We start from the raw sequence: 56254 nt of genomic DNA on the forward strand, positions 1-56254 counted from the left end.
CGCGCCGTGCGACCAGGCCGAGAATCGCGCCGCGCCGTGCATATTCGCTGGCGAGCGCGAGGCCAATGCCGCTGGATGCGCCGGTGATGAAAACCTTCAACGGTGAACTCATACCGGCGATCCCGAATTACATCTTTTTAGCGCGGATTTGCGACACGAGATAGTCGAGCACCGTGATCGTGCCCGGCAGGCTGTTGGTCGCAGCCGGACCCGTTTCGTACTTGCCCTGAACCGCGATCGTCGGCACGCCGTCGATCTTGTAGTCGTTCAGCAGCTTGGTGTCGCGTTGCAGCGCGCTTTGCGTCGAGAACGAATTGTACGCGTCCATGTACTTCTTGGGATCGACGCCGTTCTTCGACAGGAACTTGACCTGATCTTCCGGCTTCAGCAGATAGTCTTTGTTCACGTGGATTTCGTTGAAGACCTTCGGCGTGAGTTCCTGCGCGACGCCGAGTGCGTCGAGCGCGTGGTACATCTTCGAATGCGGGATGAAGTCGTCACGGAACGCGACCGGCACGCGCTTGAACACGACGTCCGGACCTTGCTTCTTGATCCATGCTTCCAGGTACGGGTCGAATTCGTTGCAGTGCGGGCAGCCGTACCAGAAGAACTCGGTCACTTCGATCTTGCCGGCCGGCGCGTCGGTGGGTTGCGGCGTGGAGAGAACGGTGTAGTCCTTGCCTGCGACCGGGGAAGCCGCGTTTGCAGCGCCGGCGACGAAGCCCAGCGAGATGAAGAGAATGCTCAGCAGTTTTTTCATGACTTTGATGACCCAATTAAGCGGAATAACGACGACTTGCGTAGCGTGCCCGAGGCGAGCACCGCGCGAACACAAAAGCGGCGGCGCTCACTCTAACGCGATTTGGCCCTGCGCAACCTCGAGCAATGCAGATGCAAGCAACGCGGAAGCTTACTGTTTGGTGAAGCGGATCACGGCCGTGTCCACGCCGGCATCCGACAGACGCTGACGCGTGGTGTTCATGTCTTCGAACTTCGCAAACGGACCGATCCGCACGCGGTAATACGTGATGCCGCCCGCGTCGCGTTGCGTGACCTTCGATTCGAAGCCCTGGAAGCCGAGACGCGCGCGTTGCTGTTCGGCATCGGCGGCGGTCTTGTACGCGCCCACCTGCAGGAAGTAGCCGGTGTTCGCGTCGGCGCCGTTCGCGCTCGCGGTGCTGCTCGCGTTCGGCTTGGCGTTCGATGCGGTTGCGCTCTTCGGTGCGGACGTGGCCGAGGTCGGCGCGGCGGTATTCGCCTGCTGCGACTTCTTCGCGCCGGACGCTTCGGTGTTGTCGATCGCGGCCTTCGGCGGCACGGCAACCCCGTTCGCGTTAGACGGCGGCACTTCGACGATTTGCGGTTCGTCGAGCATGCCCGATTGCGTCTGCGACGTGGTCTGCCCCGGCGCGGTATTCGGCGGCGCAGGTTGCGCGGCTTGCGGCACGGCCTGACCCGGCGTCTTGCCTTGCAGCGGACGGTTCGGATCGTATTGCGGCTGGCTTGCGCCGGCATCCGACGCGCTCGGCGGCGCGACCTTGGCGACGAACGGCGTGGGCGCGCGCGTGATGTAGAGCGCTACGACGACCGCGATTGCGAGACCAACGATCAGGCCTAGCACGATGCCGAGAAATGTCCCCCCGGTTTGCTTCGACTGCTGCTTTGTTGTGCGGCGCGGTTTTGCCATTGTGCGAATTACCTGCGTAAAAAATCTCGGAACGGCCGTCGATTATAGCGACGGCCGGTTGCGTGACGCGGTGGACTTACATCTTGACGGGAGCGGAGACGCCGATCGTGGCCAGGCCGTTTGCCAGCACCTGACGGGTGGCGGCGAGCAACGCGACACGCGCATTGCGCGCCGCTGCATCGTCGACCAGAACCCGTTCGGCCTTGTCATTGTAGAACGAGTGAAATTCACCGGCGAGGTCGCGCAGATAGAACGCGACCGCGTGCGGCGCGAGCTCTTCCGCGGCGTGCGAGAGCATGTCCGGATACTCGGCCAGTTTTTGCAGCAAGGCCATTGCGCGCTCGCTGGTCAACGGCGAAACGTCGATCTGCGACAGCGTGGTTTCGTCCGTGTTGTAGCGCGACTTGCATTCGGCGATCACCGAGCAGATGCGCGCGTGCGCGTACTGAACGTAGTGCACCGGATTTTCGTCGTTCTGCTTCAGCGCGAGGTCGATGTCGAATACGAATTCGGTGTCGGCCTTGCGCGAGATCAGGAAGAAGCGCACCGCGTCGCGGCCGCGACGGATCGTGTCTTCGTCGAGCAGGTCCGGCGCGACTTCGGAACCCGGCGTGGCGCCGCCCGACCATTCGATCAGGTCGCGCACCGTCACATAGCTGCCCGCGCGTTTCGAGATCTTCACTTCCTGGCCGTCGCGCATCACCGTGACCATCTTGTGCAGCACGTAGTCGGGATAGCCCTTCGGAATGCCGACGCCCAGACCTTGCAGCCCGGCGCGCACGCGCGCGATGGTGCCGTGGTGGTCCGAACCCTGGATGTTGATGACCTTCGTGAAGCCGCGTTGCCACTTCGTGACGTGGTAGGCGACGTCGGGCACGAAGTACGTGTACGTGCCGTCGGTCTTGCGCATCACTCGGTCTTTGTCGTCGCCGTCGTCGGTCGTGCGCAGCCACAGCGCGCCGCCTTCCTCGTAGGTCTTGCCGGCGGCGATCAGCGCATCCACCGTCTTTTCGACGCGGCCTTCCTTGTACAGCGACGACTCCAGGTAATAGCGGTCGAACTTCACGCCGAACGCCTGCAAGTCCATGTCCTGTTCGTGACGCAGATACGCGACCGCGAACCGGCGGATCGCTTCGAGGTCGTCGATGTCGCCCTTGCCGGTGACCGGTTCGCCGTCTTTCGCGGACACGGTTGCGCCGTTCAGGTAGTCGCGCGCGATGTCGGCAATGTATTCGCCGTTGTACGCGGACTCGGGCCAGCCGTCGTCGCCCGGCTTGAGGCCGCGCGCACGCGCTTGCGTCGAGACGGCCAGCGTGTGGATCTGCACGCCCGCGTCGTTGTAGTAGAACTCGCGATGCACGGCCCAGCCTTGCGACGCGAGGACGTTCGACAGCGCGTCGCCGAGCGCGGCCTGACGGCCGTGACCGACGTGCAGCGGACCGGTGGGGTTGGCCGAGACGAATTCGAGCAGCACATGCTTGCCCGTGTCGCGTTGCGACTGGCCGAAGGCTTCGCTTTCCGCGAATACCGCGCCGATCACCGCCTGCTTCGCGGTGGCCGAAATGCGCAGGTTGATAAAGCCGGGACCGGCGACTTCCGCGCCTTCGACAAGGCCCGAAGCTTGCGGGAGCGCCAGCAACGCGTCGACGATCTGTTGCGCCAGCGCACGCGGATTCGCGCGCAGCGGCTTGGCCAGCTGCATCGCCACGTTACAGGCGACGTCGCCGTGTGCCGCGACCTTCGGGCGTTCCAGCGTGATGACCGGCGCGACGAACGCGGCTTCGGTCGAACCTTGGGTCGCCTCGGCGACCTGTTTCACCGCGTCGGCGAACAGGGTTTCAAGTGTGTGTTTGTGTGCAGGCAGCATGCTTGTTGCGAGTCCAGTGAGGCAATCCGTGAAACGGGGAGGGCGCCGCGCGCGGCGTGCGGCTGCTCAGTGACCGAAACGCACGCGATGAGGCAGGCGGTTCGGCCTTTTGCGGCGTGTCAGGCGGCGCGGGTTTGCAATCAATGGGATTTTAGCAGGTGCTAATATGTCCAATGGGATGCCCAGCACGGGCTTAGGCCGTCAGGACAAGCAGATACGGCGAGTTTCAGGGTCGTGCAGGCCGCGCAAACCGGCGTTCGACGTCCGGGTACGCGGGTATCCGACATAACGAAAAAGGAGAACTGTCATGCTGATCACCTTCAAATCGCGCGCCACACCCGATGTGGTGATGCTGGAGAATCTTGCGCAATATCTGGTCGGCATCGTCGGCAAACGGCTCGGCGAGCGCGGTGTCATCACGGTGGACGAAATGCCGGACGCGATCCACAAGCTCGAATCCGCGATCGCCACGGACAAGCAGGAGCGCAACGAGCATGAAGGCCATTTCCATGAACACGAGGAAGGCCACGAACATCACGAGCAGCCGATCGGCCTCGCGCAGCGCGCGTTCCCGTTTCTCGACATGCTGCGCGCCGCACACAAGGAAAACTCCGACATCATGTGGGGCGTCTGACCGGAACGGCGGAACGACGCGGCGTCGGCACGATCGCCGGAGGTCGCGGCAGACTGAGTGCGGTTAGCGCCGCTATCAAACACAAGAGCCCGCTCGAAGCGGGCTCTTGTGTTTTGCGGGCCGAAGCAGGCGTCGAGACCGCTGCAATACGCTTACTGGGCAGCCGATGCCGCTTCCGGCGCAGCCTTGCTCTTCTTCACCTTTTTCTTCTTCGGCTTCTTGACGTGCGCCTGGGTAGGCGGCGAGTACGAGCTCGGCTGGCTGGAACCGGCCGGCGCGGCCGGTTGCGCGACCGCGACCGACGTGCCCGCGACGAGCGACAGCGCGCACAGCAACAAAGTCAGCTTTTTCATGCAGTTTTCTCCGTGACGTTTTGCAAAGTTGGTTGGGCCGACGCGTGTTACACCGCATCTGGCCGAGTGAAGCTGTTGCAGTCTACAAAGCCGAAAACCGCGTGGAAGAAAATAAACTGAAATATTCAACCTTACGCCGCCGATATAGTCGTTATCAGCGTCGCCAGGTTGACAGCCGGATTCACAACAACGGTGCAAGCGCGCGTTCGGCGTCGCGTTCGGACAGGTTCATCCGTTTCGCGAAATCGTCGAGCTGGTCGCGGCCGATCTTCCCGACCGAGAAGTACGTGCTGTCCGGGTGCGCCAGATAGAAGCCGGAGACGCTCGCCGCAGGCAGCATCGCGAGCGATTCCGTTACGCTCATGCCGATTTCTTCGGCGCGCAGCACGTCGAACATATCGCGTTTGACCAGGTGATCCGGGCACGCCGGGTAGCCGGGCGCCGGACGGATGCCGTGATATTTCTCGGCGATCAGGTCGTCGTTGGACAGGGTTTCGGCGCTTGCATAGCCCCACAGGTCGCGGCGCACGCGCGCGTGCAGCGCTTCGGCGAAGGCTTCCGCGAACCGGTCGGCGAGTGCTTTGAGCATGATCGCGCTGTAATCGTCGTGATCTTTTTCGAACTGCTGTTCCTTGATATCGACGCCGAGACCGGCCGTGACCGCGAACATGCCGATGTAATCCGCGATGCCCGATTCCTTCGGCGCGATGAAGTCGGCGAGGCAGCGGTTCGGCCGCATCACGCCGTCCACCACCGGACGCACGCTTTGCTGGCGCAGATTGCGCCACGTGAGTGCCACTTCGGTGCGCGATTCGTCGGTATAGATTTCGATGTCGTCGTCGTTCACGGTGTTGGCCGGCAACAACGACAGCACGCCGTTCGCCTGCAGCCAGCGGCCCTGGATCAGGCGCGACAGCATCGATTTACCGTCCGAAAACACCCGGCGCGCCGATTCCCCGACGATCTCGTCGTTCAGGATGGCCGGATACGGTCCGGCGAGATCCCAGGTCTGGAAGAACGGTGCCCAGTCGATATAGTTCGCGAGGTCGGACAGGTCGTAGTTCTTGAAGACGCGCCGGCCGATGAACTTCGGCCTGGGCGGCGTATAGGCGCTCCAGTCCACACGAGTCTTGTTCGCGCGCGCTTCGGCGAGCGTGACCATCGGCTGGGCCTTCTTGTTCGCGTGCGCCACGCGAATCCGGTCGTAATCCGTCTTCAGTTCTTCGACGTACTTTGCCGCGCCTTCGTCGGACAGCAGGCTCGACGCCACCGATACCGAACGCGACGCGTCCGGCACGTACACCACCGGCCCTTCGTAATGCGGCGCGATCTTCACGGCCGTGTGCACGCGCGAGGTCGTCGCACCGCCGATCAGCAGCGGAATCTTCTTGATACGGAAATAGTCGTCGCGCTGCATTTCCGACGCGACGTAGGCCATTTCCTCAAGGCTCGGCGTAATCAGACCCGACAGACCGATGATGTCCGCGCCTTCCACCTTGGCCTTCGCGAGAATCTCGTTGCACGGGACCATCACGCCCATGTTGACCACTTCGAAGTTATTGCACTGAAGCACCACGGTCACGATGTTCTTGCCGATATCGTGCACGTCGCCCTTCACGGTCGCCATGATGATCTTGCCCTTCGCGCGGACGTCGCCGCCGGCCGCGGCCAGCTGACGCTTTTCTTCCTCGATGAACGGGATCAGATGCGCGACCGCCTGCTTCATCACGCGCGCGGATTTCACCACTTGCGGCAGGAACATTTTTCCCTGGCCGAACAGATCGCCGACGATGTTCATGCCGTCCATCAACGGTCCTTCGATCACATTGATCGGGCGACCGCCGGCGGCTGCGATCTTCGCGCGGACTTCTTCGGTGTCTTCGGTGATGAAGGTCGTGATACCGAGCACGAGTGCGTGCGCGAGACGCTTTTCGACCGGCTGGTTACGCCATTCGAGGTTCTCTTCCTTCTTCGCCGCGCCGGTCTTGAACTTGTCGGCGACTTCGAGCAGGCGGTCGGTGCCGTCATCGCGACGGTTCAGCACGACGTCTTCGACGCGCTCGCGCAGTTCTGCATCGAGGTCGGCATACACGCCCAGCTGCCCGGCGTTGACGATGCCCATGTCCATGCCTGCCTGGATCGCGTGATACAGGAACACCGTGTGGATCGCCTCGCGCACCGGATCGTTGCCGCGAAACGAGAACGACACGTTCGACACGCCGCCGCTCACCTTTGCATACGGCAGGTTCTGTTTGATCCAGCGGGTCGCTTCGATGAAATCGACCGCGTAGTTGTTGTGCTCTTCGATGCCGGTCGCAATCGCGAAAATGTTCGGATCGAAGATGATGTCTTCCGGCGGAAAACCGACTTCGTTGACCAGAAAGTCATACGAGCGTTTGCAGATTTGCGTCTTGCGCTCGAAGGTGTCGGCCTGGCCCTTTTCGTCGAACGCCATCACGACGGCGGCGGCACCGAAGCGGCGGATCAGGTTGGCGTGATGACGGAACGCTTCCTCGCCTTCCTTCAGCGAGATCGAGTTGACGATCGCCTTGCCTTGCACGCACTTCAGACCCGCTTCGATCACTTCCCACTTCGACGAGTCGATCATGATCGGCACGCGCGCGATGTCCGGTTCAGACGCGATCAGATTCATGAAGCGGACCATGGCCGCTTTCGAATCGAGCATCGCTTCGTCCATGTTGACGTCGATGACCTGCGCGCCGTTTTCGACCTGGTGGCGCGCAACCACCAGCGCATCGTCGAACTGGCCGTTGAGAATCATCCGGGCAAACGCCTTCGATCCGGTCACGTTGGTGCGTTCGCCGACGTTGATGAAGAGCGTGCCGCTCGTGACGTTGAACGGCTCGAGGCCGGAGAGGCGCATGGTGTGGTCGGTCATGGCGTTAGCTCAATATTTCGATGTTTGGGCGTGCGGCGGCAAGAGTCGGCAGCGTCAGGATCCGGTCGTACCATTGGCGAAAATGCGGACATTGTTCGCGGATCCGGTCCAGTCCGATACGGGCTGCGGCGACGGGGCCGTGGCGCACTTTACGGTAGCGCGGACGCAAGTGTTCGAGGCGCTTCGACGGTGCGGTTTGGGGTGAATCGTTGATCCATTCGGGATCGTCGACGGCAGCGCGCGCGGCGATCAGCGGTGCGCTCTGGTCGGCCCATTCCGGTTCGCTCTCGCACAGTCGCACGATATCGGAGAAAAGCAGCGATTCGAATTCGTGCGGCTGAACATACGGGATAAAGCGGTCCGGACGACATTGCGCTGCCGCGATGATGTCGTCGTGCAGCAAGGTTTCGATCTGTGTCGAGCGTGCGGCGGGTGCGAGCCGTCGGGATTCGACGACGCCTCGAAACGATGTGTCGAGGCCGTAAAGGTCGATCAGCGTCGTGATATAGGTGTCCTCGCGTTCGCGAAGGGTATGACACAAAAACTTCGTGACGCGAGCGAGGTTCAACCCGCCGCCGCTTTGGCCTTTCGACGTATTGATCAGTCGCGAGGTGGCGAAAATGTCGTTCGCGGCCAAGGCCGGCGCGAGCACGTCGCGCACGAAGGTTTCTTCGGTCTGTCCTTCTCCGACGACGATCAGCTCGATCATTATGCGGGCCTCCCGCCCAACACGTTCTGCTTCCACAGATCGCCGAGCGAGTAGTCGTCGAGCCAGTCTTGCAACTGCGTCGCGTCGAGCCGATGGAAGGTCGATGCGTTGTCTTTCCGATCCACGACGATCACGTCTTCCGGCTCCATGCTGTTCAACAATTCGACGGATTGCGTCGAGACGATCAGCTGTTTTTGCTCGGATGCGCGCTTGAGAAGATCTGCGAGCAGATTGACCGCGTACGGATGGAGGCCAAGTTCCGGTTCGTCGATCAGGATCGTTGCGGGCATCAGTTCCCACGGTTGCAGCAGCAACGTGCACAGGCAGATAAAGCGCAATGTGCCATCGGACATCGCGTGAGCGCTCAACGGCGTGTCCGGATCGCCGCGCTCAGTCCATTCGAGTTGAATCTTCGACAGGCTGTCGGCGCGGAAGATGAAGTCGTCGAAAAACGGCGCAACGAGGCGGATCGTGTCGACGATCAGACGGTAGCTTTGTGCGTGCTCGGTTTTGAGCATGCCAAGGTACGCGGCGAGGTTGGCGCCGTCTGCCTTAAGACGGAGCGTGTCGTTGATAGCGTGGAGTTGCTTGACCTTGGCTTTCTCGCCGGTATCGTGGAAGTGATACACACGGGTGCTGTCGAGGACGGTTCCGAGGTTTGCGAACCGGCTGTTTCTCGCGAGTTGCTTCAGATCGGTTTCTGCGCGGCCAGTTTGCATACCGCCGAACGACAGGCCCGGGACGTCGGATGTCTCGATGTCAAACGCTTGTTCAAGAAGCAGCAGACGATTGTCATTGGATGCAACGAGTCGAAATCCGTACCGGTCGTGTTCGCCAAAGCAAAACTCGACTGAAATCTCGTCCGTCACTTTCCGCGAAAAGTGCAGTAACGCGTCCGGGCCGCCCTGCTTTTGCACATACAACTGCAATCGCCCGTCATACATCTCCGCCAGCATGCGAAACAAACCGATGAAATTCGACTTCCCTGCGCCATTCGCGCCGATCAGCACGTTCAGGTTGCGCAACTCGAAGTCGCGCAACTCACGTATTGATTTGTAGCCTGCAATCGTCAGTTTGGTGACGCCAGCCATCGATGCACTCCCGTTCCGCGCCGCGATTAAACCGCTTCCGGATCTGTTTCCCGGTAGTTTGCCCACACGCGCGGCTTCACCTCAGCCAGCGCCTTCGCGATCGCCGCAATGTGATCCGGCGTGGTTCCGCAACAGCCGCCCGCAATGTTCACCAGTCCGGCCTGCGCGAACTCCTTCAGCAGACCCGACGTGTCGGCCGGCAACTCGTCGAAGCCGGTATCGCTCATCGGATTCGGCAAACCGGCGTTCGGATAGCACGACACATAGGTGTCGCACAGCTTCGCGAGTTCGGCGATATACGGACGCATCAGCGCCGCACCCAACGCGCAGTTCAAACCGAAAGTCAGCGGCTTAGCGTGGCGCAGCGAGTTCCAGAAAGCTTCGACGGTCTGGCCGGACAGAATGCGGCCCGACGCGTCGGTGACGGTGCCGGAGATCATGATTGGCAGACGTTCGCCGGTGTCTTCGAACAACTCGTCGAGCGCGAACAGCGCAGCCTTCGCGTTCAACGTGTCGAAGATCGTTTCGACCAGGAACAGATCGACGCCGCCGTCGAGCAGCGCCTTCGCCTGTTCGTAGTACGCCGTGCGCAATTCGTCGAACGTGACGTTACGTGCGCCCGGATCGTTCACGTCAGGCGAAATGCTCGCCGTTTTCGGCGTCGGTCCGATCGCGCCTGCGACGAAGCGCGGCTTGTCGGGCGTCGAGAATTTGTCGCACGCGGCACGCGCCAGCTTCGCCGATTCCAGGTTCATCTCGATAGCGAGACTTTCCATTCCGTAGTCGGCCTGCGCAACAGTCGTCGCACCGAACGTGTTGGTCTCGAGAATGTCCGCGCCGGCCGCCAGATACTGCTCGTGAATCTCGGCGATGATCGTGGGTTGGGTGATCGACAGCAGTTCGTTGTTGCCTTTGATATCGCGCGGGTAATCCTTGAAACGGTCGCCGCGATAACCGGCTTCGTCGAGCTTGTATTGCTGGATCATCGTACCCATCGCGCCATCGAGAATCAGGATGCGCGACTCCAACAGCGCGGGCAAGGCCGCGCCACGCGTATAAGCCGCTGCGGGTCGGGCAACACTGGCGGTTTTGGCTGGCTGGTTCATGGCGGACGGGCGGCGAGCGCCGCTGTTTCGGGAAACCTGTCATTGTAGCCGCAGCGGCGCTCTGCCGCCCAAGCCGCGCCGTGCGCGCGGGTGGTATCGATGAAGGCGCAACGGCTGCTACGGACCGCTGACGGAGAAGACTGGAAGTAAAAGATGCCGACTGCGTCATTAGACGTAAAAAAACCCCGCCGGATGCACCGTGCGGGGTTTTTTAAAGCGTGTCGCCGCGAAGATCTGGCTTGCGCGCTTAGTGCAGCACCACAGGCTGATGCATCAAGCTGTCGAACTGGCCGAGGAATTCGTCTACTTCGTCCAGCGACGGCTCCTCTTCGATCAACTTTTGCACATGCTCACGGAAGCTGGCCGCCATCGCACCGTCGATATAGATCTCACGTTGCATGTTCTTGTCCACGATCTCATAGCCACCTGATTTCATGGCGACGTGACCATCCTGCGGGGGAAACTCAACGACGCAATAATTGGGGCTGTTGTAGATCATTTGCATGGCGACACTCCTTATTTCCGTTGGCTCCAGGGCCGGTCTTGGACCTTACTTGGAGCGTTTGGTGTGGAATTCAAGGGGTGGGTCCGGACAACGCTCACCAACCTTCCGGACCTGACAGTTAGACCCTACTCTCAAGAAACGTTTCCAGCAATGCAGCGAAGCGATCAGATTGTTCGACAGGCGCCAGATGGGCTGCATCGAGTAACTCGAATTTCGCGCCCTGGATAGCGTCCGCAAGCGTTTGCGTATCAGCAGGCGGCGTGCCTGTGTCGTGTTTTCCTGCGACGGCAAGCACCGGCACGTCGATGCGCGAGAGTTGTTCCCGCGCATCGAAATCGCGTAAGGCTTCGCAAGCCAATGCGTAACCCTGTGACGAAGTGTTGCGCAGGACGTCGCGAACCTGTTCGAGCGCTTCGGGATGCGCGCGCTGGAAATCGGCCGTGAACCAGCGTGACAACGTCGCCGGAACCATCGACGCAAGGCTGTCGCTGCGGGCCGACGCAGCGCGCTGATCCCATGTCGAACGGGCTTCCGGGCGCGTGCCGGCGGTGGTGTCGGCGAGCGTCAACGTATCGACGCGCGACGGGAAATCGAGTGCGAACTGTTGGGCGATCATTCCGCCCATCGACATACCGACTACGTGCGTACTGGGTGCGCCGAGCGCATCGAGCAGCGTGGCGAGATCGCCGGCCAGCTCCTCTACGCGATACGGCTGGCCCGGCACGGCGGTCGATCCGTGACCGCGCACGTCGTAGCGCAACACCGTGTAGTCGTTGCGAAAATAGCCGGCCAGTTGGTCCCAGACCGACAGATCGCCGCCGAGTTGATGGATGAACGTCAGCCAGGGGCCGCCGCCTTCGTTGCTGAGAACGTAGCGCGTGTCGAGTCCGTTGATGTTCACTTGCATGCTTGAAGTCTCCGTCAAAGGTGACGCATGGGTCGGTAAAACAGAGTAAAGCATCGGGCGGAACTACAACGCGTCACGCGCGAGGCGAGACGAAGCCCGCAAGCAATGGCGCGCAATGCGACGCCTGGCAAGGCGCCGCGTGGCGTCGAACGATGCAGGCACCATCTGCGTGCACGGGTGATTGGCGTGTAGAACGTACCGGCCGGCGACGCGTGATGCACGCGTCGCTCTGCGTCCGAACCGCGCGTGGCGCGGAAGTTTCGGTCGCACGCAAAAAAGCCTGGCGATATATCAGGGCGTGTGGGGTGAGGCGGCGGGCGGATTCGCGGTCGCGTCGTTGTTTGGCGCGGTCGCTGAAGAGTCGTTCGAGGTGGTGTCGTTCGCGTTGCGATCCGATGCGTCGGGCGACGCTGGAATCGAACTCGCGTTTGAATCGCTATCCGAATCATTGGCGGATGGCGGCGTCGTGTCGTGGCCCGTGTTTGTCGCGGGACTTGCGCCCGGCACATTCAACGGACCTTTCCACACGAGTTGAATCTGCGTGCCGTTCGGTTCGGTTTGCATGATGCGCACGGGCAACCATCCCAACGACGGCGCGAGCCAAACGTCGATCCGTCGACGGTCGCCGTCGTGACGCGGCAAACGCATGAAATGCCGCGCGTTGACGTAACCCTGATCGGTGCGGATATCTTCGTCGCCGATCGTTTCGATCGGCCAGATTTCGCCGCTGTCGTTATCCGCGACGAAAAACTGACGCGTGACGCCCGGCTTGTACGCGGCCGGATCGCCGCGCACCAGACTCGCCAGTTGCATCACCATGCTGAAACGATCCTGCGCGCCGTCGGGCAACGGCAACGTGGTCGGCGTACGCGTAAAGCCGATCTGTTTCGTCGAACGGTTGAAGATTGTCACGTCTTCGCCGCGACGTCCGCGCTTCTCGATGTATTGATCCGGCGCGAGACCGAATGCATCGACGCGACCGTGGCTCGAATAGCTGAACGTGCCGACGAAAGGCAACGGCATCGACACGACCATCTCATACGACTGGCCGTCGCTGCGCCAGTGGATCGTGCCGGGTGCGTTGCGCACGCCGTTGTAGAACGTGTCGTAACTCAGTTCGCCGGAAGGTGGCACGGCAAACTTGACGCCCGGTGTCGCCTGCGCTGCATTCGTTGCGACGCCGTTCGCGGCACCCGCGCCAGCAGTTGCGGCGGAAGCGGAAGCGTTCGCCGCGCCGTCGGATGCGGCCGTAGCCGGTACCGCCGACGCCGCCGCCAGCTTCGATGCGCCGCTGTGCGTCGCCGTCAAAACGTGTTCGCGCGGTGGATGTCCGGCTGCCGCAGGTTTGGGCGATGCAGCGGGGGCAGCGGGCGCGGTGGGTTTGCGCTCGATGCGCTCGGGCGTCAGCAGCGAAACCTGCACCGGCACGTGGGTCGTTTCGTTCGTCTTGAAGCCGTTGCGATTGTGTTGAACCCAGACCGCTGCGATCCCATGCAGCACCATCGCGACGACGAGCGCGCCGATCCAGCGGCCGGTACGCGCTGGATTGCGTTCGGCAGCGGATGACGTAGTGCGATTGGAGCGGCGAAGAGCGGACAGAAGCGGCATTCAGACCACGAAGAAAACGGCGCGGAAAAGTAGCGGAATCCGGTGTGAAGCCGGAACAAAAAGTAAGGCGATGAAACGGCTGACAACCTGAGCGGAAGCGTGCGCCACGCATCGAGAATCGGACCGCACATCACCCGTCAACGTTCATTCCGACTATACCCCAGCTCATACGACAGCTTCTGCGCGCACTCGCGCAGCGCGACGTCCACATCGCCGCCCCAACGGATATCGAACGCGCCTTCATGGCCGAGCGCAATCAGGCCGAAGGCGAGATCGCCGGTCGAGTCGAACACCGGCGTGCAAAACGCATGAATGGTCGGCAGCAGCATGCCTTCGACGCGTGCCGATTCATGTTCGCGGACGTCGGTCAGCGTGCGCTCGACTTCGTCGATCGTGCGCGGTCCGCTGAGTTGCGAGCCGTGTCGCGTATCCGCGAGTTCGCGTTCGATCATCGCCGCGGTCTTGCCGCGCGGCAGATAAGCGGCGAACAGCAGGCCGGTCGCCGAGCCGAGCAAGGGCATCACGTCGCCGAGCTTCAGCGACGCCTTCGCCGGATGACTCGATTCCATCCAGTGAACCACCGTCGGCCCCTGATTGCCCCATACCGCGATCCCGACCGTCAGGTCGAGCCGGTCGCGCAATTCGGCCAGCGCGATGCGCGCGAGTTTCACCCCGTCGACGCGCGCCAGTCTCGCCAGTCCGAGTTGCAACGCGAAGCCGCCGAGTTCGTAACGTCCCGACAGCGGATCTTGCGCCACCACGCCGAGCCGCAGAAAACTCACCAGATAGCGATGCGCTTTCGCCGGACTCATGCCGGCGCGCTGCGCGAGATCGCGCAACATCATCGCGCGGGGTTCGTGCGTCAACACGTCGAGCAGACGAAACCCGACTTCGATCGACTGGATGCCGGAGCGCAGTTTTTCCTCGCCGGCCTCCGGCGCGTCGTCGTCGGCGGGATCGGGCGATTCGGTCGGATCGGCGCCGGAAAGCGCGCCTGAAGCGGAAGATGGCATAAGCAAGCCGCGCGCAACGCGGACGGTAAAAAACGCAGAAAGCGGGTGGGACGCATGACGGAGCCGGCTGTCGCGCGATGCGATGAACGGCGTCCGTTTGGGCTACGTCGATTCACCATCGTAAAATAGATTCCTTCCATCGTCACTAACACGGCTCACCCCGACTCAACCCGCTATGAAACTTGCCACGCTGAAGGACGGCACGCGCGACGGTCAACTGATCGTCGTGTCCCGCGACCTGCACACCGCCGCGATTGCCGATGCGATCGCGCCGACCCTGCAGCGCGCGCTCGACGACTGGGCCTTCTACGCACCGCAACTGAGCGATCTGTACGAGGCGCTGAATCAGGGGCGCGCGCGCAATACGTTCAACTTCGACGCGAAAGACTGCATGGCGCCGTTGCCGCGTGCGTTTCAATGGGCCGACGGTTCCGCCTACGTGAATCACGTCGAACTGGTGCGACGCGCGCGTGGCGCCGAGATGCCGCCCGAGTTCTGGACCGATCCGTTGATGTATCAAGGTGGCAGCGACGACTTCATCGGCGCGAGAGACGATGTGGTGTGCGCGTCCGAAGCATTCGGGATCGACTTCGAAGCGGAAGTCGCGGTGATCACCGCCGACGTCGCGATGGGCGTGACGCCCGATCAGGCGTTGAAGAGCGTGCGTCTGGTCACGCTGGTCAACGACGTGTCGTTGCGCAACCTGATCCCCGCCGAACTCGCGAAGGGTTTCGGCTTCTTCCAGAGCAAGCCGGCGACGTCGTTCGCGCCGGTCGCGGTGACGCCGGACGAACTCGGCGAACACTGGCGCGAAGGCCGCGTGCATCGTTCGATGCTGGTTCACTGGAACGGCAAGAAGGTCGGCCAGCCCGATGCGGGCACCGACATGGTGTTTCATTTCGGCCAGTTGATCGCGCATGCCGCGAAGACCCGCAATCTGCGCGCGGGCGCGATCGTCGGTTCGGGCACGGTGTCGAACAAGGACGCCAAGCGCGGCTATTGCTGTATCGCCGAAAAGCGTTGCCTCGAAACCATCGAGCACGGCGCGCCGCAAACCGAGTTCATGAAGTTCGGCGATACCGTGAAGATCGAGATGCTCGACGATGCGGGCAAGTCGATTTTCGGCGCAATCGACCAGTCGATCTCACCGCTCGACGCGTAATGTTCCGGCTTGCCGACGCTCACGCGGGAGCGCGGCGAAACCTCTGTCGAAAGGGTTTCGCCGGATAGCCGCGCCAATGCGCGCCGCTACACTGACTGACGCGTGGCGCGGTGAGCGCCGCACCCAAAAAAATCAGGCGGTTCAGGCGTAGGAGACGCGGCATGCAGCGAGTCAGGGCTAACGGGGCGGTTCAATATTCGCAAAATGAAAACAGCGGCGCGCACGACGTGCCGCCCGCTGGACGGCGGATCGGCACACGGCGGCGTGCGGTGCAACTGGCCGCGGCGTTGTGCATCGGTTTGCCGGGCATTGCGTTCGCGCAGGTGAAAATCGGCCTGGTGCTGTCGATGACCGGACCGGCCGCGTCGCTCGGCATTCCGGCGCGCGACACGGTCGCGTTGCTGCCGAAGCAGATCGGTGGCAAGAGCGTCGAATACATCGTCCTCGACGATGCGTCCGATACCACGCAAGCCGTGCAAAGCACCAAGAAACTGATCTCCGAAAGTCACGTCGATGCGATCATCGGTTCGTCGATCACGCCGAACTCGCTGGCGATGATCGATGTCGTCGCCGAGGGCGAAACGCCGATGATCTCGCTGGCGTCGTCCGCGAAGATCATCGAACCGGTCGACGCGAAACGTCACTGGGTCTTCAAGACGCCGCAGACCGACGCGATGATGGCGTCGGCGATCGCGGATCACGCAAGCAGCCACAACGTCAAAACGATCGCGTATATCGGCCAGGCCGACGCACTCGGCGAAACCTTCTATGCGGAAGTCGCGAAGTTCGCGCAGATCCATCACATCAACATGGTCGCGAACGAACGCTTCAACCGCACCGATCCGAGCGTCACGGGTCAGGTGCTGAAGATTCTCGCGGCCAGGCCGGATGCGGTGGTGGTCGGCGCGGCCGGTACGCCCGCCGCGTTGCCGCCCAAAACGCTGAAGGAACGCGGCTTCAAAGGCCTGATCTATCACAATCACGGCACCGGCAATAACGACTTCCTGCGCGTGTGCGGCGCGGATTGCAACGGCACGTTCCTGCCCGCGAGTCCGGTGCTGGTCGCAGCGCAGTTGCCCGCCGATCATCCGGCCAAACGGCTTGCGCTCGATTACATCGCGCGCTTCGAAGCGGCGCGCGGGCCGGGCACCGTGTCGGCATTTGGCTCGTACACATGGGACGCGGGCATGTTGCTGTCGAACGCGATTCCGGTTGCACTGAAGGCGGGTCAACCGGGCACGCCCGAATTCCGCCGCGCGCTGCGCGATGCGCTCGAAGCCACGCACGGTCTCGCGGATACCAACGGCGTCGTCAATATGAGCGCCACCGACCACATCGGACTCGATCAGCGCGCTCGCGTGATGGTCGAGATCAGCAACGGCAAGTGGCTGTACCAGCCGCGTTGATTCGCAACATCCAGCACGCGACACGCGCAGCCGCAACGATGCAGTAACAGGATCGAAGCTTATGTCTCAGGAATCGCAGGACAACGCGGCTCGGGCGTCCGGCGCGCACGAAGGCAATCCGGCGTTTTACGCGCGCTACGCCGCGCTGCAATTGCGGCGTCACCCGCACGGCATTCTCGAAATTGTGATGAACGGCGCGCACGCGAACAAAAGCGGACTCGCCACCGCCGACGAACACATGCACCGCGAACTCGCCGAAATCTGGCGCGACATCGACCGCGATCCGGAGACGCGCGTCGCGTTGATTCGCGGCGAGGGCAAAGGCTTCTCGGCGGGCGGCGATCTGGGTCTGGTCGAACAGATGGCCAACGATTTCGACGTGCGCGCGCGGGTCTGGCGCGAGGCGCGCGATCTCGTCTACAACGTGATCAACTGCGGCAAGCCGATCGTCTCCGCGATGCACGGACCGGCGGTCGGTGCGGGACTCGTCGCGGGTCTGCTCGCCGATATTTCGATCGCGACGAAAACTGCGCGCATCATCGACGGTCATACGCGACTCGGCGTCGCTGCCGGCGATCACGCGGCGATCGTCTGGCCGTTGCTGTGCGGGATGGCGAAGGCCAAGTATTACCTGCTGCTGTGCGAGCCGGTCAGCGGCGAGGAAGCCGAGCGGATCGGGCTGGTGTCGCTGGCCGTCGACGAATCCGAGTTGCTGCCCAAGGCGTTCGACGTCGCGCAAAAGCTCGCCAACGGTTCGCAAACGGCGATCCGCTGGACCAAATACGCGCTGAACAACTGGCTGCGTTCGGCGGGACCGGCGTTCGATACGTCGCTGGCGCTCGAATTCATGGGCTTTGCCGGACCGGACGTGCGCGAAGGCATCGAGTCGCTGCGCGCGCGCCGTCCGGCGGATTTCAAGGGGCACGATCCGTTTTGACGCAAGTCGACACGGTATGATCGGATGGAACAACCGCCGGATCACGCGATCCCATTCCAGTCTGCGAGGAGAACACGATGACCGACAACACGGGTGCAACGCCGCCGTTTCCCGGCTTTCCGGGCTTTCCGCCGGCCGAAATGCTCGAACGGATGTGGGGCATGATGCGGCTGTCGCCATTTAGCTCGGCGTTTTCGGGTGGACAGGGCGCGGGGCCGTCGCTGTCGATGATGTCCGACATCATGGCGCCGCTCACCAACGTCGAGGAACTCGACAAGCGCATCACCGACATGCGCGCGGTCGAGCAATGGCTGAAGCTGAATCTGAACATGCTGCAATCGGCGATTCAGGCGCTCGAAGTGCAGCGTGCGACGCTCGCCACGCTGCGCGCGTTCGGCGCGTTCGCGCAGTCGTCGATGTCGCAACCTGCTGCGGCGGCTGCCGCGAAGGCGTCGTCCAAGGCTGAAACACCGCCGCCTTCGCCGTGGGCGGCGATGTTCCCGGCGGCTTCGTCAGCGGGCACGACGGGCCCGGCGGAAGAAGCGGCGGGATCCGGCGCGGCGCCGGACGACAGCGCGGACACTGCCGCGACGCCGACCTTCGACGCTTCCGTATGGTGGAATCTGCTGCAAACGCAGTTCAACCAGATCGCGCAGTTCGCGATGGCGCAGCCGGGCGTGGCGGGATCGGCGGCGGCTTCGGCGGAATCGGCGGCTTCGGCCGCTGACGACGCTAAACCCGGCACGGGATCGGAAGAAACCACCCCGTCCGCAACGTCCGACGCCTATTCCCCCGCCACCGACCGCGAAGTCGAGGCGCAAATCGCGAAAGCTGCGGCACCGGCTGCGTCGAAACGCGCGCCGTCGGCGAAACGCGCGGCCAGCAGCGGCGCGGGCAGTGCGTCGGGCGCGCGCGGCACGAAGAAATCACCGTCGGAACGAGAGCGATAAGCGACGATCGCCGCCGTTGTCACACGCCGGGCACAGTAATGGCTGCACAATCCCCCGTGGTATCCGGGATAACCGAGCATCTGAACGTCGTGCGGTGTTTGTTGAGGTGCGTCAATACGCCTCGGTGCGGCCACTTTCGGTCGCTTGCCGGTACGCGGTGGCGTAGAGGCCGCGTGCTATCATGATGTAAGCTATTTGGCTGTCGGGCGTGCTCTGAAAATTACATTTCCAGCCGCCCAACGCTGCCGGTTCGCCGCCGGTTTTACCGGCGCGGCTTGGAAGATGCGGTTCCATGCTACCGGCTCGACCTCAGGCACAGGGTCTCCCTCACCCACGGTTGGCCGCGGCGCATGCCGCAACAATTCCTTGCTGCACGGTGAATCCGTCGCAGCGGCGACCGCGTAAATTTGAACACCCGGCTCGCGAGCGAACGTTTTCGTTCGCGTGCGGGGCGGCACTTGCAACAGACACAACAGACGTCGTATGCGTAGAACAGGGGTGGGACTATGAACACCATGCTTTATCCGGAACTTTATAAATCGCTCGAATCCGTTCGATGGGACATGGAGAAGGACATCCCCTGGGACAAATTCGACGCATCGCTCTTGACCGACGAGCAGGCCGCGACGATCAAGATGAACGCGATCACCGAGTGGTCGGCGCTGCCGGCAACGGAAATGTTCCTGCGTGACAACCATCACGACAGCGACTTCTCCGCGTTCATGAGCGTGTGGTTTTTCGAAGAGCAGAAGCATTCGCTGGTGCTGATGGAATATCTGCGCCGCTTCAAGCCGGAAATGGTGCCGACCGAAGAAGAACTGCACGCCGTGCGCTTCGAATTCGATCCGGCGCCGCCGCTCGAAACGCTGATGCTGCACTTCTGCGGCGAAATCCGCCTGAATCACTGGTATCGCCGTGCTGCCGAATGGCACACCGAGCCGGTCATCAAGCAGATCTACGAAACCATCTCGCGCGACGAGGCGCGTCATGGCGGCGCGTATCTGCGCTACATGAAGAAGGCGATGGCGCAAACCGGCGACATCGCGCGTGCGGCTTTCGCGAAGATCGGCGTGTTGATGGCGTCGGCGCGTCGTACGGAAAAACCGCTGCATCCGACCAACCTTCACGTCAACCAGGCGCTGTTCCCGCGCGACACGATCCAGTCGCGTCTGCCCGATCCGGAATGGCTCGAACGCTGGCTCGACGAACAGATCCGTTTCGACGACGGCTGGGAAAAGAAGGTTGTCGAGCGGATTCTGCACAACCTGTCCATTCTGTTCGAGCGCACCTTCAACACCGCGCAGGAACTGAACCGCTACCGCAAGGAAGTCGTCAACCGGCTGGCGGCTGACACCAAGTCGGCGGAACAGCCGGCCTGACGGTCACGACATCGAAACGGCCCGGCAAGCGCAAGCTTGCCGGGCCGTTTTGTATCGTCGCGGCGATTTTTCATTTCCGACTACTGTAGATACCCATGCCTGCCACTTTTGAACGCAAGCTCATGACGCGCGACGCGCTCGCGCAACTTCGTCCGTCGCTGCCGGGTCCGGTGGTGTTCACCAACGGCGTCTTCGACATCCTGCATCGCGGACACGTCACGTATCTGGCCGACGCGAAGGCGCTCGGCGCGGTGCTGATCGTCGGCGTGAATAGCGACGCGTCGGTGAAGCGGCTCGGCAAGGGCGACGATCGTCCGATCAACACCGAAGCCGACCGGATGGCGTTGCTGGCCGCGCTCGAAAGCGTCGATTACGTGGTGTGTTTCGGCGAGCAGACGCCCGTCGATCTGATCGGCGCGCTGCGCCCGGACGTGCTCGTCAAAGGCGGCGATTACGATATGGACGCGTTGCCGGAATCGGCGTTGGTGCGAGGCTGGGGCGGTCGCGCGCTGGCGATTCCGTTCGAACACGATCGCTCGACCACCAAGCTGTTGAAGAAGGTTCGCGAGCAGGGCTGAGCGCGCCGCCGGCGCAGCCCGCGCTTATTGCGACAGCGCCGACGCCGCCACGGCCGGTGCGGGCATCGGACCGCCGATCACCGGCTGATCGGCCGCTTGCGACGGCAAGATCGCGCGCACCTGCAACATCTCCGGATGCACCTGCCGGTCCAGATGATGCATTTCGCGCGGACCCGCAATCGGATCGGGTCCGAATACGCCGCGCACGGTCACGAACGCCAGCAGATTGGCGAGAAACAGAATGGCGATCAGCCAGCTCAACCAGCGCAAACTCATCGGGAAATCTCCGTTGAAGGGTAGGGCCGCGACATCGTCCCGGTCACGCGTGACGCACGGCAAAGCTTTCGGCTGCGATCAGCGCCAGCCCGGACAATACCAGCGAGTCGTGCCGCGTATGCGGCACATTGAGGGCGGCCGTCACTTCGTCGGCGGCACCGCCGCTGACGATCAACCGCACCGGCATCCGCCATTCGTCCTGCAGGTCATGCCACATCCGTTCGATCAGTCCGGCCTGCGCCAGCGCGCATCCGGCCGAGAGCGAGCGCGGGGTATCGGTGGCGAAAAACGGGCCGCGTCGCGTGACGGCGTTGGCTTCGCCCGCTTCATCGCCTTTCCCGATGCTTGCGCCTGTCGCCAGCAAACCCCGCGCGGACGACGCGTCGAGCGTCGGCAATTGTGCGGTGTGCTCGCCGAGCGAACGCATCATCAGCGTCCAGCCCGGCGCGATCAAACCACCGACGAACGTGCCGTCCGCGCGCAATGCTTCGAGCGTGGTGGCCGTACCGAAGGTCGCGATCAGCAGCGGTTCGTCCGGAAACGCGGCGTGCGCGCCGATCATGCCCGCCCATCGGTCGCTGCCGAGTGCCGACGGCGTCGTGTAGCGATTGGTGACGCCGCCTTGCTTCGCGGATGCGCGGATCGTCGTGCGCGGCACGTCGCGAAAACGCGCGTCGAGCAATACGTCGATGCGCGCAGCGACCGCCTGACCGGCAACGTTCGAGATCCACACGCCACGCGGCGTGGGCAATTCGGGCCATTCGGACGGCATCGCGAACGCCGCGTCCTGCGCCGGCGATGCGTCGCGATGCGCAAATACGCCGCTCGCGAGCCGCGTGCCGTCGGGCTGCGCCATCGCCCATTTGACGCGGCTGTTGCCCGCGTCGATCAGCAGAAACGGCGCGTCGCTCATTGCGGCGTATCCGCGAGACGCAACGACACGTCGCCGGTCGAAATGGACTGACGGCCCGATGCCGTGTCGAGCAGCAACTGGCCGGTTTCATCGACGCCCGCAGCTATGCCCCGGGCGATTTCCACGCCCTGTTCGAGCAGCACGACTTCCCGTCCGGCATACGCGTGGCACGCGTTCCAGCGCGGCTGGAACGGCGCGAAACCTTCCGCGCCGAAGCGCAGCAACGCCGGTTCGAGCGCGTTAAGTTCCGCCGCGAGCGTGTGCGTCAGATTGGCGTTGGGCAGCGCGCGCGACAACGCGGTCGGCTGGGTGCCACGTGCCTGGGCGGGCACGTCCTTGTTCAGCGCGCCGACTTTCGCGGCTAGCTGCTCCGCGCCCTTCACGTTGGTGCCGATACCGATCACAACCGCAGTCGCGTCGGCCGTGCTCCATGCCGTTTCGATCAGGATGCCGGCGAGCTTGTCGCCTTCGAGCAGAATGTCGTTCGGCCATTTCAGCGCAATCTGGCCGGGACCGGGCAGATCGACGGCCGGTGCGCCAGGCGTGCCTTGTGCGCCGCCGTTTTCCGCCAGCAACGCGCGCAAGCCATCGACCAGCGCCACGCCGACCGCGAGACTCAACCCCGCCAGACCTTCCAGCGGTCGCGGCAGCACGCACGCAACCGAAAACAGCAGCGCATTGCCCGGCTCCGCGTACCACGGACGACCACGGCGTCCGCGCCCGGCGGTTTGCAGATACGCGACGCGGACGATCGGTCGCGGCAGCGCGTCGGCGGTGCGCGGCAGCGTCTTGACGCGCGCCATCAGGTCGGCGTTGGTCGAGCCGGTTTCCTCGACGATTTCGATCGGCCAGTCGTGCGCGTGCGCGCCGAACAGCGCGACGGCCCGCTCGCGGTCGATGCGCCAGTCGGCGGACGCAGCGCCGTGCGTGGAGGACGGATTGGACGAATCAGCAGGGTTCTTGGCGGTCATGTCTCATATTGTAGCGAGAGGGTTGCGCGGCGGCGCGTGGAAACGCACCTTCGTGGGCGCGAAGTGCGTGCCGCCATGAACCCTTGGGATCGAGACGTTCGCTACAATGGCCGCTGATCCGACAACCGAGTCCCGCGATCCTTGAACTACGACACTCCGCCCGGCCTTGACGTCGCGGCTGGCAGCCAGGGCAAGATCGTCCGGCTTTCCGGCCAGTGGACGGCGCTTGCACTCGCACGCGATCGCTCGCGCGGTCGGGTGATGCCGCGTCTGCATGCATTGATCGACGGTGCGCCCGGTGCCACCGCGAATACCGAAGCGGTCGGCCAGTGGGATCTGTCGCGCATCGAACGGATGGACCACGTCGGCGGACAGGCGCTGTGGCGCGTCTGGGGCCGCAAGATGCCGTCGTGCATGATCGATCTGACCGCAACCCAGCGCGATATCTTCGAGCGCATCGCGTTGCTCGACAGCATGCGCGAGCCCGCCGAACCGGTGGTCCGCTACGATCCGTTCACGCGCCTCGGCCTCGCGATCTTCTCGTTCTTCGAGCATATGTACGGCGGGATCGGCATGCTCGGGCGCGTGGTGCTCGACTGCTTCGCGATCGTCCGCAAGCCGAAGATCGCGCCGTGGACCGAAATCTCCGCGAACATCTACAACGCGGGCACCAAGGCATTGCCGATCACCGCGCTGGTCGCGTTTCTGATCGGCATCGTGCTGAGTTATCTGTCCGCGCAGCAGTTGCGGATATTCGGCGCCAACCAGTTCATCGTGAATATTCTCGGGCTGTCGGTGATTCGTGAACTCGGGCCGGTGCTGTCGGCGATTCTGGTCGCGGGCCGCTCGGGTTCCGCGATCACCGCGCAGATCGGCGTGATGCGCGTCACCGAAGAACTCGACGCGATGCGCGTGATGGGCATCCCGCACGGCTTGCGGCTGATCCTGCCGCGCGTCGTCGCGCTCGGCATCGCGATGCCGCTGCTGGTGATGTGGACCAACATCATCGCGCTGACCGGCGGCGCACTGGCCGCGAAGGTCGTGCTCGGCATCGACATGAGCTATTTCGCGCGTTCGCTGCCGGGCGTCGTGCCGGTCGCGAATCTGTGGATCGGACTCGGCAAGGGCGTGGCGTTCGGCATGCTGATCGCGATCGTCGGCTGCCATTTCGGCTTTCGGATCAAGGCGAATTCGAAGAGCCTGGGCGAAGGCACTACCACCTCCGTGGTCACGTCGATCACCATCGTGATCCTCGCCGACGCGGTGTTTGCGATCCTGTTCCAGAACGTGGGGCTCGGATGACCGCGCCGCTGACCCGTTCCGTGCGCGGCCAGCCCGCGCCCGAGATTGCCGAGCCGGTGATCGAAGTCCGCGATCTGACCAAGCGCTACGGTCGCAACATCATCCATCAGCATCTGAATTTCGATGTGCGGCGCGGCGAGATCGTGTCGCTGGTCGGCGGGTCGGGCTCCGGCAAGACCACGCTGGTGCGGCAGATTCTCAATCTCGAATCGCCCACGTCGGGCACCGTCAAGGTGTTCGGCCAGGATCAGGCCACCATCGACCCGGACGCGGCGCGGCTGATGCGCAGCCGGGTCGGGATGCTGTTCCAGCAGGGCGCGCTGTTTTCGTCGCTGTCGGTGTTCGACAACATCGCGCAACCGTTGCGCGAACTCGGCAAGGTGCCGCCCGATCTGCTGCGCGACATCGTGATGCTGAAGCTGGAGATGGTCGGCTTGCCATGCAAGCACGCGTCGAAAATGCCGGCGGCGCTGTCGGGCGGGATGGTCAAGCGTGTCGGCATTGCCCGCGCGATCGCGCTCGAACCGGAACTGCTGTTCCTCGACGAACCGACCGCCGGACTCGATCCGAAAGCCTCCGACGAGTTCGTCGAACTGATCGGCACGCTGCATCGGGCGCTCGGGTTGACTGTCGTGATGGTCACGCACGATCTCGACACGATGGTCGCGCTGTCCACGCGGGTCGCGGTGCTGGCCGATCGCAAAGTGCTGGTGGCCGCGCCGGTCGAAGAAGCGGCGGGCGTCGATCATCCGTTCATCCGCGAATATTTCCTCGGACTGCGCGGGCGCCGCGCGTTGCAGGCGCTGCCGCCGGAGCGCCGCGCGAAGCTGCCCGCCGCGGCACTCGAACCCGCGTCGTCCGAATTGCCGCTGTGAACCACGGAACCTGACAATGGAAAACAAATCACACGCCTTCTGGGCTGGGCTTTTCACGGTGGCGCTGCTGGCGGCCGTCGCGGCGGCGGCGTTCCTGTTCAACGTGGATCGCGCCGTGCGGGTGCCGTACGACCTGATCGCGCGCACCAACGTGACCGGTCTGTACGCCGACGCGGCGGTCCGGTATCGCGGGCTCGACGTGGGCAAGGTGCAGAGCATCAAGTTCGATCCCGCCAATCCGGGACAGATCCTGATCCGGATTCTGGTCGACACACATACGCCGATCACCCGTTCGACCTATGGTAGCCTCGGCTTCCAGGGCGTCACCGGCATTGCTTTCATTCAGCTTGACGACACGGGCCGCGATACGTCGCCGCTGGCGTCGTCGGACAAGCAGATTGCTCAGTTGCCGATGCATCCGGGCCTGCTCGATCAGTTGCAAAAGCGCGGTGACGTGCTGCTGCGCAAGCTCGAAATGGTCGCGGACGACGTCGATAAACTGCTGTCGCCCGAAATGCGTACGCAGTTGCTCGGCACGGCGGCCAGCCTGCAACACGCCGCCGACGGCGTCACGACGCTGACGCAGCAGGTCGCGCCCGTGGCAGGCAAGCTGCCCGCCACGCTCGATCAACTGGACCGGACGCTCGCGTCCACCAATACGCTGATCACCACGCTGAACAAGCCCGATGGGCCGTTCGAAACCAATCTGAACAAGGTCGGCACGGCTGCGGCCCAGGCCGGCGACGCGCTGACATCGATGGATTCGTCGTTGCAGGATCTGTCGGCGCAAGTCGGCTACGAAACCTTGCCGCGCGTCAATTCGCTGGCCGACGACGTCCGCTCGGCGGCGCGCTCGGTCGATCGCGCCGCCGACACCTTCAGCTCCAGTCCGCGCAGCGTGCTGTTCGGCGCACCGCCCGCCGCGCCCGGCCCCGGCGAGCGCGGCTTCGTGTGGCCTGCGGCTCGCGCGGCACAATGATTCAAGAGGAAATAGTCATGTCTGATTCGATTCACTCCACGTTCGTCCGACGCCGATCCGCGCGCTTCAACCCGTTCGCGTCGTTCGGCGCATCGTTCGGCGCGGCGCTGCTGGCGTTCGGCGCGCTGCTCGCGCTCGGCGGCTGCGCGGGCACGCCGTCGGCGATCGCCGATATCCGCTACGACTTCGGACCGCCGAATCCGCCGGCGTCGGCGGGCACGATGCCGGCCGTCAAGGTGGTGGACGTCGGTGCGCCGGACGTCCTCAATAGCGACAAGCTGATCTATCGCCTCGGCTACGCGGACGCGCAGCAAACCGCGTCGTACGCGAACAGCCACTGGACGATGGCGCCGTCGCAATTGCTGACGCAGCGTCTGCGCACCGCGTTGTCGTCGCGCGGCACCGTGCTGACCGGCGCGGACAGTGTGCCCGCGCCGATGCTGAAGGTCGATCTGTCCGAGTTCGAGCAGGTTTTCGACAGTTCCAGCGAAAGCCATGCGGCCGTCACCGCCCGCGCGACGCTGTTCCAGGGCGGCAAGGTGCTGGGTCAGCGCACCTTCGTCGCGCGCGCGCCCGCGCAGACGCCGGACGCGGCGGGCGGCGCGCAGGCGCTCGCCGCCGCCAGCGACGACCTGATCGCGCAGATCGGCGCATGGCTCGGCGTGCAGGCGCTGGTCGCCGCGCAATAATGACCGTCAGGGCCGGGCCGCGCGCCGTTCGATGCGGCGTCACCCGGCCGTCACCCATCTTCCGTCTCACCAACCCGCACCGACGCCCCGCATGAACGTCAAGACGTGGCAGCGCCAACCGTCCGCGCTCGCGAGACAGGCGCTGGCGCTTTACACCGCGCTGATCGTCTACGGCTCGTGGTATCCGTTCGTCGGCTGGCGCTCGCTCGGCATTGGTCCGTTCGCGTTTCTCAACGATCCCATTCCGCAATATCTGACGGCGTTCGATGTCGTCACCAACGTGCTCGGCTATATGCCGTTCGGCGCGCTGCTGGTGCTCGCCGTCTATCCACGCTGGCGCGGCACGCTCGCGGTGCTGTTTGCGGTCGTGCTCGGCGGTCTGCTGTCGGGCGCGATGGAATCGGTGCAGACCTATTTGCCGACCCGCGTCGCATCGAATCTCGATCTCGCCGCGAACACGCTGGGCGCCTTGTTCGGCGCGGCCGCGATGGCGCCCGCCACCGGCGCGCTGCTCGATCGCGGCTTGCTGCGTCGCTTGCGGATGCTGTGGTTCGAGCGCGATAGCGCGGCGCTCGTGTGTCTGGCCGTGTTGTGGCCGTTCGCGACGATGTTTCCCGCGCCGCGTCTGTTCGGCGTCGGCGCGTGGCCGCACGCGCTGTGGTTGCGGTTCGACACCACCATGCAGGATGCGCTGCTCGCGTGGACGCCGGTTGCGTGGGATGTCGAAAGCTGGCCGGATCTCGTCAGCGACTGGCTGCCCGACGACGCGTGGGAGGCGCTGATCGCCACCTTCGACCTGTTCGGCGCGATCGCGCTCGCGTCGTTGCCGATTCGCGCCCAGGCGCCGCGCGTGCGTCTGGTGCTGGCGTTCGTCGTGGTGACGCTCGGCGTCAAGGTGGGCGCAACCTTTCTGCAATCGCAATCCGGGCTTGCGTTCGACTGGGCGACGCCGGGCGGCCTGATCGGCCTCGTATGCGGGACGGCGGCGGGGCTGGCCTCGCTGCGTCTGTCGCGGCGCTGGCGCATGACGTGCGCGGCGATCGCGCTGATCCTCGCGCTGGTCAGCGTCAATCTGTTGCCGGTGAATCCGTATTTCGACGTGGTGCTGGCCGACTGGCGGCAAGGCCGGTATCTGCATTTCAACGGACTCGCGCGCTGGCTGGCGTGGATGTGGCCGTACGCGGCGCTGATCCTGATCGCGCTGACAGTGGAACGCGCGTGGCTCAAGCGACGCCGCGAACGCAGGTAGCGGCCGCAACCGGCAGTAGGGGCGGGCCCGTTTCTGGCTGGCAGATCGAGCGGCGACGACCGGCGGCGCGATGCCGCGCTCGCTATAATCGTCGCAAAATCGAAGACAGCTTCCGCCTTGGGCCGAACGCCGTCCCCACGCGCGCCGTGTTGCTTTCAGCGCGCATTTATCCTTTCAGTCTCGTTCCCCGGACATCATGGATTCCTTCTACAAACACCACGTCTTTTTCTGCCTGAACCAGCGCGAACCCGGCGCGGAACGTCCGAGTTGCGCGAACTGCAACGCGCAGGACATGCAGGAATACGCGAAGAAGCGCGTGAAGAAACTCGGCCTCGCCGGTCCCGGCCAGGTGCGGATCAACAAGGCCGGCTGTCTCGACCGTTGCGAGGAAGGTCCGGTGCTGGTGGTCTACCCGGAAGGGGTCTGGTACACCTACATCGACGAATCCGACATCGACGAGATCGTCGATTCGCATCTCGCGAACGGCAAGGTGGTCGAGCGCCTTATGATCGACCGTTGATCGGCGGTTCGAGATCGACGGCTTTAGAAAACGAAGCGAAACAGCGAAACGCCAGATGAATGTACACACGAAGAAATATCTGATCGACGGGCCGGTCGGCAAGATCGAAGTCGCGCTCGACCTGCCCGACGACACGCGCGAAACCGGCACGCCGCCGCGCGGCATCGCGCTGGTCGCGCATCCTCATCCGCTGTTCGGCGGCACGATGGACAACAAGGTCGCGCAGACGCTCGCGCGCACGCTGGTTCAGTTGAACTACGTGGTGTTCCGTTCGAATTTTCGCGGTGTCGGCGAAACGCAAGGTGAGCACGACAACGGCATCGCCGAACGCGACGATCTGCTCGCCGTGCTCGCCCACATGCGTGCGCAGGACGGTTACGCCGGATTGCCGCTGGTGCTCGCGGGCTTTTCGTTCGGCACGTTCGTGTTGTCGCACGTCGCGGCGACGCTGCGCGAACGCGGCGAGGAGATCGAACGGATGGTGTTCGTCGGCACGGCGGCAAGCCGCTGGGAAGTCGCGCCGGTGCCGGAAAGCACGCTCGTGATCCACGGCGAAACCGATGAGACGGTTCCCATTCAATCGGTTTACGACTGGGCGCGACCGCAGGAATTGCCGGTGGTCGTGATTCCCGGCGCCGAGCATTTTCTGCATCGCAAGCTGCATGTGCTGAAGCGGATCATCGTCGATGCATGGCGTTAAAACGCCGATTTATCGTTTGCGCGCCGGACGGAATAGCAAGATAGCGCGCGTATAATGAGCGCTCTTTTTTGGGGCGCAGCGCCGTCCTTCCGGCGGTTCGCACACGCGGCGCCGGGATAGAGCGCGCTGCGCGAACCGTTTCGCGTGGCCGGAAGTCCAACGGGCGCCGCGCAGGCTTTTCCGTTGGATGCGGCGACCCGTTTTCGCCGACCGGCTCCTCCAAACTGCGCGCCCGCGCGGCGCGCACTGCCACTTTCTGCCCGAACCGATCCTATGCGTTTTTCCTCCTCCGGCTTTTCGTCTTCCTCGTCGCTGTCGTCCTTCGTTCCCCATAGCATCAGCCGCGCGGTCGCGCTCGGCCTCGTGCTGCCGGCTACGCTGGTCGCCAGCACCGCGTTCGCGCAGGTGCCGCCGCCCGCCGTCAATGCGCGCTCGTGGGTGCTGGTCGATGCGACCAGCAATCAGGTGCTCGCCTCCGGCAATCCGGACGAACGCGTCGAGCCGGCATCGCTGACCAAGCTGATGACCGCGTACCTCGTTTTCGAGGCGCTGCAGACCAAAAAGATTTCGATGGATCAGACCGTCACACCGAGCGAAGCCGTGCGTCGCGTGAAGACCGACGAATCGCGGATGTTCATCGAAGCGAACAAGCCGGTCACGGTTCACGATCTCGTCTACGGGATGATCATCCAGTCGGGTAACGACGCCGCTATCGCACTGGCCGAACTGGTCGGCGGCAGCGAATCGCAGTTCGTCAACCTGATGAACGCCGAAGCGAAGCGCCTCGCGATGAATCACACGCACTTCGCCGACGTGAACGGGATGCCCGATCCGAACCACTACACGACGGCAGGCGACCTCGCCATTCTGTCGGCGCGTCTGATCCGCGACTTCCCCGATTACTACAACATCTTCTCGGTGAAGGAATTCACGTACAACAAGATCAAGCAGCCGAACCGCAACCGTCTGCTGTGGCTCGATCCGACCGTCGACGGTCTGAAGACCGGCCACACGCAGGCGGCCGGTTACTGCCTGATCGCCAGCGCGAAGCGTTCGCTGCCGGGCGTGCCTGACGCATCGCGCCGTCTGGTGTCGGTGATGATGGGCGAGACCAAGGAACACGACCGCGTGCAGGACAGCATGAAGATGCTGAACTACGGCTACACCGCATACGACACGATGCGTCTGTACAAGGCTGGTGAAGTGATCCAGACGCCGCGCGTGTACAAGGGCGCGGAAGACACGATCAAGCTGGGCGTGAAGACGGATCAGTACATCACGGTGCCGAAGGGTCTCGGCGACAAGGCCAAGCCGCAAGTCGACGTGGCCAGCCCGCTGATCGCGCCGATCGCCGAAGGTCAGCAGGTCGGCAGCGTGAAGCTGGTCGCGGACGGCAAGACGGTCGCGCAATTCCCGGTCGTCGCGTTGCAGGCGGTGCCGCAGGCGGGCGTGGTGGGTCGCGTGTGGGATTCGCTGATGCTGATGTTCAACAAGAAGAAGTAAGCACGACGCCGATGACAGCTTCAAACGCAGTGGTCGATGTGTCGCCGGATCCGGTGGTCTATCTGAACGGCGAGATGGTGCCGTTGTCCGAAGCGCGCATTCCGGTGCTGGATCGCGGCTTTATCTTCGGTGACGGCATTTACGAAGTCGTGCCGCTGTACGCACCGGCCGACGGCGACGCCGGACGCGCGCCGTTTCGTCTGACGCAGCATTTCGCGCGGCTGGCGCGGTCGCTGGACAAGATTCGCATCGCGAATCCGTTCGACGACGCCGGCTGGCGCGAACTGGTCGAACGCGTCCTGGCGGCCAACGAGGCGCAGGAAGGCGGCGCGCTCGCACCCGGTCAGCACGCGATCGCCTATATTCAGGTGACGCGCGGCGTTGCAAAGCGCACGCACACGTTCCCGGCGGGCGCGGTCGCGCCGACGGTATTCGTGATGATTTCGCCGCTGGCCCTGCCGAACGACACGCAACGCGCAAACGGCGTGCGGTGCGTGACGGCGGAAGACAAACGCTGGCTGCACTGCGATATCAAGTCGGTGTCGTTGCTGGGCAACGTGCTGATGGCGCAACATGCGGCGGAAAACGGCGCACTGGAAACGATCCAGCTGCGTGACGGCATGTTGACCGAGGGATCGTCGTCGAACGTGTGGATCGTCAAGGACGGCGTGTTGTTTGCGCCGCCGCGCAGCAACAGGATTCTCGAAGGCATCCGTTACGGACTGATCGAGGAACTGACGCAAGCGATCGGGATTCGCTTCGAAGCACGCGAGATCACCGAAGCCGAACTGCGCGACGCCGACGAAATCATCATCAGTTCGGCGACCAAGGAAGTGCTGCCGGTCACGACGCTCGATCATGCGCCGGTCGGCAGCGGCAAGCCGGGCGCGGTGTTTGCGGCGCTATACGGCGCGTACCAGCAGGCGAAAGCCGTCGAAACCTGTGGCGTGGCATGAGCCTGCGCACGTCGGCGGCGAACACGTTGGGCAGTAAGCAGCAAGGAGCAAGAGATGACTAAAGAAATCGATGACCTGTTTGATTTTCCGTGTGACTTTCCGATCAAGGTGATGGGCAAGTCGCATCCCGAGTTCACGGAGTCGATCGTGACGGTGATCCGCGAGTTCGACGGCGAATTCGACGCCGCGCGCATCGAAACGCGTCCGTCGAGCGGCGGCAACTACACCGGTTTGACCGTGACGGTGCGGGCGCAAAACCGCGCGCATCTGGACGATATCTATCGGGCGCTTACCGGGCATCCGATGGTCAAGGTGGTGATGTAACGCCCAATCGGCCAGGTTAGGCCAGGCCGGGGCGGCGGAACACCGCCGCCCCGGTTTTCAAAGCGGCACGTGCAACGCGTTCGCCGCGTCCGGAGATTTGCCCGGACCTTCCGCGCAAGCCTGCTCGAACAGCAGCCTGAAGCGCGCGACCTCATCGAATACCCAATCCCGGAACGCCTTGACCCGCTCGGTCTGCATCATCCTCGGCGGGCACAGGAAGTAATACTGCCAGGGACTGGGGCCGTCGATATCGAAAAGCCGCACCAACCGGCCCGCCGCCACTTCGTGCATCGCAAGCGACCGGCGCACCAGCGCGACACCCTGACCGTCGAGCGCGGCTTGCAGCAGATTCGACGAATCCTGATACAGCACGCCGCGTTTGGGTTCGGGCCACGTGGTCAGACCGGCCGCGTCGAACCACGGGCGCCAGAGTTCGTCGTCGGAGCGCAACAGCGTGACGTTGGCGAGATCGGCAGGGGTTTTCGGCAGATCGCCGCCGCGAAAATTGGGCGAACAGGCGGGGAAAAACACCTCATCGAGCAGCAATTCCGCGTGCAGACCGGGGTAGTGGCCGAATCCGAAGCGGATCACGGCGTCCACGTCGTCGCGGGCGAAATCGGTCAGCACGTTGGTGGACAGCAGTTCGAGGTCCCATTGCGGATGCGCCTCGATAAACCGGCCGACGCGCGGCGTCACCCAGCGCGCGGCGAACGACGTGAGCATGGACACGACCAGCCGCCGGTCGCGGTCGCCGGCGCGAATTTCGCGCGTGGCGTCGGCGAGCGACATCAGCGCGGCGCGAACCTGCGACGCGTAGCGGCGTCCGGCGTCGGTCAGCCGGACCCGCTTGCCGTCCCGGGCGAACAGCGTGACCGCCAGTTCCGCTTCGAGCGCGCGAATCTGGTGACTGACCGCGCCATGCGTGACGAAAAGTTCGTCGGCCGCGCGCGAAAAGCTCTCGTGGCGGGCGGCTGCCTCGAACGCCTTGATGGCGTTGAGCGCGGGAAGCTGTCGCAGGTCCATCGTAGTTTTTCTCACATAGCGGTGAAAATTGATCGTTTGGCGCAATGCCTTGCCAGACCTACGATTGTAGTCACCAAACGACTCCTGGCGAGGGCATCATGCAAGAAATTTCCTCTAGTATCACGTTCGAAATCCGTGCTGGCGAAACCGTTCCGATGCGGGTCACGCGCAGCACCCGGCTCGCCGTTCACGGCAGTGCGGTGTGGGTCACGCGCAGCGACGACGTCGAAGATTACTGGCTGGCGCCGGGTCATACGCTGCGGCTGCGTCGCGGCGAACGCCTGTGGCTGAGCGCCGAAGGCGGAACGGCGGCGCGGCTCGCCTTTTCGGTCCCGGCGCGGGTCGAGCAACGCGCGTTCGACTGGCTGGTGCGTGGCGCGCGGCGGCTTGGCGTGCATATCGGTGACGGCTGGCGGACGGTATAACGGCGGCGGGCGGGACGAGCTACCACAAAATTCAGCACCACCGACTCAAAAAAACCGAAGCGAGGCAAACCGCCGCATATTTGGGTAAACTCTCAGGACCATGAGTACTGCCCCGGTTTCCGTCTCTCCGCCTTTGTCCGCTGAAAACGCGGCCGCGTGCCCCGCAACGCCAGTGCCGATCGCGATCCGTCATCGCGGGGTCGAACAATACGAAACCAGTTTCGACGCGATGCGCGCGTTCACGGATGCCCGCACGTCCGAAACGCCGGACGAAATCTGGCTGGTGGAGCATCCGCCGGTGTTTACGCTCGGACTGGCCGGTGATCCGGCTCATCTGCTCTTGGCGAACAGCGGCATCCCGCTGGTGAAAGTAGACCGGGGCGGCCAGATTACGTATCACGGGCCGGGTCAGGTGGTCGCCTATCTGCTGCTCGACCTTCGACGCCGGAAGCTGATGGTCCGCGAGCTCGTGACGCGCATCGAGCAAGCCGTGATCGAAACCCTCGCAGCGTATAATCTCGCCGGAGAACGCAAGGCCGGCGCGCCGGGCATTTACGTGTCGGAAGTCCAGCCGGCGGCACCGCAGGCGGCGCTCCACGCGGGCGCGAAAATCGGCGCCCTGGGGCTGAAAATCCGCAACGGGTGCAGCTATCACGGCGTCAGCCTGAACGTAAAAATGGATTTGCAGCCGTTTCTCGCGATCAACCCGTGCGGGTACGCGGGGCTCGAAACGGTCGATATGGCGACGCTCGGCGTCGCCGCCGGCTGGGACGACGTAGCCCAAACCTTTGCAGCATGCCTCACCGCCAACATCGACGGCAATCCCGCGGCCGTCGCCCAACCGCAGGCCGGTGCGCTCACCGCCTGACTGGATCGAACGAATGACTGACGTTACCGCGAACCTCGCCGCTTCTTCCGCCCCCGATACGGTTCCCGCCGCCAATGCCGCTGCTGCCGCAACCGCCGGCGCCGCCTACGACGCGACCGCGAAGCAGAAAGCCCAAGCCAAAACGGCGCGTATCCCGATCAAGATCATCCCGATCGAAAAGCTGAAAAAGCCCGACTGGATCCGCGTGAAGGCGGCCACCGGCAACTCGCGTTTCTACGAGATCAAGCAGATTTTGCGTGAGCACAATCTGCACACCGTCTGCGAAGAAGCGAGCTGCCCGAATATCGGCGAATGCTTCGGCAAGGGCACCGCGACGTTCATGATCATGGGCGACAAGTGCACGCGCCGCTGCCCGTTCTGCGACGTCGGTCACGGCCGTCCCGATCCGCTCGATGTGGAAGAACCGGGCAACCTCGCTCGCACCATCGCCGCGTTGCGGTTGAAGTACGTGGTGATCACCAGCGTCGATCGTGACGATCTGCGCGATGGCGGCGCGGCTCACTTCGTCGAATGTATCCGTCAGACGCGCGAGCTGTCGCCGGATACCCGCATCGAAATCCTGACGCCTGACTTCCGTGGCCGCCTCGACCGCGCGATCGGCATTCTGAACGCCGCTCCGCCCGACGTGATGAACCACAATCTCGAAACGGTGCCGCGTCTGTACAAGGAAGCGCGTCCGGGTTCGGACTACATGCACTCGCTGAAGCTGCTGAAAGACTTCAAGGCGCTGCATCCGGAAGTCGCCACCAAGTCGGGCCTGATGGTCGGTCTGGGCGAAACCGAGGAAGAAATCCTGCAAGTGATGCGCGACATGCGCGAGCACAACGTCGACATGCTGACAATCGGCCAGTACCTGCAACCGTCCGAGCATCACCTGCCGGTTCGCTCGTACGTACATCCGGACACGTTCAAGATGTACGAAGAAGAAGCGTACAAGATGGGCTTCACGCACGCGGCAGTCGGCGCGATGGTGCGCTCCAGCTATCACGCGGATCTTCAGGCGCACGGCGCGGGCGTGGTCTAAGCCATCGCGTAGCACCTCGCGTATCGGACAAAGCCCGCACATGTGCGGGCTTTGTCGTTTCTGGCGTCGGCGTATGTGCATGCGCCATCGTCGCGACGTCTCACTTTAAATACACAAAAGTACAACAGCGCAGATATATGCAACACTAATGCAAAGAAGGCCGCGCTATCGAAGTCGGGCAGCGCGGCGCACGCGATGACATAAAGAATACGAAGTGTTGCTGCCTATGTTGATTCTTCTTAACCTGCTCTCCAGCGTCGCATTGCTCGTGTGGGGCTCGCACATCGTGCGTACCGGCATCTTGCGCGTGCTTGGCGCCGATCTGCGCAGCGCCCTCGCGCGCAGCACCAGCAGCCGCTGGCGTGCCTTCGGAGCGGGCGTCGCCGTGACGAGCCTGGTTCAGAGCAGCAACGCAACTGCGGTGATCGTCACGTCGTTCGCGGCTCAAGGTCTATTGCCGCTGACCAGCGGTCTTGCGATCATGCTCGGCGGCGACGTCGGTACGGCGTTGATGGCGCGTGTGCTGACGCTCGATCTCTCGTGGCTGTCGCCGTTGCTGCTGCTGGTCGGCGTGCCACTGTTCCTGTCGCGCAAGCAGACTCGCGTCGGGCAAGCCGGGCGTACGCTGATCGGGCTCGGACTGATCCTGCTCGCGCTGCATCTGATCGTCGAGGCCGTCCAACCCGTGATGCAAGGCGCGGGCGTGCGCGTGATGTTCGGCGCGCTGACCGGCGACACGATGCTCGACGCACTGGTCGGCGCGGCGTTCGCGATGATCTCGTATTCGAGCCTCGCCGCCGTTCTACTGACCGCCACCCTCGCGTCGTCGGGTGTGATCTCGCTGAAGGTGGCGCTGTGTCTCGTGATCGGCGCGAATCTCGGCAGCGGCGTTCTCGCGCTGACCGGCTCGCTTGCGCAGAACGCGGCCGCGCGTCGGCTGGCTGCGGGCAGCCTCGCGTTCAAGCTGGCCGGCGCGTTGCTGATCCTGCCGTTTGCGCCGCTGCTCGCGCGCGGCTTGCCGGTGCTGATCTCGAACCCACGCGAAGCCACCGTCGCTTTCCATCTGATCTACAACCTGTTGCGCTGCTTCGCGTGTCTGTCGCTGATCGATCCGGTCGCGCGTTTCTGCACGCGCTGGATGCCGGATCGTGTCATGCCGGACACCGAACTCCGGCCGCGCCATCTCGACCCCGCCGCGCTATCGACACCCACGCTCGCGCTCGCGAACGGCGCGCGCGAAGTGCTGCGGATCGGCGACATCATCCGCACGATGCTCGACAACGTCGCCGAACTGATTCACCGCAACGACCTGACGAAAGCGCGCGAAACGATCCGCATGGACGACGATGTCGACGAGCTGTATGCAGCGGTGAAGACGTATCTCGCGCGCATTTCGCGTGAGCAGCTCGACGAGGCGGATAGCCGTCGCTGGACCGACATCATTTCGCTGACGATCAACCTCGAACACGCGGGCGACATCATCGAGCGGATCGTCGGGAATATCGAAGAAAAGAAGATTGCGCACCGGCTGTCGTTCTCGGAAGAAGGCCTCGGCGAACTCGACGACTTGCATGCGCGTCTGGTCGGCAACCTGCAGCTCGGCCTGTCCGTGTTCCTGAACAACGACCTGCGTTGCGCGGAGCGTCTGCTCGCGGAGAAAGAGCGGTTTCGCGATCTGGAGCGCGCGTATTCGTATGCGCATCTGGACCGGCTGTCGGGACAAACGCTGCGCAGCGTCGAAACCAGCGCATTGCATCTCGATGTGATCAGCGATATGAAGCGGCTCAATTCGCTGTTCTGCTCGACCGCGTATCCGGTGCTCGATGCGGCGGGCGCGTTGCATGAAACCCGGTTGCGCAAACGCACGCTCGATACGATGCATGTGAAGGAATAAGCGCGGCGTTGAGGTTGGCGCCGATCGCCGCGCTCAGGCCAGCATCACTTTGCCGAGCTTCTTTTTCAGCGTGGCGAAGCCCGCGATTTCCGTCGCCTTGCGATTGGTTATCAGCATATCGATCTTGTCCGGCGCGCAGTACGCCATGCGGCTGCGCTGTCCGACCTTGCTGTAGTCGGCGAGGATCACGACCGAATCCGCGTTCGCGACCATCGCGCGCGCCACTTCCGTTTCCGCGCGGTCGTAATTGGTCGCGCCATGCTGACCATCCACCCCGACGGGCGACAGCAACGCCACGTCCGCGCGGTATCGCTGAATCTCCAGAACCGTCGTGCCGCCGGCGGTAGCCAACACCCGGTCGCTCAGCGTGCCGCCAAGCAGGATCACTTCGTTGCCCGCTTCGGTTTGCGCGACGGCGCGACGCATTTTCAGCGCAACGTCGATGGAGTTGGTGATGACCGTCAGATTCGCGAGCTTCGCCAGTTGCTCGGCGAGCAACGCGGTCGTCGTGCCCGCATCGATAAACAGGGTTTGCCCGCTGGCGATCACGCCGACCGCCGCCTTGACGATCGCCGTCTTCGATTTGACGCGCATATGCGCGCGCTCCGCGATCGGCGCTTCGTCGGCTGCGCGGATTGCGCCGCCGTGGACCCGTCGCAATTCACCGAGCGCTTCGAGATCGAGCAGATCGCGCCGGACCGTTTCGCGCGACACGCCGAGATCCGCCATGATCCGCTCGGTCGACACACGATGCAGCGTCGACAGCAACGCGCGAATTCTCTGGTGACGGTCTTCCTGCCACATGCGGTGTTCCTCGATGAATAGGGTTGTCAGGATGGCGTGCGGACTGCGCTTTTTTGCGCATTTTTGTGTATTTCATCCATGACACAGATTGATGTCCACAACGTGTCAGACGACGATACTTTACCCGTCGCGCGTTGTATTTATTTGGCAGCTTGCAAATTTGGGTATTTGAATTTAGCCTTCGCTCGTAACCGATACGAACATCGAATGTTCGAAATGGAATAGAAAGCTGCGGAATCCGAACACGGCTTTCGACGCGCCCGGACGACCGCACGGCGCTCGTCGAAGCGGATTTACTTTCCTTCGAACACTCGCCGCCAGGACAACCGCAATGAACCTCGACGCACGTAACCGCGATCGCGACGCACACGGCGTGATGCCGGCGTGGCCGTATCCGCGCCTCGTCGCGCATCGCTGCGGCGGCAAGCTCGCGCCCGAGAACACGCTGGCGGGTTTCGACGCATGCGTGCGGCACGGTTATTCGATGGTGGAGTTCGACGCGAAGCTGTCCGCCGACAACCGCGTCTATCTGCTGCACGACGACGATCTCGACCGCACCACCAATGGCCACGGCCCTGCGAAGGTCCAGCCGTGGGACGCGCTCGCCGCGCTCGACGCCGGTTCGTGGTTCGGCGCGCAATTCGACGGCACGCGTCTGCCGACACTGGAACAGGCCGCCGAACGATGCGAGCGCGACGGCATCTTCGCGAACATCGAAATCAAGCCGTGTCCGGGGCGTGACGTGGAAACCGGCGAGCGGGTCGCGCGCGCTGCGCTGAAGTTGTGGCGTTCGGCGACGCCGTTGCTGTCGTCGTTTTCATTCGACGCGCTGGCCGCCGCGCGCGACGCCGCGCCGTCGTTGCCGCGCGGCATGCTGTTCGAAACCATTCCCGCCGACTGGCTGGCGATCGTCCGCGAACTCGATTGCGTCGCGCTGCATGCCGATCACACCGAATTCACCGAGCCGCTGGTCGCGCAGATTCGCGCGGCGGGTTTGCGCACGCTCGCGTACACCGTCAACGATCCGGCACGCGCGCGGTTGCTCGCGCAATGGGGCGTCGATCTGATCTGCACCGACCGCCTCGACCTGCTGACCGCCGACCTGCTCTAACGCGCTTCACCGAATCGCTTCACCGAATTACGCGTCACCCGCATCACGTGTCAGGCTTCGACACACGCACGCGCCGCCGCACGGCCTTGCTCGCCACGAATACCGCATAGAAAACACGCCGCAGCGCGCCACGCGCCTGCGCGCGAACGAATAAGCAGTTTTCCTAACGTAGCAATTTTCGGCAGAGGATGGGGAATACCATGAACCGCACCTGGTTAAGTCGTGTCGTGTCGATGTCGGCCGTCGTGGGCGTGGCGGCGGGAGGCGTGAGCAGCGCTTCCGCAGCGGCGCCCGACGCACTGGTTGCCGCAGCGAAGCAGGAAGGCCAGCTCACCGTGATCGCGCTGCCGCACGACTGGTGTAACTACGGCCAGCTGATTCCCGCGTTCACGAAGAAATACGGCATCAAGGTCAACGAACTCAATCCGGATGCGGGTTCCGGCGACGAAATCGAAGCAATCAAGGCGAACAAGGGCAACAAGGGTCCGCAAGCGCCTGACGTGATCGACGTCGGTCTGTCGTTTGGACCGGCCGCGAAAGCGCAAGGTCTGTTGCAGCCGTACAAGGTGTCGACCTGGAAGACGATTCCCGATTCGCAGAAAGATGCCGAAGGCTACTGGACCGGCGACTACTACGGTGTGCTCGCATTCGAAGTGAACACCGACATGATCGACAAGGTGCCGACCGACTGGCCCGATCTGATGAAATCGGACTACAAGAATTCGGTGTCGCTGGCGGGTGATCCGCGAGCCGCCAATCAGGCGATTCAGGCGGTGTTCGCCGCTGGACTTTCGCAGGCCAAAGGCGATCAGTCGAAGGCCGACGCAGCGGGCCTGAAATTCTTCGCCGATCTGAACAAGGCGGGCAACTTCGTGCCGGTGATCGGCAAGGCGGCGTCGCTCGCGCAAGGCACGACGCCGATCATCGTGCGTTGGGACTACAACGCGCTTGCCGATCGCGACACGCTGAAGGGCAATCCGAAGGTGCAGGTCGTCGTGCCGAAGACCGGCGCGGTCGCCGGTGTCTACACGCAGGCCATCAGCGCTTACGCGCCGCATCCGAACGCCGCGAAACTGTGGCTCGAATTCCTGTATTCGGACGAAGGGCAGATCGGCTGGCTCGAAGGGTATTGCCATCCGGTGCGCTTCAACGACCTGGTCGCGCAAAAGAAGGTGCCGAAAGCTGTCCTCGACAAGCTGCCGCCGCCGGCCGCGTACAAGAACGTCGTGTTCCCGTCGCTTGAAAAGCAGGATGCGACCAAGGACACGGTCACGAAGCAGTGGGACGCGTCGGTGGGCGCAAACGTCAAGTAAGCGGGGACGGCGCGCTCCGGCGCGCCGTTCGACCCGCGAGCAACGGGCTGTCGATGCATAGCGCGCCTGCGGGCGCGCGTTTGCCGTGAGGGTGAAGGATGAATGCTTCAACGGATGCCGGATCGGCGCAACCGGTACTGTCAGCGCCACCGTCAGCGCCGCCGCGCGCTGCGTCGCAATGGCTGACCTGGATCGGCGTGCTGCCGTTCTTTCTCTTTGCGCTGCTGTTCCTGATCTTGCCGACGCTGTTTCTGATCGTCGGTGCGTTCCAGGATGCCCAAGGTCACTTCACGCTCGATAACTTCGTCCAGCTGCTTCAGCCCAGCGTGCTCGAAGCGTACTGGATCAGTTTCAAGGTCAGCGCGGCATCGGCGCTGGGCGGCGCGGTGCTCGGTTCGCTGCTCGCGTGGGCGGCCGTGCAAGGCAAGCTGCCCGGCTGGATCCGTCCGACGCTGATGACGTTTTCCGGCGTCGCGTCGAACTTCGCGGGCGTGCCGCTCGCGTTCGCGTTCATCTGCACGCTCGGGCGCGTCGGCCTCGTCACGGTGCTGCTGAAAAAGTACACCGGCCTCAATCTGTATTCGACCGGCTTCAGCATTCTCAGCTTCGCGGGCTTGACGATTACCTATCTGTACTTTCAGATTCCATTGATGGTGCTGATCATCACGCCCGCGCTCGACGGTCTGAAGCGCGAGTGGCGCGAAGCCTGCGATTGCCTCGGCGGCACCGCGTTTCAGTACTGGCGATACGTTGCGTTGCCGGTGTTGTGGCCCAGCGTGCTCGGCGCGACGCTGCTGCTGTTCGCCAACTCGTTCGGCGCGGTCGCGACCGCCTATGCGCTGACCGGCAGTTCGCTGAATATCGTGACGATCCTGCTGTACGCGCAAATCCGCGGCGACGTGCTGCATAACCCGAACCTCGGCTATGCACTCGCGCTCGGGATGATTCTGGTCACGGGGATTTCGAATGGCGGTTATATCTGGCTGCGCGCACGCGCCGAACGGGGGCGTCGATGAGCGCGCCACTTGAAGCGGTCAACGCGGCCACGTCGGCCGCGCCGAACGCCGCGCAGAGTCAGTCGCGCGTCGGCGCGTGGACGGCGGTGATCGTCGGTTCGCTGTATTTCTTGATTCCGCTCGCGGCGACCTTCGAGTTCAGTCTGCGCATGCGGCGCGGCGTCTACAGCTTCGACGCGTACAAGGTCGTGCTCGGCGATCCGAACTTCCAGGCGTCGTTCGGCTATTCGATCCTGATGGCGCTGTTGACGATCGTCGTCGGCATTCTGCTGGTCGTGCCGACCGCGTATTGGGTGCAACTGCGTCTGCCGAAACTGCGGCCGCTGGTGGAGTTCATCACGCTGCTGCCGCTGGTGATTCCGGCGATCGTGATCGTGTTCGGCTATCTGCGCATCTATAACAGCAGCTCGATCCTGCCGCTGACCGGCAACGAACGCGCCACCGATTTCCTGCTGGTGTGCGGCTACGTGGTGTTGTCGCTGCCGTATATGTATCGCTCCGTCGATGCCGGGTTGCGCGCGGTCGATATCCGTTCGCTGACCGAAGCCGCCGAATGTCTCGGCGCGAGCTGGCCGACCATTCTGTTCAAGGTGATTTTCCCGAATATCCGCTCGGGCATTCTGTCGGGCGCGTTTCTGACCTTTGCCGTGGTGATCGGTGAGTTCACGCTCGCGAGTCTGCTCGACCGGCCGGCGTTCGGGCCGTATCTGCAACTGATCGGCGCGAACCGTGCGTACGAGCCGTCGGCGCTGGCGATCATCGCGTTCGTCGTCACGTGGGCGTCGATGGGCCTGATTCAGGTGTTCGGTTCGGCGCGCGGCGCGGCGCGGTCCCAAACCCGCTGACCCGCTGATCGACCACGCGACGTCGCCTTCCGGTTTCGCCGCCGGGTTTTCAAACGCTCCCACTTTCTGCTGATCGAAGGCATCGAATCATGGCATTTCTGGAAATCGAAAATCTGCACAAGTCGTTCGGTGCGAACACGGCGCTGCATCACTTCGACATGCAGATCGAGCGCGGGGAATTCGTCACGTTTCTCGGACCGTCCGGCTGCGGCAAGACCACGGTGCTGCGGATGATCGCCGGTTTCGAAACGCCGACGCGCGGCGTGATCCGGCTCGACGGCAAGAACGTCACGCACGTGCGCACGCGGCAACGCAAAGTGGGCATGGTGTTTCAGTCGTACGCACTGTTTCCGAACATGACGGTCGCGGACAACATCGGTTTCGGCTTGCGCGTCGCGAACCGTCCGGCCGCGGAAATCCGGACGCGTGTCGAAGAGATGCTGCAACTGATCAAGCTGCCGCACGTCGCGGAGCGGTATCCGTGGCAACTGTCGGGCGGCCAGCAGCAGCGCGTCGCGCTCGCGCGGGCGCTGGCGGGCAAGCCGCAAGTGTTGCTGCTCGACGAACCGCTGTCGGCGCTCGACGCGAAAATCCGCATTTCGTTGCGGCAGGACATTCGCGCGCTGCAACGCGAACTCGGCATCACGTCAGTCTTCGTCACGCACGATCAGGAAGAAGCGCTGTCGATTTCCGACCGGATCGTCGTGATGAACGAAGGCCGCGTCGAGCAGGTCGGGTCGCCGTCGGAAATCTATAACTATCCGCGCACGCGCTTTGTCGCGTCGTTCGTCGGCACGCTGAATATCCTCAACGGTCAGGTCGTCGATCCGGCCAGCGGACGCATGGCGGTGGACGGCCAGGAACTGGTCACGTCGCACGCGCTGCCGGCCGGCGACGCGGGCAAGCAGCGCCTGCTCGCGCTGCGTCCCGAAGCGATCGTGCTGGAACCGGCGGCGGCGGGGCGCAACACGCTGCGCGCGACCGTCGAGGAAGTGAGCTTTCTCGGCGCGGTGGTGCGCATCCGCACGCGGGTGAAAGACGCCGTGATTTCACTGGATGTGTTCAACGACCCGAATCGCGCGCTGCCCGAACGCGGCCAGCCGGTTGCGCTGGGTTTCTCGCACGACAACCTGCTCGTGCTGGAAGAAGGCACGGCCTGAAACGCGCCGACCCATCGGTCTAAGTAGATACCCTGATCCCAGATTTCCGGAAACCGCGACAGCTTTTGTCCGGATTTCCGGAAAACCAGATCGGCACGCCACCTGATAGTTAAAAAAAGTCTATAAATCAGTGGCCTAGCCGATATTCGAGATTGGCATCGACCTTGCAAAGTAAAAAGCGCGGCCGCAATGGCCCAAACAACTAAAGCAAGGAGACACGATGCCTGATTTCCCTTCCCGGACCGTCTGAATTCGTCGTCTTGTCACGGCCTCGCGCCGCGCACAAACGAACCCTCATACCCGTTCGACGCTGCGCCGCGCATGAAGCCGCAGCCACACTACATAGCAGGAACCATTGTGAAGAAACCTATCCATAAAGTGCTGTATGTGCAGGTGATCGTCGCGATCATCATCGGCATTATTCTCGGCCACTATTCGCCGGCGCTCGCGGTCGACATGAAGCCGCTCGGCGACGCGTTCATCAAGCTGATCAAGATGGTGATCGGGCCGATCATCTTCTGTACCGTCGTGACCGGCATCGCCGGGATGGAAGACATGAAGAAGGTCGGGCGGGTCGGCGGCAAGGCGCTGCTGTACTTCGAAATCGTGTCGTCGTTCGCGCTGGTGCTGGGCCTCGCGGCGACCCACCTGCTGCGTCCGGGTGTCGGCTTCAACGTCGATCCGGCGACGCTCGACGGCAAGGCGGTCGCGTCGTACGCCGCGAAGGCGCACGGCCAGACCACGGTCGATTTCCTGATGCACATCATTCCGGACACGTTGTCGTCGGCCTTCGCGCAGGGCGAAATCCTGCAGATCCTGCTGATCGCGCTGCTGTTCGGTAGCGTGCTCGCGACGCTCGGACCGCGCGGCAAGGTGGTGACGGACTTCATCGACGGTTTGTCGAGCGTGCTGTTCGGCGTGGTGCGGATCATCACGAAGCTGGCGCCGATCGGCGCGTTCGGCGCGATGGCGTTCACCATCGGCAAATACGGCATCGGCTCGCTGCTGCCGATGCTCAAGCTGATCGGCACGTTCTATCTGACCTCGATCGTGTTCGTGGTCGTGGTGCTGGGGATCATCGCGCGCGCGGTGGGCTTCAACATCCTGCGCTTCGTTGCGTACATCAAGGAAGAAATGCTGATCGTGCTGGGCACGAGCTCGTCGGAAGCGGCGCTGCCGCAACTGATGCTGAAGCTCGAAAAGCTCGGCTGCTCGCGCTCGGTGGTGGGTCTGGTGGTGCCGACCGGTTATTCGTTCAACCTCGACGGTACCAACATCTACATGACGATGGCCGTGCTGTTCATCGCGCAAGCCACCAACACCGACCTCACGTGGACCCAGCAACTGACGCTGCTCGCGGTAACGATGCTGACGTCGAAGGGCGCCAGCGGCGTGACGGGCGCAGGCTTCATCACGCTGGCGGCGACGCTCGCCGTGGTGCCGACCATTCCGCTGTCGGGCATGGTGCTGATCCTTGGTATCGACCGCTTCATGAGCGAATGCCGCGCGCTGACGAACATCGTCGGTAACGGCGTCGCGACGGTGGTGGTGTCGGCATGGGAAAAGGAACTGGATCGCGACAAGCTGCGCGCGGAGTTGCGCGGCGAGACGACAGTGCAGGAAACGGCCGGCGTCTGATGTCATGAAAGCGGCGGCGCGGGGCGCGTCTTCGGTGGGTTCAGACGAAGACGCGCGATATGCCACAATAGCCGACTCCTCCCGCTCGGAGTCCGCTAACGTGACGCGCCGTCTGCTGATTTTTTTCGCACTCGCCGCGGGGCTCGCGGCGGCGTGCGGTCTCACGTGGACCATCACCTGGCAGCGCGGTGTCGATGCGCTGCGGCAGAACGCGGCGGTACGTGTCGATCGCACCGCGAATGCGCTGAAGAGCACGCTCGAACGCTACGAATCCCTGCCTTATCTGCTGGCCGAACATCCGTTCGTGCAAGACGTGCTGGTCGCCCCCGACCCGCTCAACGTCGAGCGCGCGAACCGTTACCTCGAAGACCTCAATCTGCATGCCCGTGCCACCGCCACGTATATCGTGAAAGCGGACGGCATCTGCGTGGCGGCAAGCAACTGGCACGACGCGGAGAGTTTCGTCGGCGTCGAATATCTGTTCCGGCCGTATTTCGTCGATGCGATCAAAGGCGGCGTGGGCCGCTTTTTCGGCATCGGCACGATCTCGCACGATCCCGGCTACTACATCTCGCAACCGGTGCGCCGTGACGGCAAGATCGTCGGCGTGGCGGTCGTCAAACTCAATCTCGAATGGTTTCAGGGCGCCGACGCGTCCGAGCCGCTGATCGTCACCGACGATCACGGCGTGATCTTTCTGTCGTCGGTGCCCGCGTGGAAATACCACACCGTGCGGCCCTTGTCCGGTCCGATTGCCGACTCGATCTTTCAGACACGCCAGTATGCGCAGCAGCAGATCGCGCCGTTGCCGGTGACGGTCGAGAGCGCGCTCGAAGGCGATGCGCAGATCGTGCGGATCGGCGGCGGACGCTATGCGCCGCGCTATCTGGCGTCGCGGCGCAGCATGGGCGAACCGGACTGGCATCTGATCACGCTCGCGCCGCTCGACCCCGTCAATAGCGACGCGCGCAACGCGACCATCGTGACCGGCTTCGGTTATGTGTCGCTGTGTCTGCTGGCGTTTTACTGGCGGATGCGCCGCTCGCGGATGCGCGAGATGATTCGCGGCCGCGCGCTGCTGCAAAAGGCGTATGCGGAACTGAACCAGCGCGTCGCCGAACGGACCGTGGATCTGTCCGAAGCGAACGAACAATTGCAGAAGGAAGTGGCCGAACGCACCCGCGCCGAGCAGGAATTGCGGGCCGCGCACGATGAGCTGATCCAGGCGAGCAAGCTCGCGGCGCTCGGTCAGATGGCGGCCGGCATCACGCATGAATTGAATCAGCCGCTCGCCGCGTTGCGCAGCTTTTCCGACAACACGCGGGTGTTTCTGGCGCGCGGCGATCTCGGTTCCGCGCGCGAAAATCTCGAAGCGATTGCCGCGTTGACCGAGCGGATGGGCAAGATCACGAACCAGCTGAAGCTGTTCGTCGGACGCGCGCGGCCGCGCAGCGCGCGGGCGCCGCTCGCACGTGCATTGCGCAATACGCTCGCGCTGTTGCAGAAGCGTTTGCAGGACGTGAGCGTCAAGGTGACGCTGCGCCATGCCGACGACGGCACCGACCCGGCGCAGCCTTTCGATGTCAACGACGAACATCCGCACCTCGTTGCGCACTGCGACGATCTGCGTCTCGAACAGGTGCTGATCAACCTGATCGGCAATGCGCTCGATGCGACCTCGGGCGTCGATGCGCCGCGTCTCGCGATCGAAATCGAAGCGACGGAATCGACGGTGTCGATCGCCGTCCACGACAACGGCCCCGGCATTCCCGACGACGTGTTGCCGCGCCTGTTCGAGCCGTTCTTCACGACCAAGGAAATGGGACAAGGACTCGGACTCGGCCTTGCGATTTCATCGTCGATTGCGCGCGATTGCGGCGGCACGCTGATCGCCCGCAATGCCGCCGACGGCGGCGCGCAGTTCGTGCTGACGCTGCGTCGCGCGCGCGTGGCCGCGGCGGATCCTGTGCTGGCCGGCGGCGGTACACTCGGTGGCCAATAAAGCGCACTCGCGCGATCCGATTTTCTGGTGACGACATGGCCAATAGCGGCTTGCAGGTTTTATATATCGAAGACGACGAACTGGTGCGGCGCGCCAGCATGCAGAGCCTGCAACTGGCGGGCTTCGACGTGGTCGGGCATGCGTCGGTGGAATCGGCGGCGCGCAGCATCAGCGCCGATTTTCCCGGCGTGATCGTCAGCGATATCCGTCTGCCCGGCGCGAGCGGTCTCGATCTGCTCGCGCAGTGCCGCGAGCGCGCGCCCGACGTGCCGGTGATTCTCGTCACCGGCCACGGCGATATTTCGATGGCGGTTCAGGCGATGCGCGACGGCGCATACGATTTCGTCGAGAAGCCGTTCGCGTCCGAACGATTGATCGAGACCGTGCGCCGCGCGCTGGAGCGTCGCAATCTCGTGCTGGAAAACCTCGCGCTGCGTCGCGAACTGGCCGAGAAGCAGTCGGGCGCGACGCGGATCATCGGGCGCAGTCAGGCGATCGAACAGGTTCGGCGGCTGATCGCGAACGTCGCACCGACCGATGCGTCGGTGCTGATCAACGGCGACACGGGCGCGGGCAAGGAACTGATTGCGCGCAGTCTGCACGAACTGTCGCCGCGTCGGGACAAGCCGTTTATCGCGGTCAATTGCGGCGCGCTGCCGGAACCGATGTTCGAGTCGGAAATGTTCGGCTACGAGCCGGGCGCGTTCACCGGCGCGGCGAAGCGACGGATCGGCAAACTGGAACATGCATCGGGCGGCACGCTGTTCTTCGACGAAATCGAAAGCATGCCGCTCGCGTTGCAGGTCAAGTTGCTGCGCGTGCTACAGGACGGTGTGCTGGAGCGGCTCGGCTCGAACCAGCCGATCCGCGTGAATTGCCGCGTGGTGGCGGCCGCGAAGGGCGACATGAACGAACTGGTCGCGGCGGGCACGTTCCGGCGCGATCTGTTGTACCGGCTGAACGTGGTGACGATTGCGTTGCCGCCGCTGGGCGAACGTCGCGAAGATATCGTGCCGCTGTTCGAGCATTTTCTGCTCGACGCGGCGGTGCGATATCAACGTCCCGCGCCGATCCTCACCGACCGGCAGCGCACGCGTCTGATGCAGCGTGACTGGCCGGGCAACGTCCGTGAGTTGCGCAATGCGGCGGATCGCTTCGTGCTGGGCGTGGCCGAAGATCCGAGCACCGCATCCGGCGACGCCGCCACCGACGACGCCGGACAGTCGCTGAAAGAGCGCGTCGAGCAGTTCGAACGCGCGGTGATCGCGCAGGCGCTCGAACAGACGGGCGGGGCGGTGGCGGTTGCGGCGGATCGCCTGCAACTCGGCAAGGCGACGTTGTACGAGAAGATCAAGCGTTACGGGCTGGCGGCGAAGGGCGACGGTGAGCGGTGAGTCGAATGCCGCTGCACGCCGCTGCACGCGGTTGAATACCACTGAACGCCGCCCGTAAAACGAAACGCGCCGGCAGCGGAAACCGCTGCCGGCGCGTGAGATGTCAGGTTCTAGCTGGTAGCTGCGCGCGTCGAGCGGCGCGCTGCGATCAGGCGTTCTTGCCGAGCGCTTTTTCGAGCAACTGGTCGAGTTCCGCGAATTGCGGCTCGCCGACATAGCGCTTCAGGATCTTGCCGTCACGATCGACCAGGAACGTGGTCGGCGTCAGTTGGACATTACCGAACTGCTTCGCCGCCGAGCCGTCGTCCATCGCGACCTTGAACGGCAACTGACGCGTCGTCGAATAGTTCGTCACGTACATCGGCGCGTCGTAGTTCATCGCGACCGCGACGAACTCCAGTCCTTTGCCCTTGAAGCGGTTGTACGTCTGAACCATCTGCGGCATTTCCTTCATGCAGGTGTCGCAGCTGGTTGCCCAGAAGTTGACCAGATAGACCTTGCCCTTGAGATCGGCCGTGGTGACTTTCTGACCCGACAGCAGCGTGAACGTGGCGTCGGGCACATGTTGCTGGCTGCCGAACGCGAAATAACCGGCAATCGCGATCGCGCCCGCGACGACCGCCATCGCGATATAGCGAATCGGACTGGCGCGGCGGGCAGCGGTAGTGTCGGGCGTGGGGTTCATGGGCGGACCTCGAAAGTCGCGTGAAGCGTGTTGATCGGTGCGGCGACGCACGCGTTGCGCGATGAAACCCAGCTTGCGCGGGGCCCGGCAAGGGCGTGCAGTGGCCGTATTGTAGCCCCAATCCCGTGACACTACAGCGCACGGCGACACAGCGGATAATGTGATTTCCGACCGTTTTCGTCCATTGCTGGACGCTTCCGCCTCTCTATGTCCAGACCTGCTTTCCGACCGCTTTCACGCTGTTTTCAAGGGCTTTTCCCGATACTTACGCTGATCGTGCTCGGTGCGGCGCTGGCCGCCTGTTCGCCGAAGTACGACTGGCGCACGATCATGAACAACGACCTTGGTTATACGGTCGATCTCCCCGCGAAGCCGGGCAACGATCGCCGGCAGATTTCCGTGGACGGAACGCCAATGCCGATGTCGATGCAGACCGCCGAAGCCGGTGACGCCGTGTTCGCGGTCGGCACCCTGACCCTGCCCACCGACGATCCCCAGGCGCAACGCGCCGCGCTCGATTTCCTGAAAGCGGGCCTCGCGCGCAACGTCGGCGTTCCGGCTGCCGCCAGTGATGTGCAGATTCCGCTCGCGGCGGGCGGCAAGGTGCCGGGCGTCGAAATGCGTGTCAGCGGCAAGGCGGGTCCGCAACAGGAAGCGCGAACCATCTACGCACGGCTGGTTGCGCGGGGGCGCCACGTCTATCAGGCGGCGATCATCGCAGCGAGGCCGTTGCCGCCCGAGCAGATCGATCAGTTCTTCGGCTCGTTCCAGCTGTATTGAAGGGCGGGGCGCGCGCCTAAAAAGTGTCACCGACCGAATTGCCGGAACGCCCGGCCACCAAGCGTTTGGCACCTGAAGTGAATGTGGATTCACAGGTTGCGTCGCTAGCTAACGGATTTCACGCAGCTTTTACCGTTACCCACAGCGCCTGTGGATAACTTTGTGTACAACCTCCCGGCTGGACGGCCGCAAGCCCGTCCGGAAGGCGTCGAGCTGGGTTTTGTATGCCGACGCAGAACAAAAAATGTCAATCAAATCAATACTTTTCGCGAAGGGCTTCACACAGTACCTGCGTTTCGTCAGTTTTATGGCTATTACTAAGAGTTGTGTATAAGTCAAGTCTTGACAGGCACTTTTTACGTCAGACCAGCGCAAAGACCCGCCTGTACTGGACCGCTTCCCCGATCTGCGCGGCGCTCGGCGATTCGCTGCCGGCGAGATCTGCAATCGTCCGCGCGACCTTCAATACGCGGTAGTAAGCGCGCGCTGACCAGCGGAACCGCTCGCCGGCTTCTCGCAGCAATAATTCGCCGGCCGCGTCGGGGCGACAGACCTCGTCGACTTCGCGTCCGGCCAGTTCGCGATTGGTTTTGCGCTGACGCGTTATCTGGCGCTCGCGTGCCGCGCTGACCCGCGCGGCTATCTGCGCGCTAGGCTCGCCTTGAGCGGTGGCGCGGGCGCTCAGTTCGGCCGATGTCAGCGCCGGAATCTCTATCTGAATATCGATTCGATCGAGCAGCGGTCCCGACAGTTTGCGCAGATAGCGCGCGGCGACGTCGGGTGTGCAGCGGCATCGTCCGCCGGGGTCGCCGCGCCAACCGCACGGGCAGGGGTTCATCGCCGCGATCAACTGGCAGGCGGCGGGAAAGTCGGCTTGCATCGCCGCGCGCGAAATCGTGATGCGCCCGGCTTCGAGCGGCTCGCGCAGCGTTTCCAGCACGTGCCGGTCGAACTCGGGAAGTTCGTCGAGAAACAGCACGCCGAGATGCGCGAGCGTGATCTCGCCGGGCTGCGGCGGATTGCGCCCGCCGACCAGCGCAGCCGCGCTCGACGAGTGGTGCGGCGCGCGAAACGGCCGCTGCCGCCACTGCGCCGGCGAAAACCCCGACATGCTCGCGGACAGCAACGCCGCCGACGTCAACGCTTCGTCGTCGGACATGGCCGGCAGCAGACTCGGCAAGCGCGCAGCCAGCATCGATTTGCCCGCGCCCGGCGGCCCGACCATCAGCACATGATGACCGCCCGCGGCGGCGACTTCGAGCGCGCGCCGGGCGCCGCGCTGACCGATCACGTCGCGCATGTCGAGCACCGGCGCGAGCGAGGTGTCGGCGGGTGCGGGCGCGGTGACGGGAGAGAGGCGCGCGTCGGGCGCGTCGGCGAGATGCGCGCACAGCGAAGGCAAGTCTGCCGCGCCGTAGACGGCGACGCCCGGCACGAGTGCCGCTTCTTCGGCGCTGTCGCGCGGTAGATAGAGTTGGGGAACGGCGGGTTGCGACGGCGCGTCGTGGCTGTGCGCAGTACGTCCGGACGCGTGGCTGCGCGCAGTGCCGCAGGCCATTGCGAACGCGCCGCGCATGGGCCGTAGCGCGCCTGTTAGCGACAATTCACCGGCGAACTCGCGATTTAGCAACGACTCTGAGGGAATCTGGCCGCTCGCGGCGAGAATGCCGAGCGCGATGGGCAGATCGAAACGTCCGGATTCTTTGGGGAGATCGGCGGGTGCGAGATTGACGGTGATTCTGCGCACCGGGAAATCGAAGCCGCAGTTCTGAAGCGCGGCGCGCACGCGCTCGCGGCTTTCGCGGACTTCGAGATCGGGCAGACCGACGATCGAAAACGACGGCAACCCATTGGCGAGATGAACCTCGACGGTTACTTCAGGCGCACGGCCAGAGGCCGGCGCACGACTGCGCACCACGGCAAGCGACATGTTTCCCCCGCCGGACCACGCGCCACGCGGCGCGCTATCCCTTCCACATTCAAGATGTCACGGCTCGCTTGCCGGTGATGTTGACGACCGCTACTGCGTGTCTGCCCGCGTTACGGGTTTTGCGTCGGGACCGGCAGCTTCTGTTCGAGTTCGGCGACGCGTCGTTCCAGTTCTTCCAGACGCGCACGCGTGCGCACCAGCACCTGCGTCTGCGTGTCGAATTCTTCGCGGGTGACCAGGTCGAGCCGCGAGAAGCCTTGCGACAGCATGGCCTTCACGTTGCGCTCGACATCCTTGGCCGGCGAGTTCTTCAGCAGCTCGCCGAGCTTCGCCTGCAAGTCGTTAAAGACGTCGTTCGGTTGTTTCATTGTTTTCCCCTTGTTGCACAAAAACTGTGCGTGTGTCGTTACGCCTGTGCTCCGTTACGTCGGATGATCGATACTGGTGCACGGCGGTCGGTCGCGATTTTAAGCGTGAGCGCCTTTGGTGCGTGCGCTGTTCTGCAAAGCCTGTAGACACTCTAGCAATGATCCATGCGGCGTGCCACCGGACCGCCACCGCGTTGGCCATCCGGCCAGGGAGCCCCGCGCGACGGGCGGTTGAAAGCTACGGGTAATCGCGATTTCGAATTGGCATGGGAGTTGCTGTTACTGGGCCGCGCGCACTTCCCGGCATGTTTTTCCGGCGGCGCGTCGAAGCAGCTCGGTGCGCTGGGAATCGCACAACGACGCGGCGGGAACGGCGGAAAACACGGCAGCAACGGGTTACGCAAACGGGTTTAAGCAACTAAAGAGAGGGATCTCATGAAACTCATTACCGCAATCATCAAGCCGTTCAAGCTCGATGAGGCGCGCGAAGCCTTGTCGGCAATCGGCGTCTCCGGGATCACGGTGACGGAAGTGAAAGGTTTCGGGCGGCAAAAGGGCCACACGGAGCTGTACCGCGGGGCTGAGTACGTTGTCGACTTCCTGCCGAAGGTGAAGATCGAGGCTGCGGTCTCGGACGACATCGTCGATCAGGCGATCGAAGCACTCGAACGCGCAGCTCGCACGGGGAAGATCGGCGACGGCAAGATTTTCGTTACGCCGATCGAGCAAGTGATCCGGATTCGTACCGGGGAGACCGGGGCGGACGCCCTGTAATAGAAGAGATAGCGACACAAGAGGAAATGAAGATGCGCAAATTATTGATGTCCTTGCTGATGGCCGGTTCGCTGCTCGCGGGCGGTATCGGCGCCGCCCTCGCGGACGACGCTTCCGCTCCTGCAGCTGCGTCCGCTGCCGTTGCTTCCGATACGACGGCCAGCGCGCCGGCGGCGGATGCATCGGCTGCGGCCCCGGCCTCGGCTCCTGCTGCTGACGCTTCCGCTGCCGCGGCTGCCAGCGCGCCTGCTGCCGACGCAGCACCGGCCGCGCCGACTGCCCCGTTCTCGGTCGATTCGTCGAAGATCAATTCGGGCGACACCGCCTGGATGCTGACCTCCACCGCGCTCGTGCTGTTCATGACGATCCCGGGCCTCGCACTGTTCTACGGCGGCATGGTCCGCAAGAAGAACGTGCTGTCGACGCTGATGCAAAGCTTCGCGATCACCTGTGTCGTGACGATCATCTGGACGGTCGTCGGCTACAGCCTCGCATTCACGCCGGGCGGCTCGTTCCTGGGCGGTTTCTCGCGCGTGTTCCTGTCGGGCATGAACTACATCAAGGGCGACAAGGCAACGACGTTGACCGTCAGCCATCTGGCCACGACGATTCCGGAATCGGTCTACTTCGTCTATCAGATGACGTTCGCGATCATCACGCCGGCGCTGATCACCGGTGCGTTTGCTGACCGCATGAAGTTCTCGTCGATGCTGGTGTTCATGTCGCTGTGGTCGATCATCGTCTACTCGCCGATCGCTCACATGGTGTGGGAACCGACGGGTTGGCTGGCAACGGCCGGCATCCTGGACTTCGCAGGCGGCACGGTGGTGCACATCAACGCCGGTATCGCCGGTCTGGTCTGCTGCCTGGTGCTCGGCAAGCGCGTCGGCTACGGCAAGGAAGTCATGGCTCCGCACAACCTCACGCTGACGCTGATCGGTGGCGCGATGCTGTGGGTGGGCTGGTTCGGTTTCAACGCAGGTTCGTCGCTGGCTGCTGACGGCCGTGCCGGTTTCGCGATGCTGACGACGCAAATCGCAACGGCAATCGCCGCACTGGGCTGGATGTTCGCCGAATGGATCACCAAGGGTAAGCCGTCGGTGCTCGGCATCGTTTCGGGTGCGGTCGCAGGTCTGGTCGCTATCACGCCGGCGGCAGGTTTCGTCGGTGTCGGCGGTGCGCTGGCAATCGGTCTGATCGCAGGCGTGGTCTGCTTCTGGTCGGCAACGTGGCTCAAGCACAAGCTCGGTTACGACGACTCGCTCGACGCGTTCGGCGTGCACTGCATCGGCGGTATCGTGGGTGCGCTGCTGACGGGTGTGTTCGCGGTCAAGGACATCGGCGGCTTCGACGGCAGCATCGTTCTGCAGGCAAAGGGCGTGCTGACGACGCTGGTCTACAGCGGTGTGGTGAGCTACATCCTGCTGAAGATCATCGACATGGTGATGGGTCTGCGCGTGACGGAAGAACAGGAACGCGAAGGTCTGGACATCACGCTGCATGGCGAACACGTCGAATAAAGACGTTTCACCGCGCCCGGACCGCGACGGTCCGGGCGGTATCACGCAATACCTGCTTCACCTCCGGTTATGGTAAAGCGCAGCAATTTGGCCCGCCTTCATGGCGGGCTTTTTTCTTGCTGAGACGGAAACAGGCGACGGGGTCGTCCGGGATTCGATGCTTCGCGCGATGACCCGACTATCGCCGCGATAGCGACAAGCACGGGCGCGCCGGCTTGCAGATGAGGAAACCGTCCCCAAATGGGCAAAGCATTTGCTCTACAATCTTTCTTCCCAGTCTGCGAGTGATCAATGGTTCCGCACCTAGTTACGGCGTTAAACGGCCCGCTGCTCGATCTCGAGCGGAAGATCCTCGACGCTACGCCCGCCATCGAGCGCTGGTTTCGCCTCGAATGGCAGGAACACACGCCGCCTTTCTACTGCTCGGTCGACCTGCGCAATGCCGGTTTCAAGCTTGCGCCCGTCGATACCAACCTGTTCCCCGGCGCGTTCAACAACCTGCCGCAGGAAGTGCTGCCGCTCGCCGTTCAGGCGGCCATGGCATCGATCGAAAAGATCTGCCCCGACGCGAAAAACCTGCTCGTGATTCCCGAGCGGCACACGCGGAACGCGTTTTATCTGGAGAATGTCGCGCGGCTCGCGATGATCATGCGTCAGGCGGGTCTGAACGTGCGTTTCGGCTCGCTGGACGAGTCCATCGCGGGGCCGGTCACGATCACGTTGTCCGACGGCCAGAAGCTCGTGCTCGAACCGCTTGAACGGTCGCCGCGCCGTCTCGGCCTGAAGAATTTCGATCCCTGTTCGATTCTGCTCAATAACGATCTGTCGGGCGGCATTCCGCCCGTGCTCGAAAACCTGCACGAACAGTATCTGCTGCCGCCGCTGCACGCCGGCTGGGCGGTGCGTCGCAAGTCCACGCACTTTTCCTGCTACGACGACGTCGCGAAGAAGTTCGCGAAGATGGTCGGCGTGGACCCGTGGATGATCAATCCGTACTTCGCGCACGTCGAAGGCGTGGACTTCGAGCAGCGCACCGGCGACGAAGCGCTCACCGACGCGATCGACGGCGTGCTGAAAAAGATCGCGAAGAAGTATCGCGAGTACGGCATTTCCGAAAAACCGTATGTGGTCGTCAAGTCCGACGCCGGCACGTACGGAATGGGCGTGATGACGGTGCACGACGCGTCGGAAGTCGCCGCGCTGACCAAGCGCGAACGCGCGCGGATGGCGGCCACCAAAGAAGGCCTCGAAGTGCACGACGTGATCGTTCAGGAAGGCGTGTATACGTTCGAGCGCGTCGGCGACGAAGTGGCGGAACCGGTCGTGTACATGATCGACCGCTATGTGGTCGGCGGTTTCTATCGCGTGCACGGCAGCCGTGAACGCGACCAGAACCTGAACGCGCCCGGCATGCACTTCGTGCCGCTCGGTTTCGAACACACGGCGCTGCCCGATGCGCACGCGAAGCCCGGCGCGGCGCCGCCGAACCGCTTCTATATGTACGGCGTGGTGGCGCGGCTCGGCTTGCTGGCGGCGTCGGTCGAGCTGGAAAAGACCGATCCGGAAGCGATCCAGGTTTGATGGCTCGCTGCGCCGTTCGCACGCGGGCGG

54 protein-coding genes and 1 pseudogene are annotated in these 56254 nt (G+C 63.6%); 33 read left to right on the top strand and 22 right to left on the bottom strand.

Going from position 1 to position 56254, the window contains the following annotated elements:
* From PW947_RS00005 to argS, 4 genes and pseudogenes are all read right to left on the bottom strand, one after another.
* Positions 1 to 112: pseudogene (locus PW947_RS00005) on the bottom strand (short-chain dehydrogenase); the annotation flags it as partial.
* 15 nt (positions 113 to 127) lie between these two features.
* Entirely contained in the window at positions 128 to 760 is a 633-nt protein-coding gene (locus tag PW947_RS00010; protein ID WP_299628414.1) for a thiol:disulfide interchange protein DsbA/DsbL, read from the bottom strand.
* Between the two features lie 150 nt (positions 761 to 910).
* Positions 911 to 1687 carry an SPOR domain-containing protein gene (locus tag PW947_RS00015; RefSeq protein ID WP_299628418.1) on the bottom strand — a complete coding sequence of 259 codons (777 nt, stop codon included), beginning with the start codon at positions 1685 to 1687 and terminating at the stop codon, positions 911 to 913.
* A 76-nt stretch (positions 1688 to 1763) separates the two neighbouring features.
* A complete protein-coding gene (gene argS / locus PW947_RS00020) occupies positions 1764 to 3554 on the bottom strand; it encodes an arginine--tRNA ligase (RefSeq protein ID WP_299628421.1) in 1791 nt (596 codons plus the stop codon).
* Positions 3555 to 3861: 307 nt separating this feature from the next.
* Between argS and PW947_RS00025 the strand changes: the two genes are divergently transcribed.
* Positions 3862 to 4188 carry a DUF1840 domain-containing protein gene (locus PW947_RS00025; protein WP_299628424.1) on the top strand — a complete coding sequence of 109 codons (327 nt, stop codon included), beginning with the start codon at positions 3862 to 3864 and terminating at the stop codon, positions 4186 to 4188.
* 152 nt (positions 4189 to 4340) lie between these two features.
* On the opposite strand, the gene PW947_RS00030 is transcribed toward PW947_RS00025, so the two are convergent.
* The 9 genes from PW947_RS00030 to PW947_RS00070 form a co-directional block, all read right to left on the bottom strand.
* Positions 4341 to 4541, bottom strand: a complete 201-nt coding sequence (locus PW947_RS00030) for an acid-shock protein (RefSeq protein WP_299628427.1) — start codon at positions 4539 to 4541, stop codon at positions 4341 to 4343.
* A gap of 181 nt (positions 4542 to 4722) precedes the next feature.
* On the bottom strand, positions 4723 to 7440 hold the full coding sequence (gene metH / locus PW947_RS00035) for a methionine synthase (RefSeq protein WP_299628430.1): 2718 nt from the start codon (positions 7438 to 7440) through the stop codon (positions 4723 to 4725).
* Between the two features lie 4 nt (positions 7441 to 7444).
* Positions 7445 to 8149, bottom strand: a complete 705-nt coding sequence (locus PW947_RS00040) for a DUF4276 family protein (RefSeq protein ID WP_299628433.1) — start codon at positions 8147 to 8149, stop codon at positions 7445 to 7447.
* Positions 8149 to 9240, bottom strand: coding sequence for an AAA family ATPase (locus PW947_RS00045; RefSeq protein ID WP_299628435.1), 1092 nt, complete (start codon positions 9238 to 9240; stop codon positions 8149 to 8151). Before PW947_RS00045 ends, PW947_RS00040 begins: the two co-directional genes overlap by 1 nt.
* 26 nt (positions 9241 to 9266) lie before the next feature.
* Positions 9267 to 10346: a homocysteine S-methyltransferase family protein gene (locus PW947_RS00050; protein WP_299628437.1), complete on the bottom strand. Its 1080-nt coding sequence runs from the start codon at positions 10344 to 10346 to the stop codon at positions 9267 to 9269.
* 247 nt (positions 10347 to 10593) lie between these two features.
* Positions 10594 to 10851, bottom strand: coding sequence for a DUF3567 domain-containing protein (locus tag PW947_RS00055; protein WP_299628439.1), 258 nt, complete (start codon positions 10849 to 10851; stop codon positions 10594 to 10596).
* 118 nt (positions 10852 to 10969) lie between these two features.
* Positions 10970 to 11758, bottom strand: coding sequence for a 3-oxoadipate enol-lactonase (pcaD, locus tag PW947_RS00060; protein ID WP_299628441.1), 789 nt, complete (start codon positions 11756 to 11758; stop codon positions 10970 to 10972).
* 291 nt (positions 11759 to 12049) lie between these two features.
* Positions 12050 to 13366 carry a DUF3108 domain-containing protein gene (locus tag PW947_RS00065; RefSeq protein ID WP_299628443.1) on the bottom strand — a complete coding sequence of 439 codons (1317 nt, stop codon included), beginning with the start codon at positions 13364 to 13366 and terminating at the stop codon, positions 12050 to 12052.
* Positions 13367 to 13503: 137 nt separating this feature from the next.
* Positions 13504 to 14379: an IclR family transcriptional regulator gene (locus tag PW947_RS00070; protein WP_299628445.1), complete on the bottom strand. Its 876-nt coding sequence runs from the start codon at positions 14377 to 14379 to the stop codon at positions 13504 to 13506.
* Between the two features lie 175 nt (positions 14380 to 14554).
* Between PW947_RS00070 and PW947_RS00075 the strand changes: the two genes are divergently transcribed.
* The 4 genes from PW947_RS00075 (at position 14555) to PW947_RS00090 (ending at position 18834) form a co-directional block, all read left to right on the top strand.
* A complete protein-coding gene (locus PW947_RS00075; RefSeq protein ID WP_299628447.1) occupies positions 14555 to 15541 on the top strand; it encodes a fumarylacetoacetate hydrolase family protein in 987 nt (328 codons plus the stop codon).
* Between the two features lie 161 nt (positions 15542 to 15702).
* Positions 15703 to 16947, top strand: coding sequence for an ABC transporter substrate-binding protein (locus PW947_RS00080; RefSeq protein WP_299628449.1), 1245 nt, complete (start codon positions 15703 to 15705; stop codon positions 16945 to 16947).
* A gap of 61 nt (positions 16948 to 17008) precedes the next feature.
* Positions 17009 to 17884, top strand: a complete 876-nt coding sequence (locus PW947_RS00085; RefSeq protein WP_299628451.1) for an enoyl-CoA hydratase/isomerase family protein — start codon at positions 17009 to 17011, stop codon at positions 17882 to 17884.
* Positions 17885 to 17961: 77 nt separating this feature from the next.
* On the top strand, positions 17962 to 18834 hold the full coding sequence (locus PW947_RS00090; RefSeq protein ID WP_299628453.1) for a PhaM family polyhydroxyalkanoate granule multifunctional regulatory protein: 873 nt from the start codon (positions 17962 to 17964) through the stop codon (positions 18832 to 18834).
* Positions 18835 to 18945: 111 nt separating this feature from the next.
* Here the strand turns inward: PW947_RS00090 and PW947_RS00095 are convergent, their stop codons facing one another.
* Positions 18946 to 19128 (bottom strand): hypothetical protein, encoded by a 183-nt coding sequence (locus PW947_RS00095; RefSeq protein ID WP_299628455.1) that lies wholly within the window; start codon positions 19126 to 19128, stop codon positions 18946 to 18948.
* Positions 19129 to 19340: 212 nt separating this feature from the next.
* On the opposite strand from PW947_RS00095, the gene PW947_RS00100 reads away from it, so the two are divergent.
* Positions 19341 to 20213: a ferritin-like domain-containing protein gene (locus PW947_RS00100; RefSeq protein WP_299628457.1), complete on the top strand. Its 873-nt coding sequence runs from the start codon at positions 19341 to 19343 to the stop codon at positions 20211 to 20213.
* A gap of 95 nt (positions 20214 to 20308) precedes the next feature.
* Positions 20309 to 20791, top strand: a complete 483-nt coding sequence (rfaE2, locus tag PW947_RS00105; protein ID WP_299628459.1) for a D-glycero-beta-D-manno-heptose 1-phosphate adenylyltransferase — start codon at positions 20309 to 20311, stop codon at positions 20789 to 20791.
* A gap of 24 nt (positions 20792 to 20815) precedes the next feature.
* Here rfaE2 and PW947_RS00110 read toward each other — a convergent pair whose 3' ends face one another.
* The 3 genes from PW947_RS00110 to PW947_RS00120 are packed head-to-tail and all read right to left on the bottom strand — an operon-like array spanning position 20816 to position 22951.
* The gene (locus PW947_RS00110; RefSeq protein WP_299628460.1) at positions 20816 to 21067 is read right to left on the bottom strand and encodes a hypothetical protein; all 252 of its coding nucleotides are present in this window, start codon (positions 21065 to 21067) and stop codon (positions 20816 to 20818) included.
* Between the two features lie 43 nt (positions 21068 to 21110).
* Positions 21111 to 21980 (bottom strand): type III pantothenate kinase, encoded by an 870-nt coding sequence (locus PW947_RS00115; protein ID WP_299628462.1) that lies wholly within the window; start codon positions 21978 to 21980, stop codon positions 21111 to 21113.
* A complete protein-coding gene (locus tag PW947_RS00120; RefSeq protein WP_299628464.1) occupies positions 21977 to 22951 on the bottom strand; it encodes a biotin--[acetyl-CoA-carboxylase] ligase in 975 nt (324 codons plus the stop codon). The genes PW947_RS00115 and PW947_RS00120 overlap by 4 nt, the downstream gene beginning before the upstream one ends.
* A 141-nt stretch (positions 22952 to 23092) precedes the next feature.
* Between PW947_RS00120 and PW947_RS00125 the strand changes: the two genes are divergently transcribed.
* From PW947_RS00125 to PW947_RS00170, 10 genes are all read left to right on the top strand, one after another.
* Entirely contained in the window at positions 23093 to 24253 is a 1161-nt protein-coding gene (locus tag PW947_RS00125; protein WP_299628466.1) for an ABC transporter permease, read from the top strand.
* Positions 24250 to 25128, top strand: a complete 879-nt coding sequence (locus tag PW947_RS00130; protein ID WP_299628468.1) for an ATP-binding cassette domain-containing protein — start codon at positions 24250 to 24252, stop codon at positions 25126 to 25128. Before PW947_RS00125 ends, PW947_RS00130 begins: the two co-directional genes overlap by 4 nt.
* Before the next feature lie 16 nt (positions 25129 to 25144).
* Positions 25145 to 26107, top strand: a complete 963-nt coding sequence (locus PW947_RS00135; protein WP_299628470.1) for an MlaD family protein — start codon at positions 25145 to 25147, stop codon at positions 26105 to 26107.
* Between the two features lie 17 nt (positions 26108 to 26124).
* A complete protein-coding gene (locus PW947_RS00140) occupies positions 26125 to 26796 on the top strand; it encodes an ABC-type transport auxiliary lipoprotein family protein (RefSeq protein ID WP_299628472.1) in 672 nt (223 codons plus the stop codon).
* Positions 26797 to 26887: 91 nt separating this feature from the next.
* Positions 26888 to 28045, top strand: coding sequence for a VanZ family protein (locus tag PW947_RS00145; RefSeq protein WP_299628474.1), 1158 nt, complete (start codon positions 26888 to 26890; stop codon positions 28043 to 28045).
* Positions 28046 to 28241: 196 nt separating this feature from the next.
* Positions 28242 to 28565 carry a (2Fe-2S) ferredoxin domain-containing protein gene (locus PW947_RS00150; RefSeq protein ID WP_299628476.1) on the top strand — a complete coding sequence of 108 codons (324 nt, stop codon included), beginning with the start codon at positions 28242 to 28244 and terminating at the stop codon, positions 28563 to 28565.
* A 55-nt stretch (positions 28566 to 28620) separates the two neighbouring features.
* A complete protein-coding gene (locus PW947_RS00155; RefSeq protein WP_299628478.1) occupies positions 28621 to 29265 on the top strand; it encodes an alpha/beta hydrolase in 645 nt (214 codons plus the stop codon).
* Positions 29266 to 29538: 273 nt separating this feature from the next.
* A complete protein-coding gene (locus tag PW947_RS00160; RefSeq protein WP_299628480.1) occupies positions 29539 to 30768 on the top strand; it encodes a D-alanyl-D-alanine carboxypeptidase family protein in 1230 nt (409 codons plus the stop codon).
* A gap of 11 nt (positions 30769 to 30779) precedes the next feature.
* Complete coding sequence (locus tag PW947_RS00165) at positions 30780 to 31724, top strand: D-amino acid aminotransferase (RefSeq protein WP_299628482.1); 945 nt, start codon at positions 30780 to 30782, stop codon at positions 31722 to 31724.
* Positions 31725 to 31778: 54 nt separating this feature from the next.
* Positions 31779 to 32048, top strand: a complete 270-nt coding sequence (locus PW947_RS00170) for a DUF493 family protein (protein ID WP_299628484.1) — start codon at positions 31779 to 31781, stop codon at positions 32046 to 32048.
* Between the two features lie 57 nt (positions 32049 to 32105).
* On the opposite strand, the gene PW947_RS00175 is transcribed toward PW947_RS00170, so the two are convergent.
* Positions 32106 to 33071 (bottom strand): transcriptional regulator GcvA, encoded by a 966-nt coding sequence (locus PW947_RS00175; protein ID WP_299628486.1) that lies wholly within the window; start codon positions 33069 to 33071, stop codon positions 32106 to 32108.
* A gap of 98 nt (positions 33072 to 33169) precedes the next feature.
* Between PW947_RS00175 and PW947_RS00180 the strand changes: the two genes are divergently transcribed.
* From PW947_RS00180 to PW947_RS00195, 4 genes are all read left to right on the top strand, one after another.
* Positions 33170 to 33496 (top strand): DUF2917 domain-containing protein, encoded by a 327-nt coding sequence (locus tag PW947_RS00180; protein WP_299628488.1) that lies wholly within the window; start codon positions 33170 to 33172, stop codon positions 33494 to 33496.
* Positions 33497 to 33596: 100 nt separating this feature from the next.
* A complete protein-coding gene (lipB, locus tag PW947_RS00185) occupies positions 33597 to 34364 on the top strand; it encodes a lipoyl(octanoyl) transferase LipB (RefSeq protein WP_299628490.1) in 768 nt (255 codons plus the stop codon).
* Between the two features lie 13 nt (positions 34365 to 34377).
* Positions 34378 to 35409, top strand: a complete 1032-nt coding sequence (lipA, locus tag PW947_RS00190) for a lipoyl synthase (protein ID WP_299628492.1) — start codon at positions 34378 to 34380, stop codon at positions 35407 to 35409.
* Positions 35410 to 35635: 226 nt separating this feature from the next.
* Positions 35636 to 37303, top strand: coding sequence for a Na/Pi cotransporter family protein (locus tag PW947_RS00195; protein WP_299628494.1), 1668 nt, complete (start codon positions 35636 to 35638; stop codon positions 37301 to 37303).
* A gap of 33 nt (positions 37304 to 37336) precedes the next feature.
* Here PW947_RS00195 and PW947_RS00200 read toward each other — a convergent pair whose 3' ends face one another.
* Positions 37337 to 38107 (bottom strand): DeoR/GlpR family DNA-binding transcription regulator, encoded by a 771-nt coding sequence (locus PW947_RS00200; RefSeq protein WP_299628496.1) that lies wholly within the window; start codon positions 38105 to 38107, stop codon positions 37337 to 37339.
* Positions 38108 to 38438: 331 nt separating this feature from the next.
* Between PW947_RS00200 and ugpQ the strand changes: the two genes are divergently transcribed.
* The 8 genes from ugpQ to PW947_RS00240 all read left to right on the top strand — a co-directional run bounded on the left by ugpQ (position 38439) and on the right by PW947_RS00240 (position 48586).
* A complete protein-coding gene (ugpQ, locus tag PW947_RS00205; RefSeq protein WP_299628497.1) occupies positions 38439 to 39218 on the top strand; it encodes a glycerophosphodiester phosphodiesterase in 780 nt (259 codons plus the stop codon).
* Positions 39219 to 39418: 200 nt separating this feature from the next.
* Positions 39419 to 40531, top strand: coding sequence for an ABC transporter substrate-binding protein (locus tag PW947_RS00210; protein WP_299628499.1), 1113 nt, complete (start codon positions 39419 to 39421; stop codon positions 40529 to 40531).
* 98 nt (positions 40532 to 40629) lie between these two features.
* Complete coding sequence (locus PW947_RS00215) at positions 40630 to 41547, top strand: ABC transporter permease subunit (protein ID WP_299628501.1); 918 nt, start codon at positions 40630 to 40632, stop codon at positions 41545 to 41547.
* The gene (locus PW947_RS00220) at positions 41544 to 42392 is read left to right on the top strand and encodes an ABC transporter permease (RefSeq protein ID WP_299628503.1); all 849 of its coding nucleotides are present in this window, start codon (positions 41544 to 41546) and stop codon (positions 42390 to 42392) included. Before PW947_RS00215 ends, PW947_RS00220 begins: the two co-directional genes overlap by 4 nt.
* An 89-nt stretch (positions 42393 to 42481) precedes the next feature.
* Complete coding sequence (locus PW947_RS00225; protein ID WP_299628505.1) at positions 42482 to 43552, top strand: ABC transporter ATP-binding protein; 1071 nt, start codon at positions 42482 to 42484, stop codon at positions 43550 to 43552.
* Positions 43553 to 43909: 357 nt separating this feature from the next.
* The gene (locus PW947_RS00230; protein ID WP_299628507.1) at positions 43910 to 45190 is read left to right on the top strand and encodes a dicarboxylate/amino acid:cation symporter; all 1281 of its coding nucleotides are present in this window, start codon (positions 43910 to 43912) and stop codon (positions 45188 to 45190) included.
* A gap of 4 nt (positions 45191 to 45194) precedes the next feature.
* Positions 45195 to 47192, top strand: a complete 1998-nt coding sequence (locus PW947_RS00235; protein ID WP_299628509.1) for an ATP-binding protein — start codon at positions 45195 to 45197, stop codon at positions 47190 to 47192.
* A 35-nt stretch (positions 47193 to 47227) separates the two neighbouring features.
* Positions 47228 to 48586 carry a sigma-54 dependent transcriptional regulator gene (locus PW947_RS00240; protein WP_299628511.1) on the top strand — a complete coding sequence of 453 codons (1359 nt, stop codon included), beginning with the start codon at positions 47228 to 47230 and terminating at the stop codon, positions 48584 to 48586.
* A gap of 148 nt (positions 48587 to 48734) precedes the next feature.
* Here the strand turns inward: PW947_RS00240 and PW947_RS00245 are convergent, their stop codons facing one another.
* Positions 48735 to 49271 carry a TlpA disulfide reductase family protein gene (locus PW947_RS00245; protein WP_299628513.1) on the bottom strand — a complete coding sequence of 179 codons (537 nt, stop codon included), beginning with the start codon at positions 49269 to 49271 and terminating at the stop codon, positions 48735 to 48737.
* Between the two features lie 261 nt (positions 49272 to 49532).
* On the opposite strand from PW947_RS00245, the gene PW947_RS00250 reads away from it, so the two are divergent.
* Positions 49533 to 50051 carry a hypothetical protein gene (locus PW947_RS00250; RefSeq protein ID WP_299628652.1) on the top strand — a complete coding sequence of 173 codons (519 nt, stop codon included), beginning with the start codon at positions 49533 to 49535 and terminating at the stop codon, positions 50049 to 50051.
* 361 nt (positions 50052 to 50412) lie between these two features.
* Here PW947_RS00250 and PW947_RS00255 read toward each other — a convergent pair whose 3' ends face one another.
* On the bottom strand, positions 50413 to 51981 hold the full coding sequence (locus PW947_RS00255) for a YifB family Mg chelatase-like AAA ATPase (RefSeq protein ID WP_299628515.1): 1569 nt from the start codon (positions 51979 to 51981) through the stop codon (positions 50413 to 50415).
* A 110-nt stretch (positions 51982 to 52091) separates the two neighbouring features.
* Entirely contained in the window at positions 52092 to 52349 is a 258-nt protein-coding gene (locus PW947_RS00260; RefSeq protein ID WP_299628517.1) for an accessory factor UbiK family protein, read from the bottom strand.
* Between the two features lie 435 nt (positions 52350 to 52784).
* Between PW947_RS00260 and PW947_RS00265 the strand changes: the two genes are divergently transcribed.
* The 3 genes from PW947_RS00265 to gshA all read left to right on the top strand — a co-directional run bounded on the left by PW947_RS00265 (position 52785) and on the right by gshA (position 56224).
* Positions 52785 to 53123, top strand: coding sequence for a P-II family nitrogen regulator (locus PW947_RS00265; protein ID WP_006048089.1), 339 nt, complete (start codon positions 52785 to 52787; stop codon positions 53121 to 53123).
* Positions 53124 to 53155: 32 nt separating this feature from the next.
* The gene (locus PW947_RS00270; protein ID WP_299628576.1) at positions 53156 to 54643 is read left to right on the top strand and encodes an ammonium transporter; all 1488 of its coding nucleotides are present in this window, start codon (positions 53156 to 53158) and stop codon (positions 54641 to 54643) included.
* Positions 54644 to 54934: 291 nt separating this feature from the next.
* Positions 54935 to 56224: a glutamate--cysteine ligase gene (gshA, locus tag PW947_RS00275; protein WP_299628578.1), complete on the top strand. Its 1290-nt coding sequence runs from the start codon at positions 54935 to 54937 to the stop codon at positions 56222 to 56224.
* Positions 56225 to 56254 lie beyond the last annotated feature (30 nt).

Origin of the sequence: Paraburkholderia sp. (assembly GCF_028283785.1) — a bacterium.
Lineage (GTDB): Bacteria > Pseudomonadota > Gammaproteobacteria > Burkholderiales > Burkholderiaceae > Paraburkholderia.

Bases quoted from the DNA above. Each gene is read 5' to 3' on its own strand.
- PW947_RS00040 (WP_299628433.1), bottom strand. From the start codon at position 8,149: ATGATCGAGCTGATCGTCGTCGGAGAAGGACAGACCGAAGAAACCTTC.
- PW947_RS00030 (WP_299628427.1), bottom strand. From the start codon at position 4,541: ATGAAAAAGCTGACTTTGTTGCTGTGCGCGCTGTCGCTCGTCGCGGGC.
- ugpQ (WP_299628497.1), top strand. From the start codon at position 38,439: ATGAACCTCGACGCACGTAACCGCGATCGCGACGCACACGGCGTGATG.
- PW947_RS00220 (WP_299628503.1), top strand. From the start codon at position 41,544: ATGAGCGCGCCACTTGAAGCGGTCAACGCGGCCACGTCGGCCGCGCCG.
- PW947_RS00120 (WP_299628464.1), bottom strand. From the start codon at position 22,951: ATGACCGCCAAGAACCCTGCTGATTCGTCCAATCCGTCCTCCACGCAC.
- PW947_RS00180 (WP_299628488.1), top strand. From the start codon at position 33,170: ATGCAAGAAATTTCCTCTAGTATCACGTTCGAAATCCGTGCTGGCGAA.
- PW947_RS00260 (WP_299628517.1), bottom strand. From the start codon at position 52,349: ATGAAACAACCGAACGACGTCTTTAACGACTTGCAGGCGAAGCTCGGC.
- metH (WP_299628430.1), bottom strand. From the start codon at position 7,440: ATGACCGACCACACCATGCGCCTCTCCGGCCTCGAGCCGTTCAACGTC.
- PW947_RS00270 (WP_299628576.1), top strand. From the start codon at position 53,156: ATGCGCAAATTATTGATGTCCTTGCTGATGGCCGGTTCGCTGCTCGCG.
- PW947_RS00255 (WP_299628515.1), bottom strand. From the start codon at position 51,981: ATGTCGCTTGCCGTGGTGCGCAGTCGTGCGCCGGCCTCTGGCCGTGCG.
- PW947_RS00090 (WP_299628453.1), top strand. From the start codon at position 17,962: ATGACCGACAACACGGGTGCAACGCCGCCGTTTCCCGGCTTTCCGGGC.
- PW947_RS00160 (WP_299628480.1), top strand. From the start codon at position 29,539: ATGCGTTTTTCCTCCTCCGGCTTTTCGTCTTCCTCGTCGCTGTCGTCC.
- lipB (WP_299628490.1), top strand. From the start codon at position 33,597: ATGAGTACTGCCCCGGTTTCCGTCTCTCCGCCTTTGTCCGCTGAAAAC.
- argS (WP_299628421.1), bottom strand. From the start codon at position 3,554: ATGCTGCCTGCACACAAACACACACTTGAAACCCTGTTCGCCGACGCG.
- PW947_RS00200 (WP_299628496.1), bottom strand. From the start codon at position 38,107: ATGTGGCAGGAAGACCGTCACCAGAGAATTCGCGCGTTGCTGTCGACG.
- PW947_RS00095 (WP_299628455.1), bottom strand. From the start codon at position 19,128: ATGGAACCGCATCTTCCAAGCCGCGCCGGTAAAACCGGCGGCGAACCG.
- PW947_RS00110 (WP_299628460.1), bottom strand. From the start codon at position 21,067: ATGAGTTTGCGCTGGTTGAGCTGGCTGATCGCCATTCTGTTTCTCGCC.
- PW947_RS00015 (WP_299628418.1), bottom strand. From the start codon at position 1,687: ATGGCAAAACCGCGCCGCACAACAAAGCAGCAGTCGAAGCAAACCGGG.
- PW947_RS00130 (WP_299628468.1), top strand. From the start codon at position 24,250: ATGACCGCGCCGCTGACCCGTTCCGTGCGCGGCCAGCCCGCGCCCGAG.
- PW947_RS00045 (WP_299628435.1), bottom strand. From the start codon at position 9,240: ATGGCTGGCGTCACCAAACTGACGATTGCAGGCTACAAATCAATACGT.
- PW947_RS00215 (WP_299628501.1), top strand. From the start codon at position 40,630: ATGAATGCTTCAACGGATGCCGGATCGGCGCAACCGGTACTGTCAGCG.
- PW947_RS00010 (WP_299628414.1), bottom strand. From the start codon at position 760: ATGAAAAAACTGCTGAGCATTCTCTTCATCTCGCTGGGCTTCGTCGCC.
- PW947_RS00155 (WP_299628478.1), top strand. From the start codon at position 28,621: ATGAATGTACACACGAAGAAATATCTGATCGACGGGCCGGTCGGCAAG.
- PW947_RS00080 (WP_299628449.1), top strand. From the start codon at position 15,703: ATGCAGCGAGTCAGGGCTAACGGGGCGGTTCAATATTCGCAAAATGAA.
- PW947_RS00075 (WP_299628447.1), top strand. From the start codon at position 14,555: ATGAAACTTGCCACGCTGAAGGACGGCACGCGCGACGGTCAACTGATC.
- PW947_RS00145 (WP_299628474.1), top strand. From the start codon at position 26,888: ATGAACGTCAAGACGTGGCAGCGCCAACCGTCCGCGCTCGCGAGACAG.
- PW947_RS00070 (WP_299628445.1), bottom strand. From the start codon at position 14,379: ATGCCATCTTCCGCTTCAGGCGCGCTTTCCGGCGCCGATCCGACCGAA.
- PW947_RS00140 (WP_299628472.1), top strand. From the start codon at position 26,125: ATGTCTGATTCGATTCACTCCACGTTCGTCCGACGCCGATCCGCGCGC.
- PW947_RS00050 (WP_299628437.1), bottom strand. From the start codon at position 10,346: ATGAACCAGCCAGCCAAAACCGCCAGTGTTGCCCGACCCGCAGCGGCT.
- PW947_RS00150 (WP_299628476.1), top strand. From the start codon at position 28,242: ATGGATTCCTTCTACAAACACCACGTCTTTTTCTGCCTGAACCAGCGC.
- PW947_RS00085 (WP_299628451.1), top strand. From the start codon at position 17,009: ATGTCTCAGGAATCGCAGGACAACGCGGCTCGGGCGTCCGGCGCGCAC.
- PW947_RS00025 (WP_299628424.1), top strand. From the start codon at position 3,862: ATGCTGATCACCTTCAAATCGCGCGCCACACCCGATGTGGTGATGCTG.
- PW947_RS00195 (WP_299628494.1), top strand. From the start codon at position 35,636: ATGTTGATTCTTCTTAACCTGCTCTCCAGCGTCGCATTGCTCGTGTGG.
- PW947_RS00055 (WP_299628439.1), bottom strand. From the start codon at position 10,851: ATGCAAATGATCTACAACAGCCCCAATTATTGCGTCGTTGAGTTTCCC.
- PW947_RS00100 (WP_299628457.1), top strand. From the start codon at position 19,341: ATGAACACCATGCTTTATCCGGAACTTTATAAATCGCTCGAATCCGTT.
- PW947_RS00065 (WP_299628443.1), bottom strand. From the start codon at position 13,366: ATGCCGCTTCTGTCCGCTCTTCGCCGCTCCAATCGCACTACGTCATCC.
- rfaE2 (WP_299628459.1), top strand. From the start codon at position 20,309: ATGCCTGCCACTTTTGAACGCAAGCTCATGACGCGCGACGCGCTCGCG.
- lipA (WP_299628492.1), top strand. From the start codon at position 34,378: ATGACTGACGTTACCGCGAACCTCGCCGCTTCTTCCGCCCCCGATACG.
- PW947_RS00135 (WP_299628470.1), top strand. From the start codon at position 25,145: ATGGAAAACAAATCACACGCCTTCTGGGCTGGGCTTTTCACGGTGGCG.
- PW947_RS00240 (WP_299628511.1), top strand. From the start codon at position 47,228: ATGGCCAATAGCGGCTTGCAGGTTTTATATATCGAAGACGACGAACTG.
- gshA (WP_299628578.1), top strand. From the start codon at position 54,935: ATGGTTCCGCACCTAGTTACGGCGTTAAACGGCCCGCTGCTCGATCTC.
- PW947_RS00265 (WP_006048089.1), top strand. From the start codon at position 52,785: ATGAAACTCATTACCGCAATCATCAAGCCGTTCAAGCTCGATGAGGCG.
- PW947_RS00235 (WP_299628509.1), top strand. From the start codon at position 45,195: ATGAAAGCGGCGGCGCGGGGCGCGTCTTCGGTGGGTTCAGACGAAGAC.
- PW947_RS00245 (WP_299628513.1), bottom strand. From the start codon at position 49,271: ATGAACCCCACGCCCGACACTACCGCTGCCCGCCGCGCCAGTCCGATT.
- PW947_RS00175 (WP_299628486.1), bottom strand. From the start codon at position 33,071: ATGGACCTGCGACAGCTTCCCGCGCTCAACGCCATCAAGGCGTTCGAG.
- PW947_RS00210 (WP_299628499.1), top strand. From the start codon at position 39,419: ATGAACCGCACCTGGTTAAGTCGTGTCGTGTCGATGTCGGCCGTCGTG.
- PW947_RS00225 (WP_299628505.1), top strand. From the start codon at position 42,482: ATGGCATTTCTGGAAATCGAAAATCTGCACAAGTCGTTCGGTGCGAAC.
- PW947_RS00165 (WP_299628482.1), top strand. From the start codon at position 30,780: ATGACAGCTTCAAACGCAGTGGTCGATGTGTCGCCGGATCCGGTGGTC.
- PW947_RS00170 (WP_299628484.1), top strand. From the start codon at position 31,779: ATGACTAAAGAAATCGATGACCTGTTTGATTTTCCGTGTGACTTTCCG.
- PW947_RS00115 (WP_299628462.1), bottom strand. From the start codon at position 21,980: ATGAGCGACGCGCCGTTTCTGCTGATCGACGCGGGCAACAGCCGCGTC.
- pcaD (WP_299628441.1), bottom strand. From the start codon at position 11,758: ATGCAAGTGAACATCAACGGACTCGACACGCGCTACGTTCTCAGCAAC.